Annotated in this window: 47 protein-coding genes and 2 pseudogenes; 26 read left to right on the top strand and 23 right to left on the bottom strand. The window is 58.7% G+C overall.

The features are described from left to right. Window positions 1-119: 119 nt before the first annotated feature. A pseudogene (locus ABK249_RS30775) lies at window positions 120-605 on the bottom strand (helix-turn-helix domain-containing protein); the annotation flags it as partial. 165 nt (window positions 606-770) lie between these two features. Further along, the gene (locus ABK249_RS30770) at window positions 771-1,187 is read right to left on the bottom strand and encodes a MarR family winged helix-turn-helix transcriptional regulator (protein ID WP_210058870.1); all 417 of its coding nucleotides are present in this window, start codon (window positions 1,185-1,187) and stop codon (window positions 771-773) included. Window positions 1,188-1,368: 181 nt separating this feature from the next. On the opposite strand from ABK249_RS30770, the gene hmgA reads away from it, so the two are divergent. The 5 genes from hmgA to ABK249_RS30745 all read left to right on the top strand — a co-directional run bounded on the left by hmgA (window position 1,369) and on the right by ABK249_RS30745 (window position 6,094). Next, a complete protein-coding gene (gene hmgA, locus ABK249_RS30765; RefSeq protein ID WP_227705974.1) occupies window positions 1,369-2,727 on the top strand; it encodes a homogentisate 1,2-dioxygenase in 1,359 nt (452 codons plus the stop codon). A 101-nt stretch (window positions 2,728-2,828) separates the two neighbouring features. Further along, window positions 2,829-4,040: a fumarylacetoacetase gene (fahA, locus tag ABK249_RS30760; protein WP_210058874.1), complete on the top strand. Its 1,212-nt coding sequence runs from the start codon at window positions 2,829-2,831 to the stop codon at window positions 4,038-4,040. Next, the gene (gene maiA / locus ABK249_RS30755; RefSeq protein ID WP_210058876.1) at window positions 4,037-4,666 is read left to right on the top strand and encodes a maleylacetoacetate isomerase; all 630 of its coding nucleotides are present in this window, start codon (window positions 4,037-4,039) and stop codon (window positions 4,664-4,666) included. Before fahA ends, maiA begins: the two co-directional genes overlap by 4 nt. A gap of 97 nt (window positions 4,667-4,763) precedes the next feature. Further along, window positions 4,764-5,462 (top strand): CoA transferase subunit A, encoded by a 699-nt coding sequence (locus ABK249_RS30750; protein WP_210058878.1) that lies wholly within the window; start codon window positions 4,764-4,766, stop codon window positions 5,460-5,462. Between the two features lie 2 nt (window positions 5,463-5,464). After that, entirely contained in the window at window positions 5,465-6,094 is a 630-nt protein-coding gene (locus ABK249_RS30745; protein ID WP_210058880.1) for a 3-oxoacid CoA-transferase subunit B, read from the top strand. Between the two features lie 105 nt (window positions 6,095-6,199). Here ABK249_RS30745 and ABK249_RS30740 read toward each other — a convergent pair whose 3' ends face one another. The 12 genes from ABK249_RS30740 to ABK249_RS30685 all read right to left on the bottom strand — a co-directional run bounded on the left by ABK249_RS30740 (window position 6,200) and on the right by ABK249_RS30685 (window position 17,645). After that, window positions 6,200-6,979 carry an SDR family NAD(P)-dependent oxidoreductase gene (locus ABK249_RS30740; RefSeq protein WP_280107560.1) on the bottom strand — a complete coding sequence of 260 codons (780 nt, stop codon included), beginning with the start codon at window positions 6,977-6,979 and terminating at the stop codon, window positions 6,200-6,202. Between the two features lie 47 nt (window positions 6,980-7,026). Further along, window positions 7,027-7,785 carry a sulfite exporter TauE/SafE family protein gene (locus ABK249_RS30735; RefSeq protein WP_227705960.1) on the bottom strand — a complete coding sequence of 253 codons (759 nt, stop codon included), beginning with the start codon at window positions 7,783-7,785 and terminating at the stop codon, window positions 7,027-7,029. Between the two features lie 5 nt (window positions 7,786-7,790). Further along, window positions 7,791-8,033, bottom strand: a complete 243-nt coding sequence (locus ABK249_RS30730; protein WP_210058884.1) for a DUF2783 domain-containing protein — start codon at window positions 8,031-8,033, stop codon at window positions 7,791-7,793. Next, complete coding sequence (locus tag ABK249_RS30725; RefSeq protein ID WP_210058886.1) at window positions 8,021-9,598, bottom strand: FAD-dependent oxidoreductase; 1,578 nt, start codon at window positions 9,596-9,598, stop codon at window positions 8,021-8,023. Before ABK249_RS30725 ends, ABK249_RS30730 begins: the two co-directional genes overlap by 13 nt. A gap of 21 nt (window positions 9,599-9,619) precedes the next feature. Then, entirely contained in the window at window positions 9,620-10,579 is a 960-nt protein-coding gene (locus ABK249_RS30720; RefSeq protein WP_210058887.1) for an MBL fold metallo-hydrolase, read from the bottom strand. A 42-nt stretch (window positions 10,580-10,621) separates the two neighbouring features. Then, complete coding sequence (locus ABK249_RS30715; protein ID WP_210058888.1) at window positions 10,622-11,260, bottom strand: EthD family reductase; 639 nt, start codon at window positions 11,258-11,260, stop codon at window positions 10,622-10,624. A 28-nt stretch (window positions 11,261-11,288) separates the two neighbouring features. Further along, window positions 11,289-12,017 carry an ABC transporter ATP-binding protein gene (locus tag ABK249_RS30710; RefSeq protein ID WP_233470433.1) on the bottom strand — a complete coding sequence of 243 codons (729 nt, stop codon included), beginning with the start codon at window positions 12,015-12,017 and terminating at the stop codon, window positions 11,289-11,291. Continuing rightward, window positions 12,017-12,802: an ABC transporter ATP-binding protein gene (locus ABK249_RS30705; RefSeq protein WP_210058889.1), complete on the bottom strand. Its 786-nt coding sequence runs from the start codon at window positions 12,800-12,802 to the stop codon at window positions 12,017-12,019. Before ABK249_RS30705 ends, ABK249_RS30710 begins: the two co-directional genes overlap by 1 nt. Then, window positions 12,799-13,761, bottom strand: coding sequence for a branched-chain amino acid ABC transporter permease (locus ABK249_RS30700; protein ID WP_210058890.1), 963 nt, complete (start codon window positions 13,759-13,761; stop codon window positions 12,799-12,801). Before ABK249_RS30700 ends, ABK249_RS30705 begins: the two co-directional genes overlap by 4 nt. 3 nt (window positions 13,762-13,764) lie before the next feature. Then, window positions 13,765-14,640: a branched-chain amino acid ABC transporter permease gene (locus ABK249_RS30695; protein WP_210058891.1), complete on the bottom strand. Its 876-nt coding sequence runs from the start codon at window positions 14,638-14,640 to the stop codon at window positions 13,765-13,767. Window positions 14,641-14,717: 77 nt separating this feature from the next. After that, window positions 14,718-15,884: an ABC transporter substrate-binding protein gene (locus ABK249_RS30690; RefSeq protein ID WP_210058892.1), complete on the bottom strand. Its 1,167-nt coding sequence runs from the start codon at window positions 15,882-15,884 to the stop codon at window positions 14,718-14,720. A 36-nt stretch (window positions 15,885-15,920) separates the two neighbouring features. Continuing rightward, the gene (locus ABK249_RS30685; RefSeq protein WP_210058893.1) at window positions 15,921-17,645 is read right to left on the bottom strand and encodes an FAD-dependent oxidoreductase; all 1,725 of its coding nucleotides are present in this window, start codon (window positions 17,643-17,645) and stop codon (window positions 15,921-15,923) included. 276 nt (window positions 17,646-17,921) lie between these two features. Here ABK249_RS30685 and ABK249_RS30680 point away from each other — a divergent pair, with 276 nt between their 5' ends. The 4 genes and pseudogenes from ABK249_RS30680 to ABK249_RS30665 all read left to right on the top strand — a co-directional run bounded on the left by ABK249_RS30680 (window position 17,922) and on the right by ABK249_RS30665 (window position 21,204). Further along, window positions 17,922-18,746 (top strand): IclR family transcriptional regulator, encoded by an 825-nt coding sequence (locus ABK249_RS30680; protein ID WP_210058894.1) that lies wholly within the window; start codon window positions 17,922-17,924, stop codon window positions 18,744-18,746. 151 nt (window positions 18,747-18,897) lie between these two features. Further along, window positions 18,898-19,632, top strand: a pseudogene (locus ABK249_RS30675) (DUF4158 domain-containing protein); the annotation flags it as partial. Between the two features lie 54 nt (window positions 19,633-19,686). Continuing rightward, the gene (locus tag ABK249_RS30670) at window positions 19,687-20,532 is read left to right on the top strand and encodes an aldo/keto reductase (RefSeq protein ID WP_227705958.1); all 846 of its coding nucleotides are present in this window, start codon (window positions 19,687-19,689) and stop codon (window positions 20,530-20,532) included. 390 nt (window positions 20,533-20,922) lie between these two features. Further along, window positions 20,923-21,204 carry a hypothetical protein gene (locus ABK249_RS30665; RefSeq protein WP_227705957.1) on the top strand — a complete coding sequence of 94 codons (282 nt, stop codon included), beginning with the start codon at window positions 20,923-20,925 and terminating at the stop codon, window positions 21,202-21,204. 26 nt (window positions 21,205-21,230) lie between these two features. On the opposite strand, the gene ABK249_RS30660 is transcribed toward ABK249_RS30665, so the two are convergent. The 6 genes from ABK249_RS30660 to ABK249_RS30635 all read right to left on the bottom strand — a co-directional run bounded on the left by ABK249_RS30660 (window position 21,231) and on the right by ABK249_RS30635 (window position 24,499). Further along, window positions 21,231-21,653, bottom strand: a complete 423-nt coding sequence (locus tag ABK249_RS30660) for a hypothetical protein (protein ID WP_227705973.1) — start codon at window positions 21,651-21,653, stop codon at window positions 21,231-21,233. Window positions 21,654-21,662: 9 nt separating this feature from the next. Then, the gene (locus ABK249_RS30655) at window positions 21,663-22,073 is read right to left on the bottom strand and encodes a hypothetical protein (RefSeq protein WP_311319489.1); all 411 of its coding nucleotides are present in this window, start codon (window positions 22,071-22,073) and stop codon (window positions 21,663-21,665) included. Between the two features lie 178 nt (window positions 22,074-22,251). Beyond that, window positions 22,252-22,656 carry a hypothetical protein gene (locus ABK249_RS30650; protein WP_227705955.1) on the bottom strand — a complete coding sequence of 135 codons (405 nt, stop codon included), beginning with the start codon at window positions 22,654-22,656 and terminating at the stop codon, window positions 22,252-22,254. Then, the gene (locus ABK249_RS30645; RefSeq protein WP_227705954.1) at window positions 22,657-23,361 is read right to left on the bottom strand and encodes a thermonuclease family protein; all 705 of its coding nucleotides are present in this window, start codon (window positions 23,359-23,361) and stop codon (window positions 22,657-22,659) included. Further along, a complete protein-coding gene (locus tag ABK249_RS30640; RefSeq protein ID WP_227705953.1) occupies window positions 23,358-23,894 on the bottom strand; it encodes a thermonuclease family protein in 537 nt (178 codons plus the stop codon). Before ABK249_RS30640 ends, ABK249_RS30645 begins: the two co-directional genes overlap by 4 nt. Then, a complete protein-coding gene (locus ABK249_RS30635) occupies window positions 23,891-24,499 on the bottom strand; it encodes a hypothetical protein (protein ID WP_227705952.1) in 609 nt (202 codons plus the stop codon). The genes ABK249_RS30640 and ABK249_RS30635 overlap by 4 nt, the downstream gene beginning before the upstream one ends. Before the next feature lie 225 nt (window positions 24,500-24,724). Here ABK249_RS30635 and ABK249_RS30630 point away from each other — a divergent pair, with 225 nt between their 5' ends. From ABK249_RS30630 to ABK249_RS30570, 13 genes are read left to right on the top strand one after another with little or no spacing between them, the layout of a single operon-like run. Further along, window positions 24,725-25,633: a lytic transglycosylase domain-containing protein gene (locus tag ABK249_RS30630; RefSeq protein ID WP_280107559.1), complete on the top strand. Its 909-nt coding sequence runs from the start codon at window positions 24,725-24,727 to the stop codon at window positions 25,631-25,633. A 10-nt stretch (window positions 25,634-25,643) separates the two neighbouring features. Then, complete coding sequence (locus tag ABK249_RS30625; protein ID WP_037093745.1) at window positions 25,644-25,991, top strand: TrbC/VirB2 family type IV secretion system protein; 348 nt, start codon at window positions 25,644-25,646, stop codon at window positions 25,989-25,991. After that, window positions 25,991-26,290 (top strand): VirB3 family type IV secretion system protein, encoded by a 300-nt coding sequence (locus ABK249_RS30620; protein ID WP_081950740.1) that lies wholly within the window; start codon window positions 25,991-25,993, stop codon window positions 26,288-26,290. Before ABK249_RS30625 ends, ABK249_RS30620 begins: the two co-directional genes overlap by 1 nt. Window positions 26,291-26,293: 3 nt before the next feature. After that, a complete protein-coding gene (locus tag ABK249_RS30615) occupies window positions 26,294-28,753 on the top strand; it encodes a VirB4 family type IV secretion/conjugal transfer ATPase (protein ID WP_227705950.1) in 2,460 nt (819 codons plus the stop codon). After that, window positions 28,750-29,841: a lytic transglycosylase domain-containing protein gene (locus ABK249_RS30610; protein ID WP_227705972.1), complete on the top strand. Its 1,092-nt coding sequence runs from the start codon at window positions 28,750-28,752 to the stop codon at window positions 29,839-29,841. The genes ABK249_RS30615 and ABK249_RS30610 overlap by 4 nt, the downstream gene beginning before the upstream one ends. Before the next feature lie 14 nt (window positions 29,842-29,855). After that, complete coding sequence (locus ABK249_RS30605) at window positions 29,856-30,554, top strand: type IV secretion system protein (protein WP_107341898.1); 699 nt, start codon at window positions 29,856-29,858, stop codon at window positions 30,552-30,554. Further along, on the top strand, window positions 30,547-30,783 hold the full coding sequence (locus ABK249_RS30600) for a hypothetical protein (RefSeq protein ID WP_142523761.1): 237 nt from the start codon (window positions 30,547-30,549) through the stop codon (window positions 30,781-30,783). The genes ABK249_RS30605 and ABK249_RS30600 overlap by 8 nt, the downstream gene beginning before the upstream one ends. Before the next feature lie 4 nt (window positions 30,784-30,787). Then, complete coding sequence (locus ABK249_RS30595) at window positions 30,788-31,816, top strand: TrbL/VirB6 family protein (protein ID WP_037093751.1); 1,029 nt, start codon at window positions 30,788-30,790, stop codon at window positions 31,814-31,816. A gap of 33 nt (window positions 31,817-31,849) precedes the next feature. Further along, window positions 31,850-32,542 (top strand): VirB8 family type IV secretion system protein, encoded by a 693-nt coding sequence (locus ABK249_RS30590; protein ID WP_227705949.1) that lies wholly within the window; start codon window positions 31,850-31,852, stop codon window positions 32,540-32,542. After that, on the top strand, window positions 32,539-33,351 hold the full coding sequence (virB9, locus tag ABK249_RS30585; RefSeq protein ID WP_107341995.1) for a P-type conjugative transfer protein VirB9: 813 nt from the start codon (window positions 32,539-32,541) through the stop codon (window positions 33,349-33,351). The genes ABK249_RS30590 and virB9 overlap by 4 nt, the downstream gene beginning before the upstream one ends. After that, the gene (gene virB10 / locus ABK249_RS30580) at window positions 33,351-34,562 is read left to right on the top strand and encodes a type IV secretion system protein VirB10 (RefSeq protein ID WP_227705948.1); all 1,212 of its coding nucleotides are present in this window, start codon (window positions 33,351-33,353) and stop codon (window positions 34,560-34,562) included. Before virB9 ends, virB10 begins: the two co-directional genes overlap by 1 nt. Next, window positions 34,543-35,565 (top strand): P-type DNA transfer ATPase VirB11, encoded by a 1,023-nt coding sequence (gene virB11 / locus ABK249_RS30575; RefSeq protein WP_227705947.1) that lies wholly within the window; start codon window positions 34,543-34,545, stop codon window positions 35,563-35,565. Before virB10 ends, virB11 begins: the two co-directional genes overlap by 20 nt. Continuing rightward, complete coding sequence (locus ABK249_RS30570) at window positions 35,562-37,649, top strand: type IV secretory system conjugative DNA transfer family protein (protein ID WP_227705946.1); 2,088 nt, start codon at window positions 35,562-35,564, stop codon at window positions 37,647-37,649. The genes virB11 and ABK249_RS30570 overlap by 4 nt, the downstream gene beginning before the upstream one ends. Before the next feature lie 7 nt (window positions 37,650-37,656). On the opposite strand, the gene ABK249_RS30565 is transcribed toward ABK249_RS30570, so the two are convergent. The 3 genes from ABK249_RS30565 to ABK249_RS30555 are packed head-to-tail and all read right to left on the bottom strand — an operon-like array spanning window position 37,657 to window position 40,758. Then, window positions 37,657-37,869 (bottom strand): hypothetical protein, encoded by a 213-nt coding sequence (locus ABK249_RS30565; protein ID WP_052642558.1) that lies wholly within the window; start codon window positions 37,867-37,869, stop codon window positions 37,657-37,659. A gap of 6 nt (window positions 37,870-37,875) precedes the next feature. After that, entirely contained in the window at window positions 37,876-40,353 is a 2,478-nt protein-coding gene (locus ABK249_RS30560; RefSeq protein ID WP_227705945.1) for a relaxase/mobilization nuclease domain-containing protein, read from the bottom strand. Between the two features lie 3 nt (window positions 40,354-40,356). Beyond that, window positions 40,357-40,758, bottom strand: a complete 402-nt coding sequence (locus ABK249_RS30555; RefSeq protein ID WP_133675526.1) for a DUF6290 family protein — start codon at window positions 40,756-40,758, stop codon at window positions 40,357-40,359. A 582-nt stretch (window positions 40,759-41,340) separates the two neighbouring features. On the opposite strand from ABK249_RS30555, the gene ABK249_RS30550 reads away from it, so the two are divergent. The 4 genes from ABK249_RS30550 (at window position 41,341) to ABK249_RS30535 (ending at window position 43,696) form a co-directional block, all read left to right on the top strand. Then, entirely contained in the window at window positions 41,341-42,033 is a 693-nt protein-coding gene (locus ABK249_RS30550) for a ParA family protein (RefSeq protein ID WP_376909612.1), read from the top strand. A gap of 76 nt (window positions 42,034-42,109) precedes the next feature. Next, window positions 42,110-42,481, top strand: coding sequence for a hypothetical protein (locus ABK249_RS30545; protein ID WP_052642551.1), 372 nt, complete (start codon window positions 42,110-42,112; stop codon window positions 42,479-42,481). Continuing rightward, complete coding sequence (locus ABK249_RS30540; protein WP_227705944.1) at window positions 42,478-42,900, top strand: hypothetical protein; 423 nt, start codon at window positions 42,478-42,480, stop codon at window positions 42,898-42,900. The genes ABK249_RS30545 and ABK249_RS30540 overlap by 4 nt, the downstream gene beginning before the upstream one ends. 181 nt (window positions 42,901-43,081) lie before the next feature. Next, on the top strand, window positions 43,082-43,696 hold the full coding sequence (locus ABK249_RS30535) for a helix-turn-helix domain-containing protein (RefSeq protein ID WP_227705943.1): 615 nt from the start codon (window positions 43,082-43,084) through the stop codon (window positions 43,694-43,696). The last annotated feature ends 134 nt before the right edge of the window (window positions 43,697-43,830 follow it).

Here is a 43,830-nt window from a genome sequence, read left to right as displayed (position 1 = left end):
AAGAATACAGGGCGTTCGTGTTGACGCGATTGCAGTTAATGTGAGAATCCGGTCGCTCGGATTCTCACCTTTAAATGCCAAACCTGGCCGAAACAGCCGCATTCTCACGTTTATCTGCCAAGCGACAACGGATCTCCGCGATCTTCGAACCAGCGATGCTCGGAGCCGTCGATCTGCACCAACTCGCCATAAGCCTCGCGTCGTAGTCGCGGCTGATGAAACGTCCGGCGTTGCTTGCGCGACAGCCACAAGCCAGCATCGACCATCCAGCTTCGCAGTGTCTCGCGCGACACACGCAAGCCATCGCGCTCGGCAAGCTTCTCGGCCGCCAATGTCGGACCGAAATCCGCATAGCGCTCGCCGACCAGCGTCACCGCGTAATCGCGGACACCATCGCTGATCCGGTTGTTCGACGGCCGACCGATCGCCTTGTGCCTTATCGACGCTGCGCCGTCAGTCTTGATCCGGTCCAGCAACCGACGCACCTGACGCGTGCTCAGATCAAGTACATGCGCCGCCGTTACCATCGTCATCCGGCCGTCGATCACCTTCGACAAAACCTCAATCCGCTGCAGATCGCGCTCGCTCATCGCTATCAGTCCCATCCGCAATCTCCCACGTCATCAAAACGTGAGGAGAGTGACATTCCAACTTTGCAGAAACAGGACACTTTAACTTTGCGGCTACATCAAGACATCGCATAACCACAATTATGGAACCATTCGCTCGCTGTGCAAACGCCTGCAGTTGCTGAAAGACTTCAACTAGACTTAGCGGATAATTCGCTCGAGCAGATTGGACAAAGTCTTTGCATCCTCGCCGAGTTCACGGGCGAGCTCTTCCTGAAATGCTTCCGCAATAAGCCCAAGTCGCTGCATCAACTGCTTTCCCTCATCGGTCAACTCAAGCGAGACCAGCCGTAGATCGGCATGATGAACCGACTTGCGAAGATAGCCGGCTTCTTCCAGTCGGGCAGCCGCTCGGCTAACCATCGACTTATCCAGGTTGACACGGGTGTTGATGTCACGGACGCTCACGGGGCCTGAATGATTCAAATGGGCCAGCACCCTCCACTCGGGAATCGTCAACCCCGCTTCAGCTTCATACCGCTCTGCAAACTTGCGACTTACCTGAGCAGCGGCGACGCTGAGGCGATAGGGCAGAAAATGATCCAGCTCGAAAGGCATCGCGATTCTCGTCGTTGCGTCGAGGAAATATCATTGCAATTACAATGAAATTCAAGCCGCCCGACACTTTCCCGTTGACTTCGTTGCAATAGCAACGTTATTTTCATTGCAATAACAACGATATTCGACACTGAGGACATCGGGAGGAGTTCCAATGACCGCACACACTCCGTCGGCAAGCATGACGCGCTCGACCACGACCACAGGCACGGTCGAAGGTTACATGCCGGGTTTCGGCAACGATTTCGAGACAGAGGCGCTGCAGGGTGCCTTGCCGCAGGGCCAGAACTCCCCGCAGAAATGCAACTACGGCCTCTATGCCGAGCAGCTTTCGGGCACCGCCTTCACAGCTCCGCGCGGCCAGAACGAGCGGACATGGTGCTACCGGATCAGGCCTTCCGTCCATCATACCGGCCAGTTCAGCCCGATCGACGTCCCTTATTGGAAGACTGCGCCGAACATCATGCCGCACGACCCGAACCGGCAGAACATCATGAGCCTCGGCCAGTATCGCTGGGATCCTATCCCCCTCCCCGGCGCCGACGAGAACCTGACCTGGATCACCGGCATGCGCACGATCACCACCGCCGGTGACGTCAACATTCAGGTCGGCATGGCAAGCCATGTCTACCTGATCACGCAATCGATGCAGGACGAATATTTCTATTCGGCCGACAGCGAACTTCTGGTCGTGCCTCAGGAAGGCCGACTGCGTTTCTGCACCGAACTTGGCATCATCGATCTGGAACCCAAGGAAATCGCCATCCTCCCACGCGGGCTGGTGTATCGCGTGGAGATTCTGGAAGGTCCCTGCCGCGGTTTCGTCTGCGAGAACTACGGCCAGAAATTCGACCTGCCCGGTCGCGGCCCGATTGGCGCGAACTGCATGGCGAACCCGCGTGACTTCAAGAGCCCGGTGGCGGCATTCGAGGACCGCGATGTCCGTTCTCGCGTGGTGATCAAATGGTGCGGCCAGTTCCACGAGACCTGGATCGGCCACAGCCCGCTCGACATCGTGGCCTGGCACGGCAATTACTGTGCCTACAAATATGACCTGCGGACATATTCCCCGGTCGGCGCGATCCTGTTCGATCATCCCGATCCATCTATCTTCACAGTGCTGACCGCGCCCTCCGGACAGGAGGGAACGGCGAACATCGACTTTGTGCTGTTCCGTGAACGGTGGATGGTGGCCGAGCATTCGTTCCGCCCGCCCTGGTATCACAAGAACATCATGTCGGAACTCATGGGCAATATCTACGGCACCTACGATGCAAAGCCACAGGGCTTTGCGCCCGGTGGCATAAGCCTGCATAATTGCATGCTCCCTCACGGCCCCGATCGCGACGCCTTCGAGGGAGCTTCGAACACTGAACTGAAGCCCGAGAAGCTCGACAATACAATGAGCTTCATGTTCGAGACCCGCTTTCCGCAGCACCTCACGCATTTCGCCGCCAAGGAAGCGCCGATGCAGGAGGAGTATATCGAGGTGTGGGACCGGCTGGAGAAGAAGTTCGACGGTACTCCCGGCATCAAGTAGCCCGAGGCCGGCATCGCCCTCACCATGACCGCACAGCATCCGGCAGCAGGCGCGGCGCGCCCCTCGCGCGCGCGCCTGCCCGATCATTCGACAGGAGAAACATGATGGCCAAACTGCTGCGCAGCCGTGTCGCATCTGCCAACGAGCCGGGATGCGACTTCCCGATACAGAATTTGCCTTACGGTGTGTTCTCGACAGAGGGCTCGGCGCCGCGCTGCGGAGTCGCGATCGGCGACAGTATTCTCGATCTGGCGGCCTGCGAGGCGCAGGGTCTGGTCGATGGCGCGGGTACGTTTGCTCAACCCCAGCTCAACGGGTTCATCGCGCTCGGACGGCCGAAATGGGATGCCGTGCGCGCAGCGCTGAGTCGGCTGCTCGCCGAGGACGCAACACATGAACTGCCGCTCGTGTCCATGGCCGATGCCACCCTGCATCTGCCGATAAAGGTCAACGAATTCACCGACTTCTATGCCTCGAAGAACCACGCCTTCAACGTCGGCGTGCTGTTTCGCGGGCCTGACAATGCGCTGCCGCCGCAATGGACCCATATGCCTATCGGCTATAATGGCCGAGCCTCGTCCGTGGTAGTCTCGGGCACGCCGATCCGCCGCCCGATGGGGCAGATCAAGGGCGAGAACGGCCCGGAATGGACCGCCTGCCGCCGGCTCGACCTGGAACTGGAACTCGGCGCCATCGTCGGCGGCGACAGCACGATGGGCGAACGCTTGACGGTCGAAGAGGCCGAGGCGCTGATCTTCGGCTACGTGCTCTTGAACGACTGGTCGGCGCGCGACATCCAGGCCTGGGAGTACCAGCCGCTGGGACCGTTCCAGTCCAAGGCGCTGGGCACCACCATCAGCCCGTGGATCGTGACGCAGGCAGCGCTTGAACCCTTCCGCAGCGCAGGCGCCGAACGGCTTAACCCGCTGCTGCCATACCTCAAGGAAGACCGCCCCGGCTTCTACGATCTCGACATCGGCTGGACGATGAACGGGCAGACCATGGCCAGGACCAACTACAACGTCATGTACTATTCCAGCGCCCAGCAGCTGGCGCATCATACGGAATCGGGCTGCCCGATGCGGGTGGGCGATCTTATCGGCTCAGGCACGATTTCCGGGCCAAGGCGGGAGGAAACCGGGGCGCTGCTGGAGATGACCCAGGCCGGCAAGGAGCCGGTGACGGTAAACGGCGAATCGCGGACCTTCATCCATGACGGCGACGAGATCGGCCTCTTCGCCCATGCGGATGGTGAAGGTTACCGTATCGGCTTCGGCCCCTGCACAGGCCGCATTCTGCCGGCGCGCACATGAGGGTGGTCCTGCACGATTATTGGCGGTCGTCGGCATCCTACCGGGTGCGGATCGCGCTTGCACTCAAGGGCATCGGTTATGATCGCGTGGCCGTCGATCTGGTCAAGGGCGAGCAGCGCGGAGCGGAGAACCTCGAGTTCAATCCACAAGGGCTGGTGCCGACACTGGAGATCGACGGCAAGCGGCTGACGCAATCGCTGGCGATCATCGAATATCTCGATGAAACCCGCCCGGGGCCGCCGCTGTTGCCGTCGTCACCGGGAGCACGAGCCCATGTCCGCGGGCTGGCACTGGCCATTGCCTGCGAAATCCATCCGGTCTCCAACCTCCGCGTGCTGGCCCGCGTTGAAGCGCTTGGCGGAGCGGAGGCGCGGGCCAGCTGGAATCGCCAGAATATCTCCGATGGGCTTGAGGCCGTAGAAATCCTGCTGGATCAACCCGGCTTCGACGGTCGGTTCTGCCACGGCTCCACCCCGGGCCTCGCCGACTGCACGCTGATACCCCAGCTTTACAACGCCACGCGATGGGGAGCGGACTTCGCACATTTGCCGCGCATCAACGCCGTCGCGGCGAGTTGCGCTGATCTGGCGGCCTTTCACGCAGCGGCACCGGAAGCGCTTACGTGAAACACACCGCCCGTGCGTGTCGGAAAGAGCGGCGGCCTGACCGCCGCAGCCAACGCAGCCGCCGACGGGAGACTTGGAACATGAGGAGCATGGCAAGATGAAGAAGGTCTATTCGAGCGCCGCTGCCGCGCTGGATGGAGTGCTGAAGGACGGAATGCTGATAGCCGCCGGCGGCTTTGGCCTGTGCGGCATTCCCGAACTGTTGATCAAAGCGATTCACGAGGCGGGCACCAAGGATCTGACGATCGCCAGCAACAATTGCGGCGTCGACGATTTCGGCCTCGGCATCCTGTTGTCATCGCGCCAGATCAGGAAGATGATGTCCTCCTATGTCGGCGAAAACGCAGAATTCATGCGCCAGTATTTGTCCGGTGAACTTGAGTTGGAATTCAATCCTCAGGGTACGCTGGCCGAGCGCATGCGCGCCGGAGGCGCTGGCATTCCCGGCTTCTACACCAGGACCGGCGTAGGCACTGTTATCGCCGAGGGAAAGGAACACAAGGATTTCGACGGCGAGACCTGTATTCTCGAGCGGGGCATCGTCGCGGACCTGGCCATCGTCAAGGGCTGGAAGGCGGACGAGAGCGGCAACGTGGTCTTTCGCAAGACCGCACGCAACTTCAACGTACCTGCAGCGAAATGCGGACGCATCTGCGTCTGCGAAGTCGAGGAGATCGTGCCGACCGGCTCGCTCGACCCCGACCACATCCACCTGCCCGGCATTTACGTTCACCGCCTCATCCAGGGCGAGCATGAAAAGCGCATCGAGCAGCGCACCACACGCAAGGAGGCCTGACCATGGCATGGGATCGCAACCAGATGGCGGCCCGCGCCGCGAAGGAATTGCAGGACGGCTGGTATGTCAACCTTGGCATCGGCATCCCGACGCTTGTGGCCAACTATATCCCCGAGGGCGTCGAGGTGACGCTGCAGTCTGAGAACGGCATGCTGGGCATCGGTCCCTTTCCTTATGAGGGCGCAGAGGATCCGGACCTGATCAATGCGGGAAAGCAGACAGTGACCGACCTGCCGCAGACCGCCTATTTCGACAGCTCTGAAAGCTTCGCGATGATCCGTGGCGGCAAGATCGCCATGGCAATCCTCGGCGCTATGGAAGTGGCCGAGAACGGCGATCTGGCGAACTGGATGTTCCCCGGCAAATTGGTCAAGGGGATGGGCGGGGCAATGGACCTGGTGGCCGGCGTCGGTCGCGTGGTGGTGGTGATGGACCACGCCAACAAGGCAGGCGAATCCAAGGTGCTGAAGCGCTGCACCTTGCCTCTGACCGGTCAGAAGGTGGTCGACCGCATCATTACCAATCTCGGCGTGATGGATGTGGTCGAGGGTGGATTGAGGATCGTTGAGCTGGCCGAGGGCGTCAGCGACGAGGAGCTCCGGGCTTCCACCGAAGCGACCATTGTCGCCTGAGGAAAAGTCGTAGATCACTGACGGAATATGGATAACCGCCCCCACCGCGACGGGATATCCGGGCCGTTCCTCTCGACGATGCCGAGAGGAACGCAATGCAAGTTCTCAGACAGTCAGATAGCCACCATCCACCGGCATCATCACGCCGGTGACATAGGAAGACAGCTTCGAGGCCAGGAACAGCACCGGGCCGACGAGCTCGTCCGCCTCACCGAAGCGCTTGAGGGGGATGTGCTCAAGGTATCGGCGGGCGGTTTCGGGATTGTTGCGTGTCGGCTCGGTCATCGGCGTAATCATCAGGCCGGGGGCGATACCGTTGACCCGGATGCCAAACGGCGCAAGTTCGGCGGCCATTGCTGATGTCATGAGACGCACGCCGCCCTTTGATGCGCCATAGCCCATCCCGCCCGTGGTGGCCCGGAAGCTGGCGATCGAGCCCACGTTGACAATGCGTCCCTGCGTCCGTTTGAGCTGCCCGATTAAAACCTTGACCAGTTGCGCGGATGCGAGGGTATTGATGGCGAACTGGTCCTTGATCGAGTCCAGGAACCCATCCTCCTCCATCAGAACCCGGCGCACGATTCCCGCATTGTTGATCACGACGGACACCGGGCCGAGATCTTTCTCCACCTCTTCCGCGAACCGCTCGCTGGCCTCAAGATCCGTGACATCAAGGACGTAGGCAGAGGCGATACCGCCTTCGACGCGGATAGCATCGACCATTCGATGCAGCTTTTCGGCATCACGGTCGAGCGCCGCCACCTTCGCGCCGGCTCGGGCAAGCCCGCCGGCGATCGCGGCACCATTGCCCTGCGCGGCGCCCGTGACCACAACGACATCCCCCTTCAGCAGGTCGGGGCATTTTTCCAGATAGTCGATCATCATTTCCTCCGTGGGCTCGATGAATCCGTTTCAGGGTTAAGTGGTGCAAGTCACGTGAGAAGTCCGTCACAAATGAGCTTCAGGCTGACTGCGATCAGGATCAGGTATATCGCGCGATAGAATCTCTCGGCGGATATGCGGCGAACGAGATATATGCCCGCGAGGTTCGAAAGGACTGCGACCGGCATCAGCGTCGCCGAGTTCACAAGATTGCTTGGATCGAACTGTCCGAGTGCGGCAAAGGGCGCGACCTTCATCAGATTCGTCGCGGCAAAGACCATTGCGCTCGTTCCCGCCAGGATCTGGGGATTGAGACGTTGCGGCAGCACATAAATCTGAAATGGCGGCGAACCGGCATTGGCGACCATGCTCGCGAACCCGGACAAAGCGCCACAGAGCAGTCCGAAGGGTCGATTTTGTCCTGACGGCGAACCACCCGAGGGGTTTGGGGACAAAAGCCGGCGCGCCGCGAATATACCGGCCAGGAGCCCGACGAAGAGCGACAGCATCGCATCCGATACTTGCGCTGCGAAAAGATAACCAAGCAGTACTCCGACAACGGAGCCGGGCAGCAGCAACTTCAGGTTTCGAGCGTCCCAGGAGTGGCGGTAGGCATAGACCGTGAGGGCATCCTGCAGGAGGAGTATCGGCAGGATGATCCCTGCCGCCCGGATTGGCGGCATCACCAGCGCCAGCAGCGGCAAAGACAGCAGGCCAACGCCGGAAAAGCCGCCTTTAGAAAATCCAAGCAGGACCACGGCAGGAATAGCCGCTGCATAGAACAAGGGAGTTACACCCAGGTCGGGCATGGCTCTCAGTCCGTCTGCTGCCAGTCGAGAATTGTTCTGCACTCGTCTGGCAGCATGGCCGACAGCAGCGCCATATCGATGGCTTCTTCGACGACCGTACGGTCGCCGATATGATTGGCAAGGATCAGGACGAGTTTTGCCCAGCGGCGCAGGCTCTGCTCTACGCTCAGTCCCTCGTGCAGACGCACGAGGCCCTCGTAGATGTCATCGTGTCCCGTCAGGTTCGTCGCGGTCTTCAGTGCAGACATGGGCTTCCTCCTTTCGCACGGATCAATGCGGCCTCGATCCCGGTCGCGGTCGGTGACTTCCAACGTGCGGCGACATACTGGTCGGGGCGGACCAGATAGGCGCCGCCCTCGGTCAGGCCCAGTCGATCGGCGGCAATCTCCTGTACCTCGACAAGACGCACGCCCGCTGGCAACTCGCCCTTCCAGCCACGGGCGAGCAACACGAACTCGTCGCCAATGGCGTCCAGCAGCCAGCCGTCGTGATGCGGCGCATCCAGCACCGGCGATCCCGGACCGATACCGGCCTGCCACTCGTCGCTGTCAGGTGTTGAAAGCGCGCTCGCCGGGTAACTCACCGGCGTCGACAGCCGCCCCGAATTCACGAAGGGCCGTGCGAAGGCATGATCCCGCGCCAATTCGAGCACCGCGTCCCGCAAAGCCTGGCTGGCAGCGGATTTCGGAGTCAGGAAGTCCGTCGAACGGGTCGAGTTCAGGATGTTCTCATCCGCCGTCGCAATCGCTTCATCATTATAGGTCTCGATCAGGGTCTCGTCGGCCGCGCCTCTCAGGACGAGATCAAGCTTCCAGCCAAGATTGTCGATATCAGCTAGGCCGCCATTGCAGCCCCGCGCCCCGAATGGAGAAACAAGGTGCGCGGAATCGCCGGCGAAGATCGTGCGGCCATGGGCAAAGCGTCCCATCCGGCGGCACTGGAAGGTGTAGACGGAATACCATTCCTGTTCGAATTCGACGTCGCCAAGCATGGCGCGAATAAACGGCTTGACGTTTTCGGGCCGGATCGCGGCCTCGCGATCGACGTTCCAGCCCAGTTGGAAGTCCAGCCTCCAGACATCGTCCGGCTGCTTGTGCATCAGGGCCGACCGGCCAGGATTGAACGGGGGGTCGAACCAGAACCAGCGTTCCGATGGCATCTCGTGCTTCATTCGAACGTCGGCAATCAGGAAATTGTCCTCGAAGACTCGTCCCTCGAAATCAAGCCCGAGTTTTTCGCGCACGGTCGAACGGGCGCCGTCGCAGGCGATCAGCCATTCCGAGCGGAGCGTGTAGTCGCCGTCCAGGGTGGAAACCGAGAGTTCCACGCCGTCATCGACAGGATTGACGGCGTCGACCCGATGACCCCAGCGGATATCGATATTGGCGAGCCGCTGGCAGCCTTCGAGCAGATACTCTTCGATGTAGTATTGCTGGATATTGATGAATCCCGGCCGCTTCTGCCCCTTCACCGGCAGCGCGTCGAACTGGTAGACCGGGTCATCGTCGTTGCCCCAGAAGACCTTTCCGACGTTCCAGGTCACGCCCTTCTCCACCGCCGGATCGCCGACCCCCAGCCGGTCGAGAATGTCGAGCGACCGCTTGGAAAAGCAGATCGCCTTCGACGCATGAGCCACGAAATCGAGCCGGTTCAGCACCGTCACTGCATGCCCGCGCCGGCCGAGATCCAGCGCCATGGCGAGTCCCACCGGGCCGGCGCCGACGATCACGACGCGGGCGCTGTCCGTGTTTCCGGTCGGCGCGGGGGTCGCGCCGACTTCCTTGTAGACAGGGATTCCCTGCACATTTGCCATGATGTCTTCCTCCCGTTCCCGTCAATCCTGCAATTGCGCCCAGACCTCGCGGTCGCGCTCGGCAGTCCAGATGCGGGGATGTTCGATGCCGGCATATTCGTCCCAAAGCCGCTGGACATCGAAGGGCAGGCAATGTTCGAAAATCGGCCAGGCGCCGAACTCTGGCGCCAACGCATCGCGCGTGGCCTCGAAGGCCTCCTTCAGGCTGCCGCCGGCCCTGTGGACGCGGCCGGCATTGTCGATCATGCCGTTCAGGAACTTGCGGGTCTGTTCGACCGCCGCATCCGTTTCCGTCACACCGCGCGCCACGGCGCCGCGTCCGCCAATCAGGTTCTCGGCCTGATAGGCTTTGACATTGTCGAGCGTTTTCGTCGCCCAGTCGAAGTGATAGGCGTCGCCCGTGTAGAGTGCGGCCTTCGCCTCCACCAGATCGCCGGCGAAGAGCGTGCGGCTCTTGTCGTGCCAGACCACGATGTCGCCGCCTGTGTGGCCACGGCCCAGAAAGCGCAGTTCAAGCTTGCCGCGGTCTCCACCCAGTTCAATGTCGTATTCGGTGTCGAAGGTGATGGTCGGCCATGTCAGACCGGGAACTTCCTCGGCATTCTTGGCAAGACGTGGCATGCGGCCGAATTCGCTTTTCCAATCCTGCTCGCCCCGCTCGGCGACAAGATCGCGCGAGGCGTTGGACATGATGATGTCTTCCGCTGCGAAGGCGCTGGCGCCCAGCACGCGGACAGCATGATAGTGGGTCAGCACCAGATAGCGAACTGGCTTGTCGGTATGCTCGCGCAGGATTTTCAGCCAATCGCGCGAGGCAGCCGGCGTGGCGCGGCTCTCGATGGCGACAACGAAGTCCTCGCCTTCAACCGCGCCTACATTCGGGTCTCCTTCGGCGGTCAGCGCATAGACGCCATCGCTGAGGATTTCGAGCGTATCGGTCTTGGTGGTCGTGTCGGTCGATGAAGCAAAGGGTTTGCTCACAGGGATTCTCCTTCTCACGATGTCGGGCCGAAAGGCCCTGGTTCAGACGATTCTAATTTCTTCGGTCAGATAGACTTCCGGCCTGTGGCTGCCTGCCGCCGGAATTTGGCAATGGTCGAAAGCCAGCCGCGCCGTGTCGGGCGACGAAAAGGTCGTCCAGATGATGAATTGGGGCGGCTCCGGTTCGGACCAGAGGTGATCGCGCCGCATGATGTCGCCGATGGTATGGTCGGCGTGACCGTCGATGAAGCCCTCAAGCCGGGAAATGCCCAGCAGGAGATTGGCGCCGGAGGTGTGGGGACCCGCGCTATCCGCAACAGGTTTCCCGATCACAAAAACCTTTTGGGCGGAGGCGCCGTGCGACGGTGAAGCGTCAACATCCAGACCGGTCAGCCCGTCCAGGAACTTCGGTTCATCTATGACGAGACCACGCGTAACGGAGGAACCTGCGGCCTCGACAACGGACGCGCGATCCCTGAACCAGAGCTCGACGAAGCCGTGAACCGGCCATTCTCCGTCGGGACCCGTCACGCTGGCCGCAAGCACATGGTTCTGATTGTAGCGCACGAGACCCGGCAAATTTCGCGCGATTGCAGCATGTGGACCCGCCCAGTGAGCGCGGAAATCCGCCGGCGTCATTTCCCTTTTGCGCTTGAGCAACGTGATACGCTTGATCGTCATTCGACTTCTCCCTAGGTCGCGCGTCTCGTCAGGCGGCCTTATGGCCGCCAAGGAAGGCGTCGACGACATCCGGATTGTGCAGCAACTCCGCGCCGGTTCCGTGCATGGTCACCTTTCCCAGCGACAGGACGCAGGCCAGGTCGGCAATCCGAAGGGCCGCCTTGGCATTCTGCTCCACCAGCAGGATGCCCATCCCCATCTCGTCGCGCAGGCGGCAGATGAGACGAAAGATTTCCGCCACGACCAGCGGCGCAAGCCCCATCGACGGTTCGTCGAGCATGAGGACTTTCGGGTCGGCGGCAAGAGCCCGGCCAATGGCCAGCATCTGCTGCTCGCCGCCCGACATCGTCCCGGCCGCCTGACCGCGTCGCTCGAGCAGGCGCGGGAAAAGTTCGTAGATATGCTCGATCCTCGCCTGGACAACGGCTTTGGGCTGGCCATAGCCTCCAAGCTGCAGGTTTTCCTCCACCGAGAGCTCGGAAAACACCCGCCGACCTTCCGGCACATGGCGTATACCCGCGCGCGCGATCACCGCCGGCGCCTGCTTTGCAATGGAGCGTCCTTCCTGGCGAATATCGCCCGACCGGATCGGGATGAAGCCGGATATGGTGTTCAGCAAGGTCGACTTGCCCGCACCGTTCGCGCCGACGATCGACAGGATCTGCCCCTTGCGGATCGACAGGGAAACCCCGTGCAGGACTTCGACCGCGCCGTAGCCGGCGACGAGATTTTCAACTGTGAGCAGTTCTTCGGACATCAGGCAGCCTCCTCCTCGTCGCTGCCGAGATAGGCGGCGATGACTTCGGGATTGGTCAATATCTGGGCAGGCGTTCCCTCGGCGAGTTTCCGGCCAAAATTGATGACGACCACATGCGAGGAAATCGACATAACCATCGGCATGTCGTGCTCGACCAACAGAACGGCGCGGCCATCCGCGGCGATGTCTGTCAGTAGCCGGGCCAGGTCGGCGGTTTCGCTCGGGTTCAGACCCGCTGCCGGTTCGTCCAGCAGAATGACCTTCGGATCCTGTGCGAGCGCACGCGCGATTTCGACGCGCCGCTGAAGGCCGTAGGGGAGATCGCTGGCAGGCTGGTGCCACCACTCTTCGGGAACCGAGACGCGACGCAAGGCGTGTGCGGCCCGCTCCGCCATCTCCTCGTTCTCGGTGATGATCGTCCAGGGACGCAGCAGGGTGCTGAGCAGGCCATAGCGGCCAAAACGATAGGCCCCGGCCATGACATTCCTGAGCACGCTCATGCCCGCCGCCATTTGCGGGGTCTGGTAGGTGCGGGCAACCCCCGCCACGGCACGGCGGTGCACCGGCTCATTCGTGATGTCTGCACCTTCCAGCCGGATCGCGCCGTCGTTCAGGGACAGCACGCCGGTGATCAGGTTGATCAGCGTGGTCTTGCCCGCGCCGTTCGGTCCGATCACGGCTGTGATGGCGCCGGGTGCAAGGTCGAAGGAAACACCGGACACCGCCTGGATGCCGCCGAAACGCTTGGTCAGGCCAGAAAGCGAAAGTACCGGAACAGAAATCATGACGAACTCCTCGAGCGAACGAAGCGGAGCAGAGTTTCACCAAGGCCGCGGGGAGCGAACATCATCACCGCGACCATTGTCAGGCCGTAGACGAGAAGCTTGGCATGATCGAAGCTCTCCAGCAGGTTGGGCAGGATGATGATGGCGAAGGCGCCGAAGATAGCTCCCCAGATGGTCGACAGGGAGCCGATGATAACCATCATCAGAAGCTCGATTGAGAGGCTGACGCCGAACGTATTGGCGTTGAAGGAGCGTAGATAGAGGGCGAGCAGGGCGCCGGAAGCTCCTGCAAAAGCCGCGGCGATGGCGAAGACCATGGACTTGGCGCGGACGGTATCGACACCCATGCAGGCGGCGACCACTTCGGATGTACGCAGCACTTCAAGACCACGCCCGAAGCGACCGTCCACCAGAGCGGCGGCGACAATGGCTGCGACCAGAAGAACGACGGCGGAAAGCCAATAGACAACAGTCTCGTGGGACTGCCCCCAGAAGCCGAGGTTCGGAAGGTTCACGATGCCCGGATCGATGCCACCGGTAACCGAACGCCACTGCGAAGCGACCACGAAGAAGACTGCGCCGAGCGCGAGTGTGCCAAGCGCCAGATTATGCCCCGACAACCTGAGGATTGGCCGTCCGATGACATAGCCCAGCAGGCCCGGCAGGAGGATTGCTCCAATCAACGCAACGGGCACCGGCAAGCTGAGCTGCTGCATGGCAAAGGCGGCGGCATAGGCGCCGACGCCCATGAAGGCCCCCTGCCCGATCGATACCTGGCCAGCATAGCCCATCAGCAGCGTCAGGCCGATTGCTGCGATGGCATGGATCATCGACAGGACCACGATCGAGCGGTGGAACTGGTTGGACAACGTCACGCCCAGAATGGCGAGGAAGATCGCCAATCCCAGCAGGATCAGCCCATCGTGGCGAAGGTTGGAGGTAGATTTTGAATTTCGCATCGATCAGACCCTCGAAATTACGGCGCGCCCGGCGAGACCCTGAGGCCGCAGAATGAGCACGAGAATTAGGATGATGAAGCCGATTGCGTCCTTGAAGCCCGATGCCACGTAGCCCGCGGTCACGCTTTCGATGACACCAATCAGCAAACCGCCGAGAATGGCGCCGAGCGGATTGCCGAGACCGCCGACGACGGCTGCGGCGAAACCCTTCAGGCCCAGAAAGATGCCGTTTTCGTAGGATGCGGCGGAGATCGGTGCCATCAGCGTCCCGGCGAGACCGCCGATTGCGGCCGCCATGATCATCGCGATCACCGCAGCCTTCTTGGGTTCGATCCCGCAGAGGGCCGCCGCGCGCGGTTCCTGGCTCGCAGCCCGCATGGCCTTGCCGAATAGCGTGCGCGAAAACAGATACCACAGGGCGAGGCTGAGCACCGCCAGGGTCAGCATGATCCAGATGCCCTGGCTCGGGATATAGACGTTGCCGACGAGGACCAGGGGAATGAACCCGAATTCGGGCACGAAACTGATGTCGCGGCCGAAGACAAGCGCTGCTGCGCCGCGCAGTGCGAGTGCTACGCCTATGGTCAACATCACCAGGGTAAGATGATCGGAATGCCTGGCATTCTCCAGGATGACGCGCTGCATCACCCAGCCAATCGCCGCACTGACCGCCACCGCGACCGGAACCGCAACTCCGGTCGGGAGGCCGGCGATCGTCACCGCTCCCGTCAGTACCACCCCACCAAGCATCAGGAACTCGCCATTGGCGAAGTTGATCAGCTTGGTGGCATTATAGACGATCGTGAAGCCCAGAGCCGCCATGCCATAGATGCAGCCGACTACGATCCCCGTAATGAGGATCTGAATGAATACTTCCACGGGATTCTCTCCTGTGATTGGGGGCGTCATTGGCGGCTCGCGATCCAAGCCACGAGCCGCCGGCGTCTTGGGAGAGCTCAGTCGGCTACGACGAATTCCCCGCCTTTGACCTGCAGCATGATCATCGAGTTGGAGTTCTCATCCAGCCCGTTGTGGTTCGTGTCGGTGAAATTGAACATGCCGTTCGCACCTGCAAAGCTGATGCCGCTGCGCATCGCCTCGGCCAGTTTCACCCGATCCACCTCTCCTCCGGAAGCCTTCACGGCCGCGGCGATAAGAGAGAGTGCGTCGGCGGGATGTGCGATGAAGGTTGTCGGTTCCTTGCCGTATTTTGCACGATAGTTGTCCGCCAGCTTGGTGACGACGCCGCGCATCGGATCGTCCTCGGCGAGGCTCTGGGGCGCCAGGAGCCGCATGGACGACACGTAGCTTCCCTCGGCGGCCGGCCCAGCCTGCTCGATCAAGGCGGGTGAGGCAGCGCCGTAGCCGTTGAAAATCGGCTTGTCATATCCGACAGAGGCGGCATTCTTGAGAATGATCGTGGGACCGGGATTCACGCTCCAGATCAGCAGCGCGTCAGCACCACTGCTCCTCACCTTGAGGACCTGGGGCGTCATGTCCGTATCTTTCGGACCGAACTCCTCCGATGCCATGACAGGCACTCCGAGCTCGTCGGCCACATCCTTGATGACGGTGAGCCCGGCTTGTCCATAACCATCGGCGGAGGAAAGCACCGCGATCGAATTGATGCCGCGCTTTTTCATGAAGGACAGCAAATGCTTGACGACGATGCGATCTGTCGGCGGCACCTTGAACACGAACGGCGTCGGTGGGTTAACAACAGACTCGGCACCGGCGAAGGACACCAGCGGGACCTTGGACTCGTTGGCGACCGCCATGAGAGCCAGCGATTCACCCGTGGTCGACGGACCGATGACGACGTCAACCTGATCGGAGTCGATCAGGCGACGGAACTGCTGCGCCGCCACCGTGCCGTTACCCTCCGTATCGTAGAGGGTCAGCACCACCTTGTTTCCCGTCATCCCTCCGGCCGCGTTATACTCATCGACAAGCATTTCGATGGTTTCGCGCTGGGAACTACCCATGAAGGCGGTTGAACCGGACGCTGCGATCAGCGCTCCAATACGTATCACCTTCTCCTGGGCAGCCACCCCGAATGGGGATGCCAATGACAAAGCAAGTCCTGCGCCTGCCAGAAGCAGGTTTCTGCGATTCAAGTTCATGGTAGTTCCTCCCGTCAACGTAGATTTCGTAAGAGTTTAGTGGTGCTCGCGCGCTGCGTGCATTCCGGCGATGTACCCAAAGGTCATGCCCGGTCCGAGGGTGATGCCGCCCCCCGAATAGTTCCCGCCAAGGACGCTCGCCATGTCGTTGCCGACGGCGTAGAGACCCTGGATCGATTTGCCGTCCTCGCCGATGACGCGGGAATGCTCATCTGTTCGCAGACCGGCAAAGGTGCCGATACTTCCCGGCACGACGCGGACCGCATAGAAAGGGCCCTTCGCTATCGGGGCGAGACACGGGTTTGGCTTGACTTCCGGGTCGCCATGGAAGCGGTTGTATGCGGTGCTGCCGCGGCCGTATTCCGTGTCCACACCGGTAGGAACATCGTTGTTGAAGCGCTGGACAGTCGCCTCGAACGCCGCAGCGTCCATCCCAATGTTCTGCGCGAGTTCCGCCAGAGTGTTGCCGGAGATAAGATAGCCGGATTTGATGGAGGGAGCGAGCGGCAAGGGTGCCGGCTTAACATGGCCGAGACCGTACTTCCTGATGGTGCGATGATCGCAGATCAGGAAGGCTTCGGCCGGCTGACCGTGCTCCGTCATACGTTCCATGCCCTGGACGAAATCATGATAGCTGTTGGCTTCATTGACAAAGCGTCTCCCGGAACGGGCAACGGCAATCACCCCGGGCTTTCCGCGATCGATGAAGTGCGGAAATGGCCCCTTCGTTCCGTCTGCCCTCGGCACAAGGCTGGTCGGCGCCCAGGCGCCCGCATTGGGATAATCCATCAGCGTCTGCGCGCCGATCTGCTCGGCCAGCAGAAGGCCATCGCCAGTATTGCCGGGGCTGGCGGCGGACACATGTTCGCCCTCGCTCGCGACGTGATTGTAGAGCGATTTCCGCCGAGCCACGTCCTGGGCAAATCCGCCGCAGGCCAGGACCACGCCGCGTTTCGCGATGATCCGGCGCAGTCCTTTTGGCGTGAGTACGTCGGCCCCGATCACATTGCCATCGTCGTCACGCAACAAGGCCTTCACCGGGCTGTCGAGCCAGACAGGAACGTCGAGATCCTTTGCGCTCCGATAAAGGCGCGCCGCCAATGCGTTGCCGTTGGTCAGCAGCATCGAGCGTCCTTTCAGGACCTTGTCGACACCGAATTTTGCTATGCGTTTTGACACATAGGCGAAGGACTCCAGGCGCTTCGTGGCGCGATAGAAATGCCAGAGTTCCTTGCCGGATCCGATCGCCAACCCGTAGAGGGTAAGTTCGGAGCGCGGAGGACGAAGCTTGGGGAGGTCTTCACCGAGAATAGCGGCGTTGACCGGGACTGCCAGGATCGATCGCCCCCCTGGCATGCCGCCTGGCGCGTCCGGATGATAGTCGGAAAAGGCAGGTGATGCTTCGAACCGAACGTGGGTGTTCTCGTGCATGAAGTTGACCATCGCCGGCCCAGCGTCGAGAAATGCCTCTGTACGGGCCGCATCGTAGTGGTTGCTCGCCTCATGGCGGATGTAGTCCCGGGCAGCTTCCTTGCTGTCCTGTATCCCGGCCTCTTTACTGACCGGATTGTTTGGCACCCAGAGATAGCCTCCCGAGAAAGCCGTGGTGCCGCCAAACACAGGCTCTTTTTCCGCGACAATCACATTCAAGCCCTGCTTGGCTGCGACTATTGCCGCCGTCAGTCCGCTTGCGCCTGAACCTGCGACGAGCAAGTCGCAATGGACTTCCTCCACCGCGCTTTCCGATGAAATGGCGTTCATTGGTGTTTCCTCGATGTTTTTGAATGCTAGTCCACGCGCTACTGGCGCCTGCGCAGCAACGGGGCCGTCCTTGAGACGGGTCTCCCTACCGCTCAGGCAAGCCGACCTTTCAGGCCAAACTCAAATCCGTTCATTGGGACTCTCCTCACGCACCATCCTCAGTGCAAAACATTATACAATGTGTAATTTCTGTTATTATACGTAATGCTGTCTTTCAATTTGCGCCTTGTCAACAAATTTGTATAATGCTCATCATAAACAATAAGGAGGGCCCGAGTGCTGCTTGAAAACACAAGGAAAATTTCGCCGGAGGACACATCGGAGCGGCCGGCCCAACTCGGAATCCAGTCGGTTGAAATAGCGGGAACGATACTCGACGTGCTGATCCGCGCCGAGGGACCTATGAAGCTGGCCGAACTTGCGGCGAGCCTGAAAATGCCGTCGGCCAAGGTTCATCGCTATCTGGTGAGTCTGATCCGTACCGGGCTTGTGAAGCAGCTCAAGGATTCGTCGAAATACGACCTGGGGCCCGTCGCATTCCAACTGGGAATAAAGGGCTTCGCGCGATTTGAACCGCTGCAGCTCGCTGAAACGATCCTGACCGAACTTGTCGAACAGGTGGGCGAGACCTCTGCCTTGGCCGTATGGACAGACAAGGGTCCCACGATGGTCCGGGTCATGGAAGCGCGCCATGACTTTGCGACATCCGTCGCTCCGACTCACCACTGCCCTATGACGTTCTCTGCCACCGGCCTGGTTTTCAGCAGCTTTGACGACCCCGGCCGGACCGAAGGACCAATCGAGCGTGAGCTGGAACAGAATCGCGCAAGCGGAAGGGTCAACGCGCCCAAGGAACGCGCGGCGTTGGCAGAGTTGATACGCGAAACCCGTAGCCGGGGCTTCGCCTGCATCGCCGACGGCGGTGGAGACGGATTCGGCGCTGTCAGCGTCCCAATATTCGACCCGACGGGCCGGTTGTTGATGGCATTGACAGTCTTCGGGCGCACGAGGCGCGTTGACAGCGGGCCCGATAGCGCACTTGCGCGCATTGTCGTGGCGTCCGGGAAACGACTTTCTGAGGCCTTCGGCTTCCGCTATTGAGCGCCGTCAGCGCTCTTGAAAGCCTGATCGGCCCAGTCGGCCCGAAGCTGCGATTTTGGCCAACTCGAAGAACGTTGTGGAAACATGCTTGTGGGATTGAGCTGAGAAGCGCTCGCTCATGACATTGCGCTCCAATTTGAGGAGCGTAGTGATGAGTACGGGTATTTCTAGTTCGGATTTTGTCGAACCAATGGAGCCTGAGCTTCGCCGACATTGATTTCATCAATTCCAAACCGGCCGCTACGAGGCTCGGCCTGGCCGCGCAGTTAAAGTTTTTCAGCGCCCGCGGTTTCTTCGCTGAGGATGGCATATTGGTCCCGCACGATGGTGCCGAATACCTGGCCGAGCAGATCGGCGTCCCAGCCGACGAACTGACCGGTTATGATTTTGGCGGGAGAACAGCCCGTCGGCATTGCGCCGAGATTTTGCAGTATCTTGGCTTTCGCCGCATGACGCGAGGAGACCGGGAAGCGCTTTCTCGCTGGATCATCGGCGAGCGTTGCCCTTCCGGACAATCCGTCAGCGCCATGCTTGAGGCGGTGTTTCTTTGGTGCCGGGATCGCAATATCTATGGTCCGTCTGCCAAGGAGCTTGAACGGCTTGTTCGCTCGCAACGGCAACAATATCTGGACGGCTGGCTTCATGAGGTGAGCGCCGCGCTTCCGCCTGAGACTGTAGTGGCGATGGAAGCTCTCTCGCTGACGCGGAAGGGCCGACGGGCTTCAATGCGATGAAGGCCGATGCAGGGCGAGCAACCCTTTATAACATTCTGGCGGTGACCGCCCGGCTGACGTTTATCCGGAAGCTGAACCTCCCACGGAATATGTTTTCAAACATCAACCCGGCGTGGATCGAGCATGTTGCCCGCAGGGTTTCCGGCGAAAAGGGGCCCCGTGGCTCAGGCATCCCCTCATTTCTGAGATGACGTAGGGCGGGAAAGATGATTCTGCATTTCCGTGTCGGGAGTGCCGAACTGGTGCGAAACAATAGCTTCCTGCCCAAAGTTGGCCTCGGAACGTGGGGCATGCGCGACGAGCTTTGCGTCATCGCCGTGCGCAATGCCTTAGAGATGGGATATCGCTTTGTGGACACAGCGTCGTTCTATGGGAACGAGCGCGAGGTGGGCAAAGGCATCAGCCAAAGCGGCGTTTGCAGAGATGAAATCACAATCTCTACTAAGATTTGGCACACCGATTTCGCACCTGAGGCCATGAAGCTTTCAGTGGAGACGAGCCTTGAAAAGCTGCAAGTTGACTACATTGACCTGCTGCTGCTGCACTGGCCGCCCAGAGACCTTCAACTCGCCCCGCCGCTTAATACGCTTGCGAGCTTTGTTGATGCGGGATTAGCCAAAACAATAGGTGTCTCGAATTTTCCTCAGCCACTGTTGGAGACCGCTGTCGAGGTGACCTCTGTGCCTTTGGCATGTAACCAGGTCGAGATGCATATCGGCCTGCGCGACGAGTCTCTTCTCAAGGTGATGCGGGACAAAGGAATAGCGCTGGTTGCGCACTGCCCGTTGGCCCGTGGCGTTTACAGTGAACATCCAGCTTTACGAGCCGTCGCAGCGAAACACAAATGCTCTTGGCAGCAGGTGGCATTGGCTTGGCTCGTTATGCAGGACAACGTTCATGCCATACCGGGCGCGGACATTCCGGCACACCAGTGGGAAAACTTGCTCTCAACGACATTGATGCTCGATGAGGAAGATCGAGTTGCACTTGAAGCAGTTCAAGATGGTCGGCGGGTTTCCACAAGCCCGTATCCCGTGCCGGGAATGTATTAAGGCGAAAACTGGATAGGAGGCTATACGCCGACGGCCAACCGGCGCTGACGCCTCCGCAAATTACTTCGCTAAACCTGTTTAAGTTGTGGAGCCATTTGCTCTTCGTCTGAAAAATTTCAACTCGCTTCTAGGGGAGAAAGGCGCTCTGCCCTCTCTCCCCCACAAGCACTAAACCGGTCTCCCCATGCTTCGGCCTGTGGCCTGCAGCACCGGCCGCATTTCCATGAAATCCGTCTCGGCCCTCCGGGTGGGTGATCCCCCTCCGGTTTAGCGCTTGTCCCCCTCTCTCCAGCTGTTCCGCACGAGCTCGGGAGCAGGAGCGGGGCTCCTGCCCTCCCTTCGATTTCGGGAGGTCAAGGAGTGATCGCTTGCGCTTGTGGAGAGGGAAAAATGACAGAAAAGCTTGAGCTGCAACCCAACGAGCCTTTGTCCGTGAAGGTCGAACGTCACCGGGCCGTGTACCTGACGGCCGTCAACGGCGAGGGCGGCGCTGACATGGATCAAGAAGCGAGGGCACGTATGGAAATCATCAGGCACGCGCCGTCAGATCAGGATGAGAGAGATAAGAAGCTGCTTTACGTAGCAGGGTATCTAATTGCCTCCAAGGGGAGCCTGAACCCTGAGGAAATCGAGCTTCTTCTGTCAGGCTCCATCTCACTGCCGGGGCACTGATGAGCAACAGGCATCTGGCCCTGAAATCAGTAGTTGGTGGCTACCCATTCGCCGGATGCAGACTTGGCAAATCCAATGACGCGATCGAGAGGAGCTGCGTTCGGATTCCTCTTGATTGCCGCAACGCATGATACGCCTGGACCGCTGGCGTTCTCGTCACACTCTCCTAAGGCAAGGGTCACAACGGCTTCACCGCGGCCGGTCCTCAGAGGGTTGCGGGCATAAGCCTTGCGGTATGCGGCTAGGGCCTCCTCTTCTGTCGGTATCTCAAGCACAGGAGCCGGAGGTTCGGGAATTAGGGAGGGATTGGCTGCGATAAGGGCAGCGATCTCCGCATCAGTGGGGGCCCGAACAACCGGCTCTGGCTCCGGCATGATGAGATAAGTACCTCCTGCACCGGCGAGAATGCCGATACCGGCTGCTGCTACGATGAGAATGTTGCTGTTCATGTCATCCACTCAGTCATTCAGGTTGAACCAAGCACGCTGCTTGACGCCCTTATCGTTCGGAATGTCGAAATAATAAGGGTCCGCGCGGCGAGGGCGGGGCTGAGTGATCTGCACCATGCAGCCATTGTCTCGGTTGAAGACATCATTGTCGTTGTTCTGGTTGATCTGCCGGATCGTGACACCCTTGCGCTCGTTTTCTCGGGCGTCACCAAATTGGGTACGGAAGGCGGCACGGTTGCTGCACTGGTTGACGGTCTTCGTGCACTGATCCTTGTCGTCTCGGCCCAAGAACGACCGATCCCCATCGGTGCGGGAGGAAACGGCGGTCATGCCGGCAGGGCATTCCTCGTAAGGTTCATAGCCCGGTTTTCCGGCTTTTGCTTCATGGCAGATCGGCCAGGAGAAGCCGGGCTTCGCCATAGCTGATATGAGCCTTTTCATCGGGGGAACGCAGTAGGGGACGCCATGCCATGACGGGCTTTGTGAGGCTGCGCACAAGAGGATCTGGCAACCCCATGAGGCATCCTCGGCCTTGGCAGATGCTGGAGAGATGGCAAGAGCCGCGAGACCGGCTGCGGCAAAAAACACTGGTTTCATATCAGGTGTCCCTCTTGATTAATGCTGCTGAAATTGCCGGCTCGGAAAGAAATCTTTCGAGCGGAGTCCTGTGCTGGATGCGTTCGCCTGCAGCGTAGATGACGGCCGAGATCAGTGCGAAGCACGCAAACCAGGAAATGCCGATGCGATAGAGCAATGGCTGATTGGGAATGTCCCGAGAAACCGCGGCGAAGGCGAAGAGCCCGACCAGGTAGCTGTCGAAGGACAAGTGACGCTTGTCGTGGAAAGCCAGCGACAGGATGAGAAGGAAGGCCGCTAGTAGCGCGTGGATCCACCAGAGTCTCTGCGCCGGGATTATGAGGGCGATCGAGAGGGAGATGGCAAGCAGCAAACCAGCCAAGGGATCCGTTGCGAGAGAGGTCGCAATATGTGCGAGGTCTGGCAACTATCGGTCTGTCCTCTTCGGCTTGTTTCGCGCATCAGCAAAAGGAGGAGAGATCTCGCTTTTCCTCTCGGCCAATAGATTGAAGTCGGCGATCGGATGCCGATCTAGCGTCTTGTCGACAGCTTTGCGGCGCCATTCGTTCATGTCCAACACGTAGGTTCCCCACATCCCATACCGGGCGGCCATCGCGTTGGTCTGATAAGCGTAATATTGGGCGTTGATGTAAGGGGAATCGAGACGAGCCCAACCGACGCGCAGCATTTCGGCGGCGAGATCCACACCGTTAGTCGTGCATTGTGCGACGGGTATCCCATCGTTCGCGTAGGCCAGACCGACGCAAGTCGTGGGTCTGTTTCCGACAGTCCTTTTCAGCCAGGCCTTGGCGAAGGGACCGCATGGAACGGGGCTAGGAGCCTGTTGCTTCTCCCGGTTGGTCCACTTTGGGTTCAAAGCCCATTGAGGAAGCTCACAGGTGTCGATGCCAGCCAACCTCACTTTATAGCCATTGCCAAGCGTGCCGAACCATAGCGTGCGGCCGTCGAGAACGGTTACCGGGCCTTTGAACGTCGGCAACCGAACAGCAGCAGCAACTGGAGGCGCAGCCTGACCGCGTAGGGCGTGCCAGTTCTGATAGATCGGATCGGCGGCAAACGCTGGCTGGGCTAAAGAGCTTGCGGCGATAAAAAGGATAAGGCGGTTTATCATGGCTGGGCGCTCCTCGATCGCTGGTTCGCCTCACGACTAAGCAGGATGGAAGGATGCTGAACGTCGGAGAATTGCCAAAGGCCGGCCTTCTTTTGCTGAGCAAGCTGCTCGGCTATGGCGTAGGGGGCATGATAAGGGAGACCATCGGTCTTCAAGGCGGCGAATGCATAGCCGCTTGTCACCATGATCTGCGCGAGGTCGAGCCTTTGACTGCCAACCGTGGCGTAACAAACGACATATGAGATGCCATTAAGCTTCGCCACGGGGGCACAGATCGGTTTGGTGTCCTTGATGTAGGCAGCCAACATCGCAAGCGATGCCTCACCGCAGTCCTTCTTATTGCCCTGACCATCCGTGTAGGCAGTGCCGCGTAAGCAGGACTGGATGCCATAGAGACGAAACCGCTCTCCGTTCGAGATCCAGGTGTCCCCCGTTTCCAAGGTAACGCCGGGAGCAAGATCGAAGTACCCTTCAGGTGCGGCATTGGCGGCAAAGGGCAGTAGAGTCGCGACGAGTGCAGCAGCAAGCTTCATTGCGCCTTCACCCGAGGATCTGCCCACATACCGTAGGAACCCTTCTGGCCGATTTCCTGAGCTTCCGTGAGATCAGGACGTTCGAATGAACCATCGGCTTTCTTAGTCAGGCGAACCGCTCCCAACGACAGAAGCTGCTCCTCAAGATTATCAACCGTGTCCATTGCTCCAGGATAGTTATAGTAGCCGTAGCAAGTGACATCCTGAACGGGGGCAGTCTGCTCGCTGATGAAGGCCCTGCAGAACAGAACCTTGGGGCTTTGCAGCATCGTTTGCAGCTGCTGCGTACCAAACTCCTCGCAAGTCCCGGAATAGTCCTCCGCGCGATTGACCAGATCGCCGTTGCAGGGCTGAACGCCATACAGATGCAACGTTGTCGATTCATCGACGCGAAACTCAGTCGCCGAGATAGCCTTGAAGCCATTGGCCGTGGCGTAACCTTTGCGATCAGCGACTTTACCGGTCCCGTCGTAATACTCGACGACAAGAACAGTTTTGCCCGGCGCCGCCAGCGATCTGATGTAGTCCTTGTTCACCGCAGGAGCGGCAAGCGCTTGTGTTGCCATTGCGCAACTTAGAAGCGCGGGAATGATGGCCTGTTTCATAATCTAGCCCTAACCATCCGTAGTGCGATTGTTGACCCTGCAAAATAGGGTTTAACACCGATCAGAAAACTTGTAAGAGTGCATCAAATCGGTATCATGTGTGCATTAACTCTAGTCGGTTTTCGTGGCGATCACAACACCGTTTGACGGGCGGGTGCGATGGATAAAAACACTGTCTATGCAGGGTATCTAGGCCCGCGAACCCTGACTAGCGCAGCATTATCCATGCTGCTCGCGGCCAATACTGCTGCGTCACAAGACCTAGCCACAACAGGCCGTATTTCCAGCAGTTACAACGGTTATGTGACAATCAACGAGGAATCTCTTGTCACGAACTTCGAAGATCGCTGGAGCGGTGTCGAGACATCAGAGAAGGAATTCGTCCTTGGTGCAAACGGTGTTGTCACGAAGGGCGGAGCCGAAGTTTTGGGCGCAACGGCGTCGAACGACGCGGGCGCCAAAGGGCATCAAATTGATGCGGCTGTCAGCGCGTATTTTGATGTCTCAGAGCGCGCCACGGGCCGCATTGAGCCTGTCCAAACTCCTACTCTAGATACTACATCTAGTGATACCCCCGAAAATCTAGGGGCAGGAACTCCCGTTGAAGAGTGCGGGCCGTCGCCCCTGTCACCTGAGGAGATTAGAGCGCTGGTTGCATCCACTGCGCGCCGATACAGCGTCGATGAGGGCTTCGCGGTTGCGATTGCTTGGGCCGAAAGCCGATTCGATGAGATCCGCAATTCACCGAAAGGCGCACGCGGACCGATGCAGCTTATCCCCGAAACGGCGGCTCGCTTCGGTGTTCAGGACATTTGCGATCCTGCTCAAAACATCGAGGGCGGGATGAAGTACCTCCGCTTCCTGCTCGATGAGTTTCAGAACCCGCTTCTGGTCGCAGCCGCTTACAACAGCGGGGAGGGGCGCATCTACGAATATGGCGGCGTTCCGCCATTCCAAGAAACCGTCGGCTATGTCGCAAAGGTCGTGAATTTCCAGCTCGGCCTACCGATGCCAACCGGCAAACGGAAGGCGAACGGGATCGTCCGAGACATGGCGGCAAAGAACACCAGCGATGCCGGAGTCATCGCTGTGGAGAAGACCGGCAAGTTCGTCGGCGGCGTGATGCATTTTTAAGGAGAGAACTATGAAGAACGTCGTTTCCCGGCATTCCGGGGCATTGAAGGCAGTAGCCGTCATTGGCTTGGTGGCAGCCCTGCAGGTTGCAGGCGCTGATCAAGCGCTTGCACAGGCTGGCGGTGGCGGCGGCGGTGCATTCGCCCCCCTTCAGACAGCCGTACAGATGATCGTTGACTTCATCACCGGCCCCTTCGGACGTCTGATGGCAATCATCGCCGTGATTGGCCTCGGCTTCCTTGCCTTTGCCGGCAGGCTTTCGTGGTTCACGGCCGGAGCCGTCGTCATTGGCATCGGTCTCGTGTTCGGCGCCCCTGCCATCGTTGACCAGATGATTTCGTCGGTAGGCGGCGGCTGATGAGCGATTTTCAGGACGAGAAGCCAGCTTTGACGCCGTTGGTGATCGGCTTGACCCGGTCTCCGACGCTATGGGGCGTGCCCTACATGGCGGTCGTCCTGATCATCGGCGTGACAATCATTGGGTGGCTGGTGACGAACCATCTGGCGGCACTGCTGATCGCGCCAGCCGCCTACCTTGTCCTTTTCTCGCTTTGTGCCTGGGACAGCAAGATTCTCGACGTCCTGCAGGTCACGTCCCGCAAGACGCCAAGGACCCCCAACAAGCGCTTTTGGGGCACCAACTCATACGGACCATAGTAGATGCTGAAAGTCGTCAAGGAAGAGCTTGGGTTTGGGAAGGTCGCCGGCAACGAGCGGCCTATGTCCGTTCACATCCCCTATATGCGGCATGTGTCTGACACGGTCATCGGGCTCGAGAATGGAACCCTGATCAGCGTCATCAAGCTTGATGGCCTGTTCTTCCAGACGGAGGACCAGGCCGAATTGAACATGCGTTCTGTTGTGCAGAACACCATGATCCGAGCACTAGGTTCGAGCCGCTATTCTCTTTGGTCGACTGTAATCCGTCGTGAGGTCGAGACCGAAATCGGCGGTTCGTTCGATTCCTCCTTCTGCGAGATCCTGAACGATCGCTATATGGACCAACTTCGCAAGAAGCGGATGTTCACGAACGAAATTTACCTGACGATCGTGCGTTCGGGCATGAAAGGGGCGCTTGGCCTCGGCGACTCGCTGAAGCGGATCTTTGAACGCTCGAACAAGGAGGCCAGGGCCCAAGCGACCCGTGAAGACGTGACCGACCTCGAAGAGCTGGTTGGGAACATCGTGAAAGAGTTGCACAAGTACGGCGCAAAGCCGCTTGGCATCACGTATCGCAAGAAATCAGACGATACCGCGAAAAAGGACATCGATGGAGAAGACGCTAAGGGCGATCCGTATTCGGAGCCCTGCGAGTTCTTCAACACGATCCTGACCTGCGGTGTGCCGCGAAAGATGCGGCTTCCGCGCATGGGAATTCGCAACTACGTCGGCACTTCACGGCTTCACTTTTCAAAGCGGACGATGCAGGCACAAGCGGCGGTGGAAGAAGATAGCCGCTATGCCGCTCTACTCTCAATCAAAGAATATCCTCCATTCACTGGTCCCGGCATGTTGGATGGGTTGCTGCAGGTGAACCACGAGTTCATCCTGACGCAGTCCTTCACCCTTGCAGACAAACCGATCGCACAAGAGCGGATCAGCCGCCTTCAACGCCAAATCAAGGCCTCCGACGAAGCGGGTAGTTCGGTCGAATCCGACATCGACTATGCTTTGAACAGCCTCCTCAATCAGGAGGCTGTATTCGGCTTCCATCATTTTTCGCTTCTGTGCATTTCGCGGGACCTCGAGGGATTAAGCCGTTGCGTGTCGGAACTTGGCGCTTGCCTCACCGACATGAACATCAACTGGCTCCGGGAAGACCTCAATCTTGAGGCGGCGTTCTGGGCGCAGCTGCCTGGAAACCGCTCCTACATCTCCCGCATCGCCATGCTGTCGAGCGCCAACTTCTCCGGCCTTTCCTCGATGCATAATTTCGCGACTGGACAAGCGGATCGCACCCATTGGGGCCTGCCGATCACCATTCTGGAAACGACCTCACAAACCCCCTACTGGTTCAACTTCCACCGCCGGGATATCGGGCACTTCACGGTGACTGGTCCGACAGGATCCGGCAAGACCGTAGGTTTGACCTTCCTGCTGGCTCAGGCGATGCGGGTTTCACCCACGCCTCGCGCCGTGTTCTTCGACAAGGACCGGGGGGCTGAGATCTTCGTCAGGGCGATCGGCGGAGCCTACGAAGTTTTGTCTCCGGGAACGCCCACGGGCTTTAACCCGCTGCAACTGGAAAACACCGGCGAGAACCGGGAATTTCTGGTCCGTCTGCTCAAGGCCATGCTGCGCGGCGATCGTCGCACCGACTTCACGCAAGAGGACGAGGACACGCTGGAAAAGGCAATCGTCCGGATCATGCAGGAGCCGGCAGCTCAGCGGAACCTCCCGAATCTTGCCGGCCTCTTGATGGGGCGGTCCAAGGCCGATGCCAACGATCTGTACTCGCGGCTTCGCCCTTGGATCGAAGGCGAAAAAGCCTGGCTGTTCAACGCGCCCCATGACGTCCTTTCCTTCTCGGGTCACAGCGTCTTTGGCTTTGATATGACCAACATCCTCGGAAACGAGGAGCTAAGAACCCCTGCGCTGATGTATCTTTACCATCGGCTGGACGAGCTGCTGGACGGTAACCCCGTCATGTTCTTCATGGATGAAGGCTGGCAGCTACTGATGGATGACACTTTCAGCGCCTTCATCGTCGACAAGATGAAGACGATCCGAAAGCTCAACGGCATCGTGGGCTTTGGTACGCAGTCGGCTGCTGACATTACCAAATCCAAAGCGTCGCACACGCTCATTGAGCAATCGGCGACCAACATCCACTTCCCGAACCCACGGGCTGACGAAGAGAGCTACATCAAGCGCTTCGGCCTGACGGTGAAGGAGTTCAAGTTCATCAAGAACACGCCTCCTGAAAAGAGAACCTTCCTGATTAAGCATGGCAACGACTCTGTCATTGCGCGTCTCGATCTGTCGACAATGCCGGATCTCGTGAAGGTGCTTTCAGGACGCAAGGAGACGATCGAGGAGTGCGCGGCACTTCGCGAGCAGTACGGAGACGAACCCGAAAACTGGTTGGCGAAATTCTGCGGATGGGAGAAGGCCGAATGAGGAACAGTCGGACTCTAACGCTGCTGGTTGCAGCCTTGGCTTGTGGAACAGCGCCCCCCGCCTCCTCGCAGGTTCCTGTTACGGATGGCGCCCTCACTTCAACAGATGCGGTGCGCAATGAAACGACGAAGCAGATCGAAGAAACAGACAGTCGCCGGCACTCCGTGAGCAAGAGCGTCACCTGCTCGATGTACCGGCCGGGGCGCGGAGGTGACGCCCCCTCGGCAGCACAAGCCAATCCGGAGATTGTCGGGCTCGTGAAGCGAGTGGCGCGTGAGGAAGGGGTAGACGAAACCCTCTTCATGTCTCTCGTCTACCAGGAGAGCCGGTTCAATCCCTGCGCAAAGTCGCCTGTCGGCGCCATGGGCTTGTCGCAGCTGATGCCGGGCACAGCCAAGGATCTTGGCGTGAACCCTCACGATATCGAGGATAACCTCCGCGGCGGCGCACGCTACCTGAAGCAGCAGCTCCGTACCTTCAACGGCAATACCAACCTCGCCCTAGCGGCATACAACGCGGGGCCAGGCAACGTTCGAAAGTATGGCGGCATCCCTCCGTTCAAGGAGACGCAGGGGTATGTAGCCGCGATCAAAGGCAAGTGGATGCCTCAGTTCGGAGGCTCCGATGTGTCGAACATCCCCGAAAACTTCGGCGGAGGCACGTCGGGCTTTTCAGGTGCGCGTGACGCAACGATCAACTCAATGGCAACCAGCCAATCGATTTCCGAAAACAGCGGGAACGTCGCGTCATGGCTTCAGCAACTCGGCCAGATGGAAAGCGGCACGATCCAAGACAGCTGGGACCATAATTCCGGAGCACGCAATGCGAACCTCGAGATGATGAACCAGGTCATCCGCCTCGGAACAACGATGGCGGAGCTTATGAATTCTCAAAATGCACTCGATCTAGGCGGGCTCTCGGGGTCTTCGCGGTCCAGCGACTACAAGCGAGACGAGAAAGAAGACGATCGCGAGGTAGCTGACCTCTGCGACAAGGAACTGCAGCTTGAGTGGAATCCGGAGGAACAGGCCTGCGTTCGAAAACTCGAACCAGAGGCTGACATGAAGCTGATGTTGAGCACCGAATGACAAGGAGAACGGCCATGAAAAGAGCATTCCTGACTGCGTTTTCGCTAGCGATGGCGTCTACCGCGCATGCACAGGTTCCCGTGATCGACAGCGCCAACCTGAAGATTGCAACGGAAACCTCTCAGACGACCGATCAGATCCTGGATACGAACAAGGAGGTTCTGAAGACGGTAGAAGAGACGCTTAAAGCCGTCACGGGGGATCGCGGGAGCGTTTCAAATCCCATGCAGAACCTCGCCGTTGGTCAAGGGTTCAGCGTTTCTCAGATGCCGTCACTCGATAGCCTGATGCAGGGCGGAGTCCCGAACTTCGGCAGCATGGGCGGTGACATCGGGCAGATTGCCACCACCTTCATCAACGGTCTTCAGCTAGTAAAGAACTTGTCTGGCAAGGCGGACAGCACGTTCTCCGGCGACAAGTCCTACGAAGAGATGATGAAGACCGTCCTTGGAGTTGCTGCCCTAGTCACCGGCTCGCAACAGGCCGTTCAGTCCCGAACACAGGCATTCCAGCAGGCAGGTCAGCAGATCGGCCAGGCCCAAGACATCAAGGGGTCCATCGATCAGAACACGCAGCTGCAGGTTCAAACCGGCCTGACGATCAACGAAATGATCGGCGTGATGAATGGGGCGGTCGGCTCCCTGCAGGCTCAAAACCAGCGCCGCCTTGTCGACATCTCCAATACCAAGAAGGCGCTGACCTACGGTGACTAAGACATTTCGAGTGAATGGTTTTGTGCTCCTCTCCGTTCTGGTTGCTGCCGGCGTAACTGGCTGCGCCGGTGCTCCGAAAGAGAAGACTGCACCATGCAAGAGGCCGGCAAACCTCACATCCTACGCCGAGGATCCGCGACAGGAATGTGGCCCAATGACCAGCGTGAATGGCAACCCATCGGAAGCGCTGGCGGCGATCGACGCTTTCGCTGCAAGCGGAGAGCAGTGACCCCATGAACTTTCTAGGCGGCCTGCTTGAGGCTCTTGAAGATGCAGGGCGGAATTTCTCCCAACGGGCTTATGAGGTCGTTGGCGACGAGATCATGCCCTTGCTGACGATCATGCTTATTGCCTACGTCGCCTATTACGGACTTCAACTCGTCATGGGGACCGCGCGAGTGAGCGTCGGCGAGATCGTCGGCCGGGTCGTGCGGATGATGCTTATCGTCGCTTTCATTGATCAGTGGGGCAACTTCCAACTCTTCTTTTACGACTGGCTGAACAACACGCCGGAAGACGTGGGGCGGGCGCTCCTGACGGCTAGCAGTACCGGGATAACTGAGCCGACAGACGGCCTCTCCATGATTTGGGAGACAGCGAATGAGGCAGCAGCAGCATTCGCGGAGCAGTCAGGCTACTTCGCCATTCTCCCGGGTCTTGTAGGGTTCCTGATCATGCTGGCGGTTGGGCTGTTCATTGCCGTTGCGCTTGCCATCCTCGTGCTTGCGAAGGTGATGATGTGGGTGCTGCTTGGCACTGCACCGATCTTTATCGCCTGCCTATTGTTTGATTCCACGCGCCAGTACGGAATGGCTTGGTTCCAGCAGGTTTTGACTTACGCGATTATTCCGCTCTTCGTTTACGTCGTCGCCGCCTTTCTCATCACGACCATGGACGCTGAACTGCAGAAGGTCGCAGCGGCAGCATCCGCGAACGAGATCCAGCTAGACGATATCTCGGCTTTCGTCCTGATCTGTGCGGCTGGTGCTTTTGTCCTCTTCAACATCCAAACTCTCGCCCAGGGAATTACCGGGGGCGTGGCAACGGGCGTTGGGCAGATCGCTCGATCGGTTGGCTACGCGACCGGGGTTGCACTGCCGGCAAGAGCTTTGACCGCGACACGTTCTGTAGCCGGCAGGGCTGGAGAATTAGGAATGGCCGCACGCGCCAGAACCCATGCCGGCATGAGGGAAAACATCCAAAACGCCGGTGCAGCAGAAGCGATGCAAAACAGAATTACCAACAACAGTCTGCCCAACTAGGCAACTGGTGGCGGGAATTAAGGGCTAGGATACATGGCAGAGAATAACGATGCTCTCCGGAGCTATTTTCAGGATGGGGACCGTTGGGAACAAGAGATCGTCAAAAAGGCCAAACGGTCCAAGGCGTTCGCTTGGCTGATTACGCTGATCTTCGGCGGCATCACGATCCTGTCGCTCTCCGCATTGGTGATGCTCGTGCCCCTCAAGAGCTTCGAGCCGTACATTGTCGAGGTCGACAAGAACACTGGCTACATTGAGGTCAAGACAGGGCTGACCCGAACATCGAACATCACCGATCAGCAGGCGGTCACTCAGGCGAATGTCGTCCGTTACATTCGATCCCGCGAGGGCTATGATCCTTTTGCCATCGAGCAGAACTTTGGAATTGCAGCTTTGCTCTCCACCGGCGACGCAGCGCGCGACCTCCAGGCCCAATGGAGTGCCGCGAACCCTGACAATCCAGCTCGCCGGCTCGGCAAAAACAAGTCGATCACCGTTGACATAAAGTCTGTCACCTTCCCCAACACGACAACGGCGCTCGTCCGGTTCTCGACGCATGAGCGCTCTGATTCAGACATCATCACGCGCCATTTCATCTCTATCGTTCGCTATCGCTACACGGATACGCCTGAGCGCAACGAATGGCGCTTCGAAAACCCGTTGGGCTTCCAGGTTTATGACTACCGCCGTGATCAGGAAACGGTGACCTCGGGAGGCCAGCAGTGAAATATGGCTTCCTACTGGCGGCGTCGATCGCCGCTCTCACGATGACTCACGCCTATGCGGCGCAACAGCCCCGCCCTGGCAGTCTGGATGCGCGTGTGACCAGTGTTGTCTATCAGCCGAACAACGTCGTGAAGGTGTCTGCGACCTACGGCATCTCGACGATGATCATCTTCGACGAAGATGAGAAGTTTGAGACGATCTCGCTTGGCGACACCGACAGTTGGCAGGTTGCCCCGTCCGAAAAGGGCAACATCCTTTTCGTCAAGCCGATAGCCAAGGACGTTTCCACTAACATGAACGTGGTGACCTCAAAGAGGATCTACTTCCTTGAGCTCAACGACTATGCACCGGAAGCAGGGAAAAAGGTCTTCGGCATTCGCTTCGTTTATCCGGAGAAGAACCTGAACGAGTCTCTGCGGAAGGAGGCTGAGTTTCGGGCAGCTAACCCGAACATTTCGAGCATCGACAAAGCGAACGTCAATATTGACTACTCTTTCTCGGGCGACGCGGCGCTGAAGCCGACAATGGTCTTCGATGACGGAAAGAAGACCTTTTTCAAGTTCGGCCGAGGGACCGTGCCGGCCATTTTTGCCGTTCAATCCGACTTCTCCGAGACCCTGCGAAACTTCCGCAAGGAAGGCGAATACATCGTCGTTGACGGCGTAGCCACGCAATACACGCTCCGGGACGGAAACCAGTGGACGTGCATTTTCAACCTCCGCAAGCCGGACTTTGCAGCACCTGATCCTGACATCATGGCTCCGAAACCGGATCTTGATGCCAGCAAACGCAGGAGGAGCGGCAACTAATGAAGCGCAGCCCTGAACTCGACGCAATGGCGGCGGCCGACGAGGCCGAAATCAGCAATCGAAACGTGAAGCGCAATCAAACGGTCGGCATGGCCGCCCTTTTGCTGGCTGGCATCTTCGCCGCGTACCTGGTGCTCGCGACGTCCGGAGAAAGCCCGCCTGAAAGCCCGCAAAGTGAGGAGGAGTTCCGTACCACGACCTTCCGGCCGCCCGGTTTCGTGCGCGATGGAGAACCCACTCCCCCACCACCCGAACAGCCTGTCTTGGAACTTCCACCTCCGCCTCCTCCGCCGCCAGCTCCGCCGGTGGACGTCACTGAATTCAACGTGCCTCCCCCGCCCGAAGTAGCTCAACCGGCGAGCGCCCCCCCGCCCGCCGAAGAGGTGTTTCCGGAGCGATTTCGGTCAAAGCTAATCACGCTTGACCAGAACCTGGGAGGATCCGCGAATGGTTCGCTCGATGGCTCGAACAGCGGCACGCCTTTGACCGTCGCTGGCGAGGATCGCAACAGCCAGTACCTGTCCTCAGCGAGTGCGATCGGTGACCGTTCCGCCAAGGCCCGGCAGATTGAGCGCATCGACGCCATGATCCCAGAGGGCACGCTGATCCCCGGCATCTTGGAAACGGCGATCGTCAGCGACCTTCCGGGCCAGGTCCGGGCCATCACATCCAAGGATGTGTACTCCTTCGATGGGCGGCGTGTCCTGATCCCAACAGGAACACGCCTGATCGGAGAATATCAGTCCGAAGTTACGCGGGGGCAGAAGCGGGTCTTTGTCGTGTGGACGAGGCTGATCCGGGATGACGGCGTGTCGGTGCGCTTGAACTCCATCGGCACGGACAGCCTCGGGCGATCGGGCCTGACGGGTCATGTCGACAACAAGTTCCGTGAGCGCTTTGGCGCATCAATCTTGCTGTCGATCGTCGGAGGCGGTGCAAGCTATCTAACCGGATACGGTAGCGACTCCAGCTCCGGAAACGATGACACTGAGCGAGCTGCTGAATTGGCGCGAGAAACGATCGCGCAGACCTTCAGCGACATGGCGAACACGGTCCTTGCCGAAAACCTGAGGATCCCGCCAACGATCAGCGTACCGCAGGGCGAGCGGATCTTTGTCTATGTTCGCCAGGACCTCGATTTCAGCGCCATGTACGACGATCCTGTCACGGAAGCGATGAAGGAGATCAAACGTGAACGTTATGGTAGGTAACACGACGGCTCATGATCCCCACTATTTCCTGAACCGGTCTCTGGAGCCCATCAGGCAATTTCTCGATGACCCGATGGTGGTTGAGATTGCGGTGAACCGGCCAGGCCAAGTCTATGTTGAGCGTTTCGGTGCTGATCACATGGAGCATCATGAAATCGATGCTCTGACGGCACGCGAGATCGAGAACATTGGCGAGCGGGTTGCCGCAGCGACAAAGCAGTTCCTCAACGCCGCTAATCCGATCCTTAGCGCAGCACTGCCGACCGGCGAACGTATCCAGGTCGTCTTGCCGCCCGCGGCACCTGACGGTGGGTCGATCACGATCCGTAAGCAGGTTGTGCAGAATTTTTCTCTGCAGGACTACCGTGACAACGGCTCTCTCGACAAAGTCTCGGTTGCTGTCGGGGGCCTAAGCGACGTGGATCGGGAGCTGATCGCCTATCTACGCGCGGAGAAGATCTACGACTTCATCCATACGGCCATCACGAAGCGGGTTTCGATCCTGATCAGTGGCGGCACGTCGTCGGGCAAAACCACGTTTCTGAACGCGTGCCTGAACTCTGTAGACCTGAATGAGCGGATCCTGACGCTTGAGGACACTCGTGAGCTATTCCCACCACAGAAGAACGCGGTCCACCTGATCGCCTCCAAGGGTGGGCAAGGCACTGCAAACGTGACGATTCAAAACCTTCTTGAATCGGCGCTTCGAATGCGGCCGGATCGCCTCTTCGTTGGCGAGATTCGTGGCGCTGAGGCCTTTTCATTCCTTCGCGCCATCAACACAGGCCACCCGGGCAGCATGTCGACAGTACACGCCGATACGCCGCTCGGCGCCTATGAACAGCTTGCCATGATGATGCAGCAGTCCGGCATGTCCGCCGGCTACTCCAAGCAGGACCTGATGTCCTACATCCAAATGGTCATTCCGATCGTGATCCAGCTCAGGCGGGAAGGCGGCAAGCGCGGGGTTTCCGAAATCTACTTCGCACGGGATGCATCATGAGTAAGGGGCTACAGGCCTTCTATCTGTTCTTCTGCCTGTTGATCGCATTTGCAGTCTGGATGCTGGCATACGGGGCGGGGCTTCAGCTCTTCTACGGTGACGGTAGGATCCTCGAGGCGACAATTACCTCAAACCCATTCGCACCAATTCAGCAGTTCTGGGCCTATAGCTCCTCCCCTTCCCTTCAAAAAGTCGCGCTCGGCTCCGTAGTGCCCGCGCTGCTCGTATCAGGCCTCATTGCTTACCTTGGGCTCAAACCTACCAGCAATCCATTGGGGGATGCGGCCTTTCAGGATCTTGCAACCCTTCGGCGCGGGAAGTGGTTTGGCAAGAAAGGTCACATATTCGGTCGCATCGGGAGCAACGTCCTCCGCGCGTATGACGATCGCCACCACCTCATTATTGGCCCGACGCGATCCGGTAAGGGCGCGGGCTACGTCATCCCCAACGCTCTCATGCACGAAGGCTCTATGATCGTCACGGATCTGAAGGGCGAGGTCTACAAGGCAACCGCCGGCTATCGGAAGCGCAACGGCAGCCAGGTCTTCTTGTTCGCGCCGGGTTCCGAGACGACCAACAGCTATAATCCCTTGGATTTCGTTCGTCCGGAGCGAGGCAATCGCACGACTGACATTCAAAATATCGCCAGCATTCTTGTACCGGAAAACACCGAATCCGAGAATTCAGTTTGGCAGGCCACAGCTCAACAGGTTCTCGCCGGCGCCATCAGCTATGTTCTCGAAAGCCCCTTCTACAAAGGACGCAGGAACCTCGGCGAGATCAACTCCTTCTTCAACAGCGGGACCGATCTGCAGGCCTTGATGAAGTACATCAAGGAGAAGGAGCCATACCTGTCGAAGTTCACGATGGAGAGCTTCAATTCCTACCTGTCTCTCTCGGATCGGGCCGCGGCCTCGGCACTGCTTGATATCCAGAAGGCGATGAGGCCGTTCAAGAACGAACGCGTTGTGGCCGCAACGAACATGACCGACATGGACCTTCGATCCATGAAGCGTCGACCCGTCACAATCTACCTTGCCCCGAACATCACCGACATCACGCTTCTTAGGCCGCTGCTGACGCTGTTCGTTCAACAGGTGATGGACATACTTACCCTTGAGCATGATCCCAACTCCGTGCCGGTCTATTTCCTGCTGGATGAGTTTCGCCAGCTGAAGCGCATGGACGAAATCATGACGAAGCTGCCCTATGTGGCCGGCTATAAGATCAAGCTCGCCTTCATCATCCAGGACCTGAAGAACCTGGATGAGATCTATGGTGAGACGTCCCGACATTCGCTCCTTGGCAACTGCGGCTATCAGCTCATCCTTGGTGCCAATGACCAGGCCACGGCAGAATATGCTTCCCGCGCGCTTGGCAAGAGAACCATCCGATATCAGTCTGAATCCCGCACTATCGAGCTTATGGGCCTCCCGCGCCGAACAAAGGTCGAGCAAATTCGCGATCGGGACCTGATGATGCCGCAGGAAGTGCGCCAGATGCCCGAGAACAAGATGATCTTGCTGGTGGAGGGTCAGCGGCCAATCTTTGGAGACAAGCTGCGCTTCTTTAAGACGCAGCCCTTCAAGGAGGCGGAGGCCTATTCTCAGACACACATACCGACCGTTCCAACTGTCGATTACCTGCCACCTAAACCTGTTCCAGCGACCACGCCAGCCTATGCCAATGCAGGCCAGGAACAAGCTGAACAAGCGGAAGCGATAAAGCCTGCGACTGAGGCGAAAGCGGAGGAGCCGCGGGCGCCTGTCCAGGAGGAGGCTCCGAAAGAGCCAGCGCCCTCCACCTCGCCCGCTCGTGTTGTGAATCCATCCGCCCTGGCCAACAAGAAGGTCAGCGCCGGGGGCACTCCGGAACCTGCTAAGGCAGCTGTGCCCGCTTCCAAAGAGCGCACAACACCTGTCTCAGAGAACGACATCGAAAAAGCGCACAATGATCGGGTTAGTCGTCTAAGGGAGGTCGTCGAACGGGAAGCCGAAGGCAAATCACCGCGCAAGAGGAAGAGCTTGGAAGAGCTATTCGCAGCGACCGTTCCTGATCCAATCATGGAACAGGCCGGCCGCTAATTCAGGTTCAGAAGGGCCAGAAGCTGGCTGCGTACTGACCCGCCTCTGTTAGCCAAGCCACAGAAGCATGATACCAGCCGATCACGGTCCCGTAGACCTTGATCAGGATCGCGAGGATCCCAACGGAGACCATACCCCACACCATCATCTTGCCGACGATGTCGGCAGACTTGGGGTCGTTTACTTCCACCAGGTAGGTGTTCTGATTACCGTCCTGCATGACACTTTAGCGATCACGGTCGTCCCGATTACGCTCCCTCTGTTCAGCCTGTTCACGCTCCAACTCCTCGAGACGAGGAATGTGCTGTTGCGCGGGATCAGTCCGAGTGGTCTCGCCGCCCCGCTGGGCCGCTTCCCTGTCTCTGTTTACACGATCTTGCTGCCTCTGAGTAGCGTCCACCGTCTCAGCGAGCTGGTGAGCCTCACGCTCCGCTTGCCCAATCGGACGTTCCTCTTCCAGATCCACCCTGAGATCGCGTTGGCGATCGTCGGCAGTATCCGCAGTTATCGGCTGCTTGTTTGACTTGTTTTCGTCCCCACGCTCTTCATTGCGCTCAATGGTCTCGATCTCCGCGCGCAGTTCCGGATCTTCGTTGGCAACATCCCGGAGATAGCCGTTTCCGGTAGCGGCGAGTTGAGCTGCGTGATGAAGCGAAGCCTCAAGGCCCTTCTCATATTGCTCCCGGTTTTCGTCTCCGAGCTCGCCGGCTTCGATATGGGCGAGGCCGGAGCGATAGTGTTCCACATTTGCCATCGCATCGTTACCAGCCTCAACGACAGCCTCTCCATGCTTGGCAACAGCCGCCTCCCACTGAAGGTTAGCATCCGTCTGCTCTTGCACCTCAGATGCCGTTCTTTCCGGCGCGACGCCACTTTCTCTGGAGACGTCGCCAGCAGCGTTGCGTCCATCCTGCTCATCAAGCCCACGCTCCTTCATTTCGAGCATCTGCCTGCGCAAATCGACGATCTCGCGAGCGAGGGAGGAAACTTCTTCGAAGCCTGACCGGTCCTCTGGACCAGCGCTGCGCTGAAGGTTGAATAGAGCCGTTTCAACAGTCTTTTCGTACGCTTCGAACTCTGGGCGTGTCTGCTCGCGCATGTCCTTTGCCTCCGACAACATGTCTCTGATTGCTACCATATTGGAGCGGTAATCACCGCCGAAATCTGCATGAATGACTGCATCAGCAGGCGATTGGTCCGTTTGGGCAAGGCCGTTTTCCAGATAGGAGCGATGCTGAGCGGCGTAGGCCGCAACCACTGTGTCGCCGGCGTTGACTGCAATCTTCTGCCAGGTCTCCTGCGCTTTTAGGATGTACTGGCGGCTTCTCTGGCTCGTCGCCACCACGCGCCGACCAGCTCGCTTTGCGTCATATCGCGCCTGCGCCGGATCGCTGGTGCCTACATGCTCGGTTCGACCGTCATGCTTGACGGCGCGAACCTGATTTCGCGTGAAGGCTGGCGGCGTGGCGAACTCTCGCCGATCGGTCATTTCCATATTGATGCCGTGGTCACGCGCCTTCTCGGCCATGACCTCACGCCATTGCCGGAAGGTGGCCGGAGTCGTCTCGATCCGGTCGCCCGATTCCGAACGCATGGTAACGATGGCATGAGCATGAACATGCGGCCGTTTGCCCCCCTCCCCTGCTTCTTTCGGATCGCTCTCCGGATCGTGCATAGCGAAAACGTACCGATGGCCCGCAAACTGCTCAGCCAGGAAGTCGCGAACAGCTCCTTCGAAAGCGACAGCATCCGTGCCGGCACGCGCCGACATGATCACGTGCATCACGTCACGGCTCTTGCGGCTGTGCAGCTCATCCCGCCATTCCTTTTGCACTAGGTCGCCCGCAGCCTTGTCATCGGCAATCAAGCGTCCCTGATCGTCTCGAACGTCGTTCCGCTGCGCGATCAGGTCTCGCAACTTGGCAGCGCCATATTCCACGCCATTGCCATAGCCTGTGAACGAGAAAGCCGCGGGGGCCTCTTTCGCAACGGCGCTGGCGTCGAAACGCTCCTGAACGATGGCGGCCGCCTTCGCGTCAGCCGTCAGCCGCTCGCCCTGCCCGCTGCGCAACACGACATAACCCTCGACCTTCAGCGATCCGTCGTTTCGGGTTTCGACAGAGTAAGCGTAGCGTCGATCACCAAAGCCACTGCTGACAATGTCCCGCACCTGCTCATGCGGGTTCGAGCCGCCGGAAACGCTCACCTCGACGCTAAACGCGCCGATATCGCGGCTCTCGGTCCTGTTTTGGAAAAGGTGATTCCAATCGCCACGGAGACGCGCCAGCTCCTCACGGCCACGCAACGTCTCGCCGTTTTCGTTCTCAACCTTCAGCTCCCCCCCTCTGGAAACATAGTTGAGCATCGAGCCGACGCGGGCGCCACCACCGTAGGAAGCCAGTTTGACAACTGCTGGCTGGCTCCCTTTGGCAACGCTTGCAAGACGAACGTCCATTGATCGCATAGCACCCGAACCGGCAGCCATCGTCCTCGAAGGCGATGACACGTTGAATGCCGATGTCCTCACCCCTCCCCTAGATCCCGACCCGCCTTTAGACATCCCAACCTGGTGCTGCAGATTCTTCAGTCTCTTCTCAAGCTCTTCCTCGACAGCCCTCCCACGGCCGCCGAGCGTCATTTCGTGCAATAGCGCCGCGCGCCTTTGCTCCCATTCGCTTGTGAAAGTGCCGAAAAAGAACTCCACGGCCTACACCTCGCCTCGGCGCTCATGCCCGGCACGGCGCGAAAGTGTCCGCAGCTCACTCATTACAGCCGCCTGAATCCGCTGGACGTTGCCAAGGTTGATGTCCAGCTCTGAGGGATGGACACCCTTTCCTGCATTCAGGGAGCGGGCTACCTGATTCAAATTGATGCCGATCATCCGCATGTCTTCGAGCAACGCGGCCATGATCAACCTGTCTTCCGCAGTCAGAATGGGTCGAACGCCAGCACCCTCGAGGAGCAGCGAACGGAAAAAAGCAGACACACTCATACCGGCCGACTTGGCCGCTTCTTCGATGGCCGAATGCTCTGCATCGCTGACGCGCACGTTGATTAGACGCCCCTTGCGTTGCTTGGCTGTCGGCACTTCGATTGTGTCCTCACTCATCAATCAACTAGGCCTTCCCGGAGCTTTGCGACCCTCATCGTGGGCTTGTCCCACGATCGCAATGCAATATGTAAAACATCTTTGCGTATCCTGCCACCCATGCCACCCACCCATGCCACCCATGACCTAAAGCACTACCCCATAATTTCAATCAAATTTCACCTCTCGACTGGCTCCGTTTCGCTTCGCACTCTTTCCGTTGGAACGCTCACCAGGGTTCACCGCCAAAACCGCTTCTGAAGGCCTTCGTCTGTCCCTCGTACTCAGGCGAAAGGGACGCTTCGCTCTTCGCCCTTGCGCCCTCCGTGCGAGCGCCAAAGACGGCCTCACGCGGCTCCGGGGTCACCACTCGACCCAGACAATTGTAAAAGCCACACGACCAACCCGTGTGGCTTTATTGATGTCTAGCAGGGTGTGATCACACGCACGTTTTGATCTTAACCCGCGTGTTTTCACATGGTAGGTTCTCTTCGATGTGAAGATCTTAACGACGATACTAATGTTCCGATCGAACACACGTCGGACCGCTAGGGGACGGGTTGAAGTCTTAGACAGGAAGTGGATTGTGAAATGGCAATTTGCATGTCGCTGGTAAGCGGCAAGGGCGGCGCGGGGAAGACGACCGCCGTAATCCTGATCGCCGGGGAATATGCGCTTCAAGGTAAGCAAGTGCTTTTGGTTGATGCAGACGGACGACAAAACCTGAATGAGTGGTGGTCCCGTTCAGAGGCGAAGGACAACAGGCCAGACGGCATTGAGCTTCGAACGGCGGTAACTAACGCATCACTTCAGCATATTCTGGAGAACGAAACCGCCGGGTTTGACGTCGTGTTAATAGACTCCCCTGGGCAAGACACCGTGCTACGGGACACGATCATCGCCGGCTCGGACATCGTTATGACCCCGATCCAGCCAAACCAAGACGAGATCCTTGCTGCCGGCCAGGCAGCAATGGACGTGGCTGACACCTGCGATCGTACCGGGCGAAACATTCCACATCTCAACTTCAGAACCCGGATCACTCTCCCCGGCCGCTCACTGGAAGCTTACCGCCTGATCCGCCCCTTCATCGCGAACCTGCAAGAGCAGGGATATGATTCACACCTCCTTGATACCGAGCTGTATGAGCGAAACCCCTATCGGGACATCAGACTGGGATATGGGACACTGCAAATGCTTGAGCTCAGCGACTCGGTCAGAAAGGCCCGGAGTGAGGTTATGGGCATGATGCAAGAAATTGAACGTTTCCTGACAAACGAGGAAAAGAGGGCGTAAGATGGCTAAAGGGACTTCCAGTATATCTGATTTTCCCGTTGCACCGCGACGGTCACGGGGGAATGTGCCCAATTCAATGTCGCAGCCGGCTATAGACAACGAAGCAGAAAACTTGGTGGCCAGCGATCATCCAGACCAGGTTGCTATCGAAGAAGCTCCCGCGAAGGTCCCTGACGTTCAAGTGCCACAACGGTCGAGCTTGATTCTGCCATCACCGGAGGCTCGCCGGGAGAGAGCGACGAGCAGATCGTTAGAGCGTGAGGCATCCAGAATACGACTGCAGGAGCTGAAGCAGAATAAAGCGCGGGAGAGCAAACACTTCGTCAACTGCCCCCTTGATTACGATACTAAGAAACGTCTGGAGCGAGCAGCCTCTGAAAACGACTTGAAAATGACGGTGATCGTCAAGGCCGCGATCGACCAGTTTCTGAAGGATAATGGTTATTGATCCTCGACCTTCGTTTCCTGGGCGGGGTGGCGCTAGGCGCAACCCTTGGATTTTTGATCAACCCTGAAGCGACGGAGAAGGTCGGGATCGATATTCCCGCCATAAAGAGAACTTTACTCAGTGTCGGCGCCACTCCACCGGAGCCTTTCAAGCAAACCGACTGGCCAACGGACGATCGCGCCAAACGCGAGCTGTTCCGGTTTGCAATGTGGGACTTCGAGGAACACGGACCGAAGTCTGAGATCCGGATCACAAGATGCATCAGCATCGACCAGTTCTCCCTAGCTTGCGAAATGCGCGTGAAGTTGAGTTGGGTCAGCGACGAGAGGATCCTCGAAGGCATTTTTCAACCCAATGCCCGAAGCTGGAATCTGATTGCTGCGAAGGCGGTGAACAGGAATGCTCGCAGTCAAACTTGACTCGAGGCACAACGCGCCTCTGAGTTGCGCATTTCGATCCTAAGAGAGCAATGTTACAGATCATTCCCCCCAATATTGTTAGGTTTGTGTGACTGGCGCGCAGGATGACAGTGCCTTAATGGCACGTTATGGTGCGTGATATCTGCCACTGGCGGATTTGGGGACTGAGGGAATACCGACGGTGCGGAATCTATCCGACTATATCAATTCAAGGGAACTGGTTGAGACCACAGATCCAGATTTCCAGAGACCCTTGTACCGCCAGGAGGGCTTCGACGGCATTGTCAGCTTCGGGGAGATCGACGCAAAGCTTTCCGCATTCCTCTTAGACGAACGTGCGAAAACTGGTTTGACCCAGAGTGATTTCGCGACCTTGGCTGGTCTCGCACGAGTGGTTTATAGCCGCTATGAACTGAACATTTCGCGCCTTACCGTATCACGAATGATCCACCTTTCCGAGCTCCTTGGTTTCCTGCCAATGCAGATGATTCATGCTGCGGCACCTCATCTTTACGGCAAAGATCCTCAAGAGGCCGATGATCGGGTTGAATTGTTCAGACTTATTCATGACCTCCCCCACGACACCATACGCAGTTTGATTGGCATAGTTGGCCAATTGACGCCAAGCGATGTTCTTGAGGCTCGACAGAAAGCGGAAGCGGAGGCTGAAGCGCAAGCTGAGGCTGAACGCCAACGATTGAACCGAAAAGCTGCGAGAGCCAGCAGGAGAGGCCGTCCGCCTGGTCGCCCACCAGGTCGCAAGTCATCTACAACCGAAACACCTACAGACGAATGAGAGCTGATGTCGCTTTGCAGTTAATCGTGAGAATCGCCTGTCAACGATTTCAGAAGGTTAGCTGTACACATAGTTTGAGAATGTACAGTTAAATTGAGATTCAAGATGGGTCTTTGGCATTTAATGTGAGAACC

Source organism: Neorhizobium phenanthreniclasticum, from assembly GCF_040066075.1.
Classification (GTDB): Bacteria; Pseudomonadota; Alphaproteobacteria; order Rhizobiales; family Rhizobiaceae; genus Neorhizobium; species Neorhizobium petrolearium.
This window is presented reverse-complemented; position numbering and strand designations above follow the sequence as displayed.

Bases quoted from the DNA above. Each gene is read 5' to 3' on its own strand.
- ABK249_RS30630 (WP_280107559.1), top strand. From the start codon at position 24,725: ATGCTGCTCGCGGCCAATACTGCTGCGTCACAAGACCTAGCCACAACA.
- ABK249_RS30660 (WP_227705973.1), bottom strand. From the start codon at position 21,653: ATGAACAGCAACATTCTCATCGTAGCAGCAGCCGGTATCGGCATTCTC.
- ABK249_RS30740 (WP_280107560.1), bottom strand. From the start codon at position 6,979: ATGATGATCGACTATCTGGAAAAATGCCCCGACCTGCTGAAGGGGGAT.
- ABK249_RS30545 (WP_052642551.1), top strand. From the start codon at position 42,110: ATGTCGCAGCCGGCTATAGACAACGAAGCAGAAAACTTGGTGGCCAGC.
- ABK249_RS30635 (WP_227705952.1), bottom strand. From the start codon at position 24,499: ATGAAACAGGCCATCATTCCCGCGCTTCTAAGTTGCGCAATGGCAACA.
- ABK249_RS30565 (WP_052642558.1), bottom strand. From the start codon at position 37,869: ATGCAGGACGGTAATCAGAACACCTACCTGGTGGAAGTAAACGACCCC.
- ABK249_RS30770 (WP_210058870.1), bottom strand. From the start codon at position 1,187: ATGCCTTTCGAGCTGGATCATTTTCTGCCCTATCGCCTCAGCGTCGCC.
- fahA (WP_210058874.1), top strand. From the start codon at position 2,829: ATGATGGCCAAACTGCTGCGCAGCCGTGTCGCATCTGCCAACGAGCCG.
- ABK249_RS30690 (WP_210058892.1), bottom strand. From the start codon at position 15,884: ATGAACTTGAATCGCAGAAACCTGCTTCTGGCAGGCGCAGGACTTGCT.
- ABK249_RS30655 (WP_311319489.1), bottom strand. From the start codon at position 22,073: ATGGCGAAGCCCGGCTTCTCCTGGCCGATCTGCCATGAAGCAAAAGCC.
- hmgA (WP_227705974.1), top strand. From the start codon at position 1,369: ATGACGCGCTCGACCACGACCACAGGCACGGTCGAAGGTTACATGCCG.
- ABK249_RS30700 (WP_210058890.1), bottom strand. From the start codon at position 13,761: ATGCGAAATTCAAAATCTACCTCCAACCTTCGCCACGATGGGCTGATC.
- ABK249_RS30645 (WP_227705954.1), bottom strand. From the start codon at position 23,361: ATGATAAACCGCCTTATCCTTTTTATCGCCGCAAGCTCTTTAGCCCAG.
- ABK249_RS30685 (WP_210058893.1), bottom strand. From the start codon at position 17,645: ATGAACGCCATTTCATCGGAAAGCGCGGTGGAGGAAGTCCATTGCGAC.
- ABK249_RS30625 (WP_037093745.1), top strand. From the start codon at position 25,644: ATGAAGAACGTCGTTTCCCGGCATTCCGGGGCATTGAAGGCAGTAGCC.
- ABK249_RS30610 (WP_227705972.1), top strand. From the start codon at position 28,750: ATGAGGAACAGTCGGACTCTAACGCTGCTGGTTGCAGCCTTGGCTTGT.
- ABK249_RS30570 (WP_227705946.1), top strand. From the start codon at position 35,562: ATGAGTAAGGGGCTACAGGCCTTCTATCTGTTCTTCTGCCTGTTGATC.
- ABK249_RS30605 (WP_107341898.1), top strand. From the start codon at position 29,856: ATGAAAAGAGCATTCCTGACTGCGTTTTCGCTAGCGATGGCGTCTACC.
- ABK249_RS30665 (WP_227705957.1), top strand. From the start codon at position 20,923: ATGACAGAAAAGCTTGAGCTGCAACCCAACGAGCCTTTGTCCGTGAAG.
- ABK249_RS30735 (WP_227705960.1), bottom strand. From the start codon at position 7,785: ATGCCCGACCTGGGTGTAACTCCCTTGTTCTATGCAGCGGCTATTCCT.
- ABK249_RS30725 (WP_210058886.1), bottom strand. From the start codon at position 9,598: ATGGCAAATGTGCAGGGAATCCCTGTCTACAAGGAAGTCGGCGCGACC.
- ABK249_RS30670 (WP_227705958.1), top strand. From the start codon at position 19,687: ATGATTCTGCATTTCCGTGTCGGGAGTGCCGAACTGGTGCGAAACAAT.
- virB10 (WP_227705948.1), top strand. From the start codon at position 33,351: ATGAAGCGCAGCCCTGAACTCGACGCAATGGCGGCGGCCGACGAGGCC.
- ABK249_RS30550 (WP_376909612.1), top strand. From the start codon at position 41,341: ATGTCGCTGGTAAGCGGCAAGGGCGGCGCGGGGAAGACGACCGCCGTA.
- ABK249_RS30620 (WP_081950740.1), top strand. From the start codon at position 25,991: ATGAGCGATTTTCAGGACGAGAAGCCAGCTTTGACGCCGTTGGTGATC.
- ABK249_RS30730 (WP_210058884.1), bottom strand. From the start codon at position 8,033: ATGTCTGCACTGAAGACCGCGACGAACCTGACGGGACACGATGACATC.
- ABK249_RS30745 (WP_210058880.1), top strand. From the start codon at position 5,465: ATGGCATGGGATCGCAACCAGATGGCGGCCCGCGCCGCGAAGGAATTG.
- ABK249_RS30715 (WP_210058888.1), bottom strand. From the start codon at position 11,260: ATGACGATCAAGCGTATCACGTTGCTCAAGCGCAAAAGGGAAATGACG.
- ABK249_RS30590 (WP_227705949.1), top strand. From the start codon at position 31,850: ATGGCAGAGAATAACGATGCTCTCCGGAGCTATTTTCAGGATGGGGAC.
- ABK249_RS30705 (WP_210058889.1), bottom strand. From the start codon at position 12,802: ATGATTTCTGTTCCGGTACTTTCGCTTTCTGGCCTGACCAAGCGTTTC.
- ABK249_RS30710 (WP_233470433.1), bottom strand. From the start codon at position 12,017: ATGTCCGAAGAACTGCTCACAGTTGAAAATCTCGTCGCCGGCTACGGC.
- ABK249_RS30595 (WP_037093751.1), top strand. From the start codon at position 30,788: ATGAACTTTCTAGGCGGCCTGCTTGAGGCTCTTGAAGATGCAGGGCGG.
- ABK249_RS30555 (WP_133675526.1), bottom strand. From the start codon at position 40,758: ATGAGTGAGGACACAATCGAAGTGCCGACAGCCAAGCAACGCAAGGGG.
- ABK249_RS30750 (WP_210058878.1), top strand. From the start codon at position 4,764: ATGAAGAAGGTCTATTCGAGCGCCGCTGCCGCGCTGGATGGAGTGCTG.
- ABK249_RS30615 (WP_227705950.1), top strand. From the start codon at position 26,294: ATGCTGAAAGTCGTCAAGGAAGAGCTTGGGTTTGGGAAGGTCGCCGGC.
- maiA (WP_210058876.1), top strand. From the start codon at position 4,037: ATGAGGGTGGTCCTGCACGATTATTGGCGGTCGTCGGCATCCTACCGG.
- ABK249_RS30640 (WP_227705953.1), bottom strand. From the start codon at position 23,894: ATGAAGCTTGCTGCTGCACTCGTCGCGACTCTACTGCCCTTTGCCGCC.